Below are 46,498 nucleotides of genomic sequence, written 5' to 3' on the forward strand. Positions count from 1 at the left end.
GACTCCCGAGCAGACCGCCGCCGAGCAGGCCGAGGAGGGCGCCCCGCGCCGTGGCCGCCGCCGGGTGGCGCGTCGTGCCGCGACCGGGTTCTCCGAGCCCGCGCCCGCCGGGTCCGAGCAGGAGACGCCGCGCAAGCCCGCGCGCCCCGCGGTCGCCGTGTTCCAGGCGCCCGTGTTCGCCGAGCCGAAGTTCCAGACCCCCGAGCGCGCCGCCGCCGAGGCGGCCGCGGAGGCCCAGTCCGTGGAGACCGAGGAGCCCGCCGAGGAGCAGACCGGCTCGCGCCGCCGCCGCCGTCGCCGGGGCGGGGCCGAGGAGCCCGAGCGGTTCACCGAGAGCGCCGTCGAGGCCGCGGCCGAGGCCGCCGAGGAGGAGGCTGAGGAGGCCGACGAGCAGGCCGAGGACGCCGGCGAGAGCGAGGACACCGAGGAGACCGGCTCCCGCCGTCGTCGTCGCCGCGGTGGCCGCCGCCGCCGTCGCGGTGAGTCCGCCGACGGGAGCGAGGGCGACGGCGCCGACACCGAGGAACTCGCCGCCGAGCAGGCCGCGCAGGACGCCGAGGACACGGCCGAGCAGGTCGAGGAGGACGAGGAGGACGCCGCCGAGGGCGCCGAGGAGCGCGACGAGGAGCAGGGCGCGTCCACCGCGGGCAGCCGTCGCCGCCGTCGCCGCCGCCGTCGCGCCGGTGACACCTCCCCGGACACCGAGCCGTCCGCCGACGACCCCGAGCGCACCGTCGTCAAGGTGCGCGAGCCGCGCCCGGCCCGGGAGAAGGGCGAGCCGTCCGACGAGGTGCAGTCCATCAAGGGCTCCACGCGTCTGGAGGCCAAGAAGCAGCGCCGCCGCGAGGGCCGCGAGCAGGGCCGCCGCCGCGTGCCGATCATCACCGAGGCCGAGTTCCTGGCCCGCCGGGAGGCCGTCGAGCGCGTCATGGTCGTCCGCCAGAACGGCGACCGCACGCAGATCGGCGTCCTGGAGGACGGCGTGCTCGTCGAGCACTACGTCAACAAGGAGCAGTCGACCTCGTACGTCGGCAACGTCTACCTCGGCAAGGTGCAGAACGTCCTGCCCTCGATGGAGGCCGCCTTCATCGACATCGGCAAGGGCCGCAACGCCGTGCTGTACGCCGGTGAGGTCAACTTCGAGGCGCTCGGCATGGCCAACGGGCCGCGCCGCATCGAGTCCGCGCTCAAGTCCGGCCAGTCGGTCCTGGTGCAGGTCACCAAGGACCCGATCGGCCACAAGGGCGCCCGCCTGACCAGCCAGGTCTCCCTGCCGGGCCGCTACCTCGTGTACGTGCCCGAGGGCTCCATGACCGGCATCAGCCGCAAGCTGCCCGACACCGAGCGGGCCCGGCTGAAGACCATCCTCAAGAAGATCGTCCCCGAGGACGCGGGCGTCATCGTGCGCACCGCCGCCGAGGGCGCGAGCGAGGACGAGCTGCGCCGGGACGTCGAGCGGCTGCAGTCGCAGTGGGAGGAGATCCAGAAGAAGTCCAAGAACGGCGGCAACGCGCCGACGCTGCTGTACGGCGAGCCGGACATGACCGTCCGCGTCGTGCGCGACATCTTCAACGAGGACTTCTCCAAGGTCATCGTCAGCGGTGACGAGGCCTGGCAGACGATCCACGGGTACGTCGCGCACGTCGCGCCGGACCTCGCGGACCGCCTCCAGCGCTGGACCAGCGAGGTCGACGTCTTCGCCACCTACCGGATCGACGAGCAGCTCGCCAAGGCCCTGGACCGCAAGGTCTGGCTGCCCAGCGGCGGTTCGCTGGTCATCGACCGGACCGAGGCGATGGTCGTCATCGACGTCAACACCGGCAAGTTCACCGGCCAGGGCGGCAACCTGGAGGAGACGGTCACCAGGAACAACCTGGAGGCGGCCGAGGAGATCGTGCGCCAGCTGCGGCTGCGCGACCTCGGCGGCATCATCGTGATCGACTTCATCGACATGGTGCTGGAGTCCAACCGGGACCTGGTGCTGCGCCGCCTGCTGGAGTGCCTGGGCCGCGACCGCACCAAGCACCAGGTCGCCGAGGTCACCTCGCTGGGCCTGGTGCAGATGACCCGCAAGCGGGTCGGCCAGGGCCTGCTGGAGTCCTTCTCCGAGACCTGCGTCCACTGCAACGGCCGCGGTGTCATCGTCCACCTCGACCAGGCGAGCTCCGCCGGTGGCGGCGGCAAGCGCAAGAAGCGCGCGCGGGCCGGTGCCGCCGAGCAGCCGCACGAGCACGAGCACGAGGCGGTGGCCGAGACGGCGGTGCAGAGCGCGCCGACCGCCGAGCAGGAGGCCGAGAGCGAGGCCGAGGTGGCCGCCGAGGTCGCCGAGCCGCTCGCGCTGCCCGAGCCGGCCTTCGCCCCGGACGAGGAGCTGTACAGCAGCATCGCCGAGGCCGAGGCCGCGGCGTCCCGCGGTGGCCGTGGCCGGCGCCGGGCGAGCCGTCGGGCGTCCGCCCCTGCGGGCACGCCCAGGGCGGAGTCCGTGAAGGCGGAGGAGCCCAAGGCCCGGAAGGCCGAGAAGGCTGAGAAGGCCGAGGCTCAGGCGCCCACCGCGCAGACGGTGAGCGCCGAGCAGGAGGCCGAGCGTCCCGTGCAGCCGGAGCCGGCCGCCGAGGCGTTGGCCGAGCCGGCCGCCGTCGAGGACGCCGTCGTCGCGGCGCCCGAGGCCCCGGCCGCCGAGCCGGCCGCGCCCCAGGGCCGTACCCGCCGCCGCGCCACCCGCCGGGTGTCCGCGCCGGCCGGTTCGCCCGCCGGGGCGGAGGCGGCCGTGGTGACGGTCCCGGAGACCGCGCCCGTCGAGGCCCCGCAGGCCGAGGCGCCCGCCGAGGCGCCGGAAGCCGCCGAGGCTCCCGCCGAGCCCGCCGCCCCGGCCCGTCCGCGGCGCCGTGCCGTGCGCAAGGCCACCGCGCCGACCGCACCGGCGGAGACGGCCGTCGTGGTCCTGCCGGCCACGGAGGCACCGGCCCCGGCCGAGGAGAGCGAGGCCGAGGCCCCGGTCGCCGATGAGTCCGAGGCCGCCCCGGCCAAGAAGACCGCCCGCAAGGCGGCCAAGAAGGCCACGGCGAAGAAGGCCGCCACCAAGAAGACGGTGGCCAAGAAGACGGCCGCGAAGAAGACCGCGGCCAAGAAGACCACGACGAAGAAGGCGGCGGCCAAGAAGACCACCGCCAAGAAGACCGCGGCGGCGCAGCAGTCGGCGCCGTCGGTCTCGGCCTCCACCGACGAGGCCTGACCGATCTGGTCACCCGGGGCCCGGTTTGACCCTCGCAGGCCGGGCCCCGTAACCTAGACCGTCGGCGTGTCCAATGCACATGCCACATCCCCGTAAACCTCTTCCTCCCGGGCACACGGCTGACCGGGAGAGGTCGTCCGCGTTGCCGGGCGGCTGGCCTGCGGGGGTGCCGTTCCCCGAGCGAGAGAGTGAGATCCGCGTGTACGCCATCGTGCGCAGCGGTGGTCGCCAGCACAAGGTTGCTGTCGGCGACATCGTTGAGGTTGACAAGATTTCCACTGCCAAGGTTGGCGACACGGTCGAGCTCTCGACCCTGCTCGTTGTCGACGGCGACTCCGTGACCAGCGACCCGTGGGTGCTGGCCGGCATCAAGGTCCAGGCCGAGGTCGTGGACCACCACAAGGGCCAGAAGATCGACATTCTGCGCTACAAGAACAAGACCGGTTACCGCCGTCGTCAGGGCCACCGCCAGCAGTACACGGCGATCAAGGTCACGTCGATCCCCACGGCCGCGAAGTAAGGGACTGAGGAGAAATGGCACACAAGAAGGGCGCATCGTCCACCCGGAACGGTCGCGACTCCAATGCCCAGCGGCTCGGCGTGAAGCGCTTCGGCGGTCAGGTCGTCAGCGCGGGTGAGATCCTGGTCCGCCAGCGCGGCACCCACTTCCACCCGGGTGCGGGTGTCGGCCGCGGCGGCGACGACACGCTGTTCGCCCTGCAGGCCGGTTCGGTGCAGTTCGGCACCTTCCGTGGCCGCAAGGTCGTGAACATCGTTCCGGTCGCCTGAGACGGCTGATCGGAAGCTTTCGCGAGGCGGACCTCACTTCCCGGTCGGGAAGGCGGGTCCGCCTTTCGCGTGTTACACCGAAGACATCTCGCACGACGCTCGACCGAGCGCGTACCAAGAGAATCTCTCGTACGTTTCTGGAGGCACCCCACCATGACCACCTTCGTGGACCGCGTCGAACTGCATGTCGCCGCGGGTAACGGAGGTCACGGCTGTGCCTCCGTCCACCGTGAGAAGTTCAAGCCGCTCGGCGGCCCGGACGGCGGCAACGGCGGGCGTGGCGGTGACGTCATCCTCACCGTCGACCAGTCCGTGACCACGCTGCTGGACTACCACCACTCCCCGCACCGCAAGGCCACCAACGGCAAGCCCGGTGAGGGCGGCAACCGCTCCGGCAAGGACGGCCAGGACCTGATCCTGCCCGTGCCGGACGGCACCGTCGTGCTGGACAAGGCCGGCAACGTGCTCGCCGACCTCGTCGGCCACGGCACCTCCTTCGTCGCCGCCCAGGGCGGCCGCGGCGGCCTCGGCAACGCGGCGCTGGCCTCCGCCCGCCGCAAGGCGCCCGGCTTCGCGCTGCTCGGCGAGCCCGGCGACCTGCGGGACATCGTGCTGGAGCTGAAGACCGTCGCCGACGTGGCGCTGGTCGGCTACCCGAGCGCCGGCAAGTCCTCGCTGATCTCGGTGCTGTCCGCCGCCAAGCCGAAGATCGCGGACTACCCGTTCACCACGCTGGTGCCGAACCTCGGTGTGGTCACCGCCGGTTCCACCGTCTACACCATCGCCGACGTGCCCGGCCTGATCCCCGGCGCCAGCCAGGGCAAGGGCCTGGGCCTGGAGTTCCTGCGCCACGTGGAGCGGTGCAGCGTGCTCGTGCACGTGCTGGACACCGCCACCCTGGAGTCCGACCGCGACCCCGTCTCCGACCTCGACATCATCGAGGAGGAGCTGCGCCAGTACGGCGGCCTCGACAACCGTCCGCGCATCGTCGTCCTGAACAAGATCGACGTGCCCGACGGCAAGGACCTCGCCGAGATGGTCCGGCCCGACCTGGAGGCGCGCGGCTACCGCGTCTTCGAGGTGTCCGCGGTCGCCCACATGGGCCTGAAGGAGCTGTCGTTCGCGCTGGCCGACCTGGTGGCGAAGGCGCGGGCCGCCAAGCCCAAGGAGGAGGCGACCCGGATCGTCATCCGGCCCAAGGCCGTCGACGACGCCGGGTTCACCGTCACCCGCGAGGAGGTCGGCGGCGAGCCGCTGTTCCGGGTGCGCGGCGAGAAGCCCGAACGCTGGGTGCGGCAGACCGACTTCAACAACGACGAGGCCGTCGGCTACCTCGCCGACCGGCTCAACCGCCTCGGTGTGGAAGAGGAGTTGATGAAGGCGGGCGCCCGCTCCGGTGACGGCGTCGCCATCGGCCCCGAGGAGAACGCCGTCGTCTTCGACTGGGAGCCCACCCTCATGGCGGGCGCCGAGATGCTCGGCCGGCGCGGCGAGGACCACCGCTTCGAGGCCCCGCGCCCCGCGGCCCAGCGCCGCCGCGACCGCCAGGCCGAACGGGACGAGGCCGAGCGCGAGTTCGACGACTTCGACCCGTTCTAGGCCGCCGGCCGGGCGGCGGTCAGAAGCCGCCGCCCAGCTGCACGTACTCCCGCACGCTCAGGGCGCTGTACGCCGTGTCCAGCAGCGCGTCGCCGGAGTCGAGGGCCACGGGGACACCGGACGTGGACAGCAGGACGCGCACGCCCCTGTCGACCCAGGCGCACTGGTTGACGTGCTCCTCCCGGACGACGAGCACCTGGCACTTGAACAGCACGGGCCCCTTGCCGGTGCCGCCCTCGCCCTTGAGGAGGAACAGCCGGGGCTGCTTCGCCACCGTCACGCCCGGCGCGTCTGCGGCCGTGCGCAGCATGTGGTCGCGGGCCCGCCGGGGGTCCTCGATCCGGCCGTAGGCGCCGTCGACGGTGAGCCACTGGCCGGGGGTCCCGGTCGGCCCGTCCAGGTACGGCGCGAAGAAGCCGAACACGTCCGTCACGTCCTCATGGCCGGTGTCCGGTGTCGTGGCGACGCGGGGAACGCCGTCCGGCCGGCTCTCCCGCCGGATCCAGCCGGTGTCCCAGAGCGTCTCGGGGATCTTGAGGACGGGCGGGCCGGACGGGTATCGGACGTAGCTCTTGGCGCCGATCAGCGGGCCCCGGGTCATGCTCCAGACGCCCGGCCCGGCGCACACCAGGGCCACCACGGTGCAGGACGCCCACACCGCCCTGCGGCCCCTGGTACGGGCCAGGAAGAGGGCGAGCAGCGCGAAACCGCCGCCCACACCCAGCAGGACGGCCCCGGCCTTCTGCCGGCCCTCCCGGCTGCCCGGGGTCTCGCCCTCCTCCCGCGGGACCGGGGCCGTGACGGTGAACTGGTCCTCGTTGCTCAACGCGTCCCACGGGTCGTCCGGGAAGACCGCCACCCTGACGCGCTCGGTGACGAGCGCCGTGTCGAGCCGCAGCGTGAGCGGCCGCACCGTCGTACAGGACAGCACCCGCAGCGTCCCCACCCTCCGGCAGCTGTCGCTGAGGTCCACCGGGGTGGTGTGCGCGGGGAAGAAGTACTGCAGCGTCGCGCCCTTCGCCAGGTGCGTCCCCTCGGGCAGGACGGACCGGGCGTCACGCACCTCCGGATGGACCGTGACCGTCCCGCCCACCTCGGCGGTGACGTAGTCCTCCTCCACCGCGACTCCGTAGCCGGGTCTGTCCGCCGCCGCGCTCGCCGGGGCCGTCATGGCCAGCAGCGCCGTGGCGGCGGCCATGCCCAGGGCAGCACGATGAGCCCTCATCCGCGTCCTTCCGTCGACTCCCGCGGTACCTGCGTGAGACCTCCGGGCGGCTCGATCGGTTGTACGAGACACCGAAACGAAAGGGCCCGCCCCCGGCTCCCCGAAGGGAGAGGGGAGCGGGCCCCGGCGTGTGCGGATGTCTAGGCGACCGGCTGCGGGTCACGGTCCGCCGGAGACGGGTCCTCCGCCTCCTTGGACGGCCCCGACGACTCCGGCTTCTTCCCGCCCAGCGGGCCGAACCGCGGCTTGGCCGCGATCAGCGGCAGCGTCAGGATGCCCAGGAACAGCGGGGCGAACATGTACCGGGCGAGCGGCGCCGGGTTGGCCGCCACCACCGTCAGCTGGAGCGCCAGCGGGATCGACATCATGGCCAGCGGCGCCCAGGAGCGGTGCCGGCGCGAGAACGTCAGGAACACCGCGTACGCCGCGTAGCACCAGGTCGCGCCCCGCCACAGCAGCCACTGCAGCTGCGGGGTCTTGCTGGCCTTCCAGGTGAAGTACGCCAGCTTGTGCAGGGTGTCGCTGAGCGGGCGGATCTTCAGGATGGGCCGGTACTCGCTGTGCTTGATGTCCTGGTTCCAGTTGACCCAGCCGAACAGGTTCTTCGGCACCGACGGGATGCTGATCAGCGTGTTGCCCATCTTGTCCGCGGGACCCGGGAACGGCGCCCAGGCGATCTGTGAACGGCACAGCCGCGTCCCGATCATCTTGTCCGGGGTGCGCTGCAGGACCCGCATCCACAGGTCCATCAGCTGGTCGTTGTACTCGGCGGCCTTCTTGCGGTTCATCGGCTTCTGCATCGCCCAGTCGGCGTTGTAGCAGTTGGCCGCCTTGCCGCCCCAGTGGGACAGCGGCGCGACCTTCGCCATGAGTTCCTTGTCCGACTTGGAGAAGGTCCACGGGACCTCGCCGTAGACCACCGCGATGTCCGCGTAGTTCATCGCGTACACCTGGTCCTTGGTCGGCGTGATGACGCCCAGCGCCGGGTAGATCGCCACCTGGAGCACACCCGCGATCACCGCCGGGATCACCGTCGCGACCAGCATCGCCCGACGCATCTTCGGCAGCACGAGCAGCAGCACCGGCAGGGCGAGAACGGCGACGAGCAGACCGTTGTTGCGGAACAGGCCCATCGCCAGGAAGCCGATGAAGAGCATCGCGACGTCGTTGCGGAACGCCTTGTCGCGCACCGCCTGCGCCCCGCGCATCCGGCGCACCACGAGCCGTCCGGCCGCGCCGAAGGCCACGACCGCGCCGATGACGAACGGCACGTCCTTCCACACGAAGATGGTGAACGAGCCGATCGACGGCAGCGCCGCCACCGCGATCGCGGCCGCCGCGCTCCACTTTCCCGGCACCCCGAACTGGCGCAGCGTCATCGCCACGTACGCCAGCGCCGCCGCCATGGCGACGCTCTGCGCGAACGTCAGCAGCGCCAGGTCGCCGGTGATGTTCAGGGACAGCCACACCAGCCCGTCGTAGGCCACCGAGTGGTTGGACATCCAGTGCCCGGTGGTGACGTGCCAGACGTAGGCGATGGAGTCGTAGCTCATCCCGCCGGGGTAGAAGGCCGCCCACCACAACAGGAAGATGACCTGGGTGACGGCGTAGACGGCCAGGGGCATCCGGCGCCGGGCCGGAATGCGCTCCAGACGCTGCCTGACGGCTCTGGGGATCGTGGGCACGCTCAACGCTCCGCGGAATCGGTGGACGAAGGTTCGGGGTGCGCGAGTTCCAGCATCCGGTTGATCACCCGCTCGCCGGCGTGGCCGTCGTCGAGGTCGCAGAAGACATCCTTGAACTCCTGGTAGGCCTCCGTGTAGGAGGCGCTGATCCGGTCGATGTCGGCGAGCGCGTCGATGAGTTCGTCCGAGGTCTGCAGCAGGGGACCGGGGGCCTTCTGTTCGAAGTCGAAGTAGAAGCCCCGCAGCTGGTCGCGGTAGTACTCCAGGTCGTACGTGAAGAAGAGCATCGGACGGCCCGTGTTCGCGAAGTCGAACATGAGCGACGAGTAGTCCGTGACCAGTACGTCGGTGATCAGGAACAGCTCGGCGATGTCCGGGTAGCTGGAAACGTCGAAGACGAAGCCGTCACCGGCGCCGGGCACCGCGTCGACGATGTTCGAGTGCTTGCGCACGAGCAGGACGTGGTCGTCGCCGAGGCGCTCGGCGGCCTTCTTCACGTCCAGCCGCATGTCGAACTTGTAGTTGCCGGCCCGGTAGAACTGGTCGTCGCGCCAGGTCGGCGCGTACAGCACGACCTTCTTGCCGGCCGGCAGGCCGAGCCGCTCGCGCACGCTCTTGGCCAGCTCCTCCGTCTCCTCGGAGAGCAGCACGTCGTTGCGCGGGTAGCCGGACTCCAGGATCTCGCCCTCGAACTGGAACGCCCGCCGCATGATCGGCGTGGAGAAGCGGTTCGGGGAGACCAGGAACGACCAGCTCGGCGTCTCCTCGGCGACCTTCTGCAGGTACTTGCGGTCGGCGAACTGGACGCTGTCGATGTCGTGGCCGATCCGCTTGAGCGGCGTGCCGTGCCAGGTCTGCACGATGACCTGGCCCTCACGGCGGCGGATCCAGTGCGGCAGGTGCGTGTTGGTGACGATGTACCGGCTGCGGCCGAGCGCCTCGTACCACTCGCGGCTCCAGCGGCGGATGACCTTCACGCCCTCGGGGATCTCGGCGCGGCGGTCCTCCACCACCCACACGTGCTCCAGCTCCGCGCCCCGGCGCACCAGCTGCTCGTAGACGGCGCGCGGCGAGTCGGAGTACTGGCGGCCGGAGAAGGAGGCGTACAGGACGGTGTCCTTCAGCGGCGCGGTGCGGGCCTGCGCGTACACCTTGGTGCGCAACTCGCGCTGGCGGTACCAGCCGACCTCGGCGGGGCCCAGGTCGGAGGCGGCCTCGATCAGCAGCCGGTCGAAGAAGCGGTGGGTGAGCGTGTAGTCCCGGCCGCGCACGGTGAAGTCGGCCGGCAGCGTGTCCAGCGCGGACGGCACGGCCCGTACCGGCACCTCGATGCCGGAGCCGGCGGTGCGGGCGAACAGGTACCAGCGGCCCTGGCGCAGCGGCACCTTGCTGATGCTGTCCGGCACGGGCAGGAACTCGGCGCTGAGCACGCCGTCGGCGACGGTGGCCGGGTAGGTGTGCTCCTCGGCGTGCCGGCTGTGCCGTACGACGATCTCGACCGGCTCGTCGGTCAGCGCGGGCAGCGCGGCCGTGAGCGCGATACGGCCCTCGGCGGTGACGGAGATCTCGCCGGCCATGGGCTGCACGGGCTGGGTGCGCAGCACCAGGCGGCCGGAGCCGTCGCTGGTGACGGCGATCGCGCGGGCGCCCCAGGCGGCGGCGGGCCGGCCGTCCAGCGAGTGCTGGCGGCCCAGGTCGCCCTCGGCGGCGTCCACGGCCACCGGGAAGCGGCGCTTGCCGCCGACGCCCAGCTCGGCCGTCCACTTGTCGGAGACGTGCAGGTCGTGGCTGTCGCGGCCCTCGACGTCCAGGTCGGCGAGCGGCACCCGCACCGAGAACGTGCCGCCGCTGCCGCGCTCCACGGGCAGGTCCAGCGTCGCCTCGGAGGAGCCGTGGGTCAGGCGCAGGGTGAGCGGTGCGTCGCCGGTGGCGGCGTCGTGTCCGAGCGTGCCGGTCAGCACCAGCACGCCGTCCTCGGCCCGGTGCCCGGTCAGCCGCGCCCGGACCCGCTCCACCCGCAGGTAGAGGTGCTCGTCGGCGATGTACGGCACCACCCGCACGTCCTTGTCCACCCAGAACGGGGACGGGCTCTGCGCGCTGCCGGTCTCGCCGGCCTTGAGCCGGGTGCGGCGCACGATGCCCTGCTGGACGGTGGTGACGGTGAGCCGCCACACGGCGTCCCGCCAGCCGCCGCGCGCCTTGAGCTTGGCCGGGTTCAGGTCGGCGGTGAAGCCGGACCAGTCGTAGTTGTGCAGCGACTGGCCGGAGGTCTGCGTGGCGCGCGGCGCGCGTGCCTGGTTCGGCCGCACCAGCACGGTGCGGCGGCTGCCGACCTCACGCAGCATCAGCACGCGCAGGGCGGTGCGCTGCGGCCGCTCGGCGGCCAGGTTGCGGATGTAGGCGTGGCCCTCGATGTGCAGCCGGCCGTCGCGCCACAGGAGCGCCTCGGCGCGGGCACGCGCGGAGAAGTCGGCGTCGACGCGCAGCACCGAACGCGGCACGGCCCGCTTGGCCTGGTCGAGCACCGGATAGTCGGCGAAGTGGCGCAGGCCCTGGCGGACCACGGGCACGGCCCGGCCGGTCTCGCGCTCGTAGGCGATCAGCTCCATCAGTTCGTCGAGGCGGCCCTCGCGGATCAGATGGCACTTCAGCCGGAGCGCGACCGGCAGCCGCGGCATGACCGCCTCGTCGACACGGCTGAGGAAGTCGGCGGCGCCGCTCATGAACAGCTCGCGGAACTCGTCGCCGGCCTCGTCGAGCACGCCCATGAACAGCGGCAGCTCGTCGGTGATGAAGATCTCGTCGTACCAGCGCTTGTGCGCGCTGTACTCCTCACCGGGCTGCGAGGCCAGGAAGCGGCTGACCCGGTCGCAGGAGCGGATGCGGTCGCGGACGTTGACCGGCTCGGTGCGGCGCTGGGTGATGGAGGGGGCGCCGCCGGTGCGCTGGCGCCACAGGTAGATCGGCTCGCCCAGCACGTCCACGGCGGAGGCCAGGAAGTGCGCGGGCAGGGTGACCGGGGCGTCCTCGTAGAGGATGCCGGGGAACTCGAAGGCGTGCTTGTCCCAGAACGACCGGCGGAAGACCTTGTTCCAGGCGGTGCGGTCGTAGACCAGGTTCTTGTCGCGGCTGATGTGGGTCCGCGTGCGGTCGGTGCGCAGCCGCTTCTCGTGCAGCGGGGAGATCAGGATCTCGCCGGCCTTGAGCAGGTTCACATTGCCGCTGACGAAGTCCGAGCCGGACGCCTCCAGGCTGGCGATGCACCGCTCGTAGGCGTCGGGCAGCACGATGTCGTCGCTGTCGACGAAGGCGAGGAACTCGGTGCCCTCGGTGAGGTGCGCCACACCGGTGTTGCGGGCCGGTCCGAGCCCCTTGTTCTCCTGCGCGACGACCCGGATGCGGTCGTCCTTGGCCGCCCATCTCTCGGCGATGGCCAGACTGCCGTCCGTGGAGCCGTCGTCCACGACGATTGCCTCCCAGTCGGTGAACGTCTGGTCCGCGATCGACTGAAGGCACTCGTCGAGGAAGAGTTCCACGTTGTACACGGGAACGACTACTGACAGACGGGGAGGCATCTGCGGTACTGCGCCTTTCTCAGGTTCGTAGGTGTCCGGCGGAGACCGGTACCGCCGGACACGGTAGCTCTAGCCCCGCGCGAGACGGCTCGGACGCTCCGCCGGAAGGGTCACCGGCGGCACATCCTCCTCGTTCAGGAAGACCCTGCGTACCACACGCTCCGCCGCCCGGCCGTCGTCGAACTCGCAGAACCGCCTGCGGAACTCCGTACGCGCCTTGGCCGAGGTGTCGTCGCACCAGCGCCCCGAGAGGAAGACGTCCAGAAGGTCCCCTTCGGTTTCCACCACATGGCCGGGTGACTCTACGTGAATGTCGAAGTACGTGCCGCGGGTGGCCCGGTAGACCTCCCAGTCGTTGGCGAAGATGACGATCGGCCGGTCCAGGAGCGCGTAGTCGAACATCAGCGAGGAGTAGTCGGTCAGCAGACAGTCCGCCGCCAGGTACAGCTCCTCCACCGAGGGGTGCCCGCTCACGTCGACGACGGGGGAGCCCTCCGCGGCGCCCGGGCCGGTGCCCAGGTTGAAGTAGTGGACCCGGGACAGGACCGTGAAGCCGTCGCCGAGCCGGTCGGCGAAGTGCTCCAGGTCGAGCAGCGGGCGCGGCACCGCCTGGTAGTCGCGGTGGGTCGGCGCGTACAGCACGACCTTCTTGTCCGGGGCGATGCCGAGCTTCCCGCGGGCCCGCGCCCGGTCCTCCTCGGTGGCGTTGACCAGCACGTCGTTGCGCGGGTAGCCGTAGTCGAGGGAGGTGTACTCGGCCGGGTAGGCCCTGTTCCAGATGGCGGTGGTGAAGCTGTTGGCGGAGATGCTGTAGTCCCAGCGGTCTATCCGCTGCATCAGCGTCTCCATGTCCAGATCGGCCTGGCCGATCGGGTAGTCGACGAGGTCGACGCCCATCCGCTTGAGCGGCGTGCCGTGGTGGGTCTGCACGAAGACCTGACCGGAGCGCTTGACCACCAGCGTCGGGAAGTTGACGTTGTTGACCAGGTACTTGCTGCGGGCCATCGCCTTCCAGAAGCCCCACGAGCCCGGACGCACCACGGTGGTGCCGGCCGGCGGCTTGTTGCGCGCGCCGGGCTTGAGCACCCAGGTCGTCTTCACGTGCGGGGCGAGTTCGCGCAGCTTCTCGTGGATGGCCGCCGGGTTGCAGGCGTAGTCGGCGTTCCAGTACGCGGCGAAGACGGCGGTGTCCTTCTGCACCGGCAGCATCCGCTGTCCCCGGTAGTACGCCCGCAGCACCACGCTGCGCACCGGCTTCTTCAGCCGGCGGGCGGCGCGGTAGGCGCGGCGGGCGAGCGGGCGCACCCGGGCCGGGAGCAGGTCGGCGGCGCGGCGCGCGGCCGACTTCGGCGCCGTCCGCGGCTCGCGGTAGTCCGCCGGGCGGTGGGCCTGCTCGGCCTGCAGCCGGCGGGCGCGGAACTCGGCGCGGGCCTCGGCGGGCAGCCGGCCCGGCACCCGCTCGACGACGCCCAGGTGGAAGGCCATGCGCTCGTACAGCGGGCCGCGCCAGTGGCCGAACTGCGGATGCTGGTCGATGAAGGAGAAGACCAGGTCGTACTGGTCGAAGATGTCGAAGTGCTTGCGGCTGGTGGAGGACAGGATGGAGCCCTGGCGCCGCTGGCGGTAGTGCACGCAGACCCGGTCCAGCAGGGCGATGGTGTCGGCGGCCACCAGCACCGGGTAGGTCCACGGGGTGTCCTCGTAGTAGCCGGCCGGGTACTCGAAGCCCCAGCGCTCCACGAAGTCGCGGCGGTAGGCCTTGTTCCAGGCGACCTGGAGCAGCTGCAGCAGGCCGGGGTGGTCGTCCAGACGGAACGTCCCGCGCGGGCCCTCGGTGAGCACCGAGCGCTTGGAGTTGCCGGAGACCCGGCCGTCCCAGTAGGTGCGCTCGTAGTCGAAGACCAGCAGCTCGGGGTCGCCGGTCTCCTCCAGACGGCGGGCGATCGCCCGCAGGGAGCCCGGCAGCAGGGTGTCGTCGCTGTCCAGGAAGATCAGGTAGGTGCCTCTGGCGCGGGCCATGCCCGCGTTGCGCGCCCGGCCCAGGCCCACGTTCTGCTCAAGCTGGACCGCCACCACGCGCGGGTCCAGGCCCGCGTACTCGTCCATGATGTCGCCGCAGGCGTCGGGCGAGGCGTCGTTGACGGCGATGACCTCGAAGTCCGTGAAGGACTGGCTCAGCACCGAGTCAAGACAGTCGCGCAGATATGCCTCGACCCCGTACGCCGGCACGATGATGCTGAACCGGGGTGTGGCGCTCTCTTTTGCTTGCGTAGGAATCATGTGAGCTCTGGCGCTTTCGGAGGGGGGAAGCGGGCGCGGTTCCGCGGGGCCGGCGTGGGGGGAGCTGGGCCGCCCGCCCCGCGCGGGATGTCACTCTGATCGGGTCAGGGCATATTTGAGCAGCCGGCGCGTGGCGTCCGACTGGCGGTGGCGCAGCGCGCCGGGAAGCATGGTCAGCGCGTGCAGCCGCATGGACAGGTGCCGCCGCGCGGACCGGGCGGCCCTGGGCCAGCCGTGGCGGTCCAGGTCGTCGGCCACCTCGTTGAAGAACCGTACGGCTTCCCCGAACCGGGCTCCGGTGACGGCCTCCGCGGAGGACAGGCTGCCGGAGTGGCGCCGGTAGCGGAAGGCCGGGGCCGGTTCCACGACGAGCTTCTCACCGCGCCGGATCAGCTCGATGATCAGGGCCAGGTCCTGGATGACCGAGAGGTCCTCGCGGAAGTTGACCGCCTTGACGGCGTCGGCACGCCAGCAGATCGACGGGAAGTACAGCCAGTTCCCGCCGAGCAGGTTGGCGGCCAGCGGTTCGCCCGACAGTACCAGCCGCCGTCCGTTGTGCTTCGGGGCGTACAGGCGGCGCTTGACCTCGTCGCCGAGTGAGGTGGAGGGGTTGCCGTGCTCGTCGATGACCTCGACGCCGGGCTGGTAGATCGCCGCGTCCGGCACGGCCTCGATGGCGGCGCGCATCGTCTCGACGTACGTCGGCAGCAGCAGGTCGTCGCTGCCGAGCATGGTGAAGTGCGTGGACTCCACCAGTTCCACGCACTTGCGGAAGTTGCGGGTGATGCCGAGGTTCTGTTCGTTGCGCATATAGCGCACCCGGTCGTCGCCGAGGGAGGCGAACCACTCCGGGACGCCCGGCTCGCGGCCGTCGTCGACGACGGTGAGCCGCCAGTCCTTGTCGGTCTGGTCGAGCACGCTCTGCACGGCTGCCTGCATCAGGGCGGTGTCGCCGTAGTGCGGCAGCATGATGTCCAGGGTCTGCACCGGCGTCACTTCCCGTTCCGTGCGGGCCTCAGCACCGAGCGGCGGCTGAACGCGAGCAGCAGGATCATGCCGATGCGGCCGAGGTAGAGGGTGGCCTTCAGCGGGGACTGGCTCGGGGTGCCGGTGGTGCGCGGGCGCATCGCGACGGGAACCTGCTCGACGCGGTAGCCGGCCCGGATCACGGCGATGGTGGACTCCACCGTGTCGCCCAGGTACTCGACGGGGTACCAGCGGGCGAACACGTCGATCAGGTCGCGGCCGCAGGCCCGGAAGCCGGAGGTGACGTCCGTGAGCCGGGTGCGCGCCATGCGCGAGAGCCAGAACGCGAGCACCAGCATCGCCCACCGGCGCGGGCCGCGGGCCTGGTACTCGCCGGTGCCGGCGAAGCGGGCGCCCATGACGAGGTCGGCGCCGGCCTCCAGGCGGGCGAGCAGCTCGGGCACGTTGCGCGGGTCGTGCTGGCCGTCGGCGTCGACCTGGATGGCGACGTCGTAGTCGCGGTCGTAGGCGTACTTGTACCCGGCGCGCATCGCGCCGCCGACGCCCAGGTTGTACGGCAGCTTCATCACCGTCGCGCCGGCCGAGCGGGCCACGGCGGCGGTCTCGTCGGCGGAGCCGTCGTCCACGACGAGGACGTCCGCGCCCGGAAGGGTGGCGTGGACCTCCTTGATGACGTCGGCGACGCCGTCCGCCTCGTTCCACGCGGGCATGATGATCAACACACGCTTGCCGTCGATCACTTGCGGTCCCCCTGTTCGGTGGAAGCGGAGGGGGCCTCCAGCTCGGCGAGCCGGGCCCGCAGGTCCTGGACATCGATACGGAGCAGCGCCACCTCTTCGGACAGGGTGCGGCCCTCCTCCTCAAGATGTCCGACTTCCCAGCTCAGCTGGAGCGAGACGATGAAGAGGAAGACGACGCTCAGGAAGAGGATCAGGCTGACGCCGGAGCGGACACCCACGACCCGGGCGACCGAGTCGAGACCCGAGGGGAAGAAGCCGAGCGGGATGATCACCAGACCGGTGAGCACCCACAGGAAGGCGTACTTCTCCTTGAGCTTGCGGCGCCGCAGCAACTCCACGATGCACGCGACGAGGACGACTCCGGTGACCGAAGTCAGCATCCACAACTGCATACCGCACTCCGGTGTATCGGACGACTCATGGAAAGGGCCTGTCTACTCTTCCAGGGGTGTACCAGGGGGGAGCGGCTGCTGAGGGACCCACCCGACCGGACCCCGCCGGCTCGCGGAGGGGCGGTTACGAAGAGTGATGAAATGGCGGTCACCCTATGAGCGCACCGGGCGGTAGCTTACACGAGCGCGAATGGCGAGTGACATACAGGTGGCCACGGTCAGTGACCCTGCGGTATATGCCACTTCGACCCTCGTGCGCAGGTCCAGCGGGCTCAGCGTGACCCCGATGAGCACCGCCGTGCCCACCACCCACGACAACAGCTGCAGTCGCGCACCGTTACTGGTCAGCAGGGCCTGACCCAGCACCATGGCCAGCATGTACAGGGTCGTGCCGGCCGACAGCCAGGCGAAGTCGGTGGCGCCGAGCACGTCCGGCGCCCCGAACACCGTCGGCAGCATCGCAGGTCCGAGCGCCACCGCGCCCAGGCCCCCGGCCACGCCCAGTCCGGCCGTGATCGACGCGGCCCGCAGCAGCAGCCGACGGTAACCCTGCGTGTCCCCCTCGGCCGCCGCCGACGACAGTCCCGCGAGCAGCGACACCTGGAAGGCGCCGAAGACGAAGAGCGGCACCCGGGCCAGCACCAGCGCCGACAGCAGCGCCGCGACCAGCGCGTCGTCGTTCGTCGAGATCAACTTGGTGCTGATCACCGCGATGTTGACGAGCAGCTGGGCGAGCAGCGTCGAGCCGACCAGCAGCCCCAGGTGCTCGATCAGCTCCCGCCAGTGCGCCTGAGACCCCGGCCGCGCCCCCTGGAACACCGGCTTGATCGTCGCCAGTACGGCCAGCAGCGGGGCCACCGTCAGCACGGCCGCGAACGCGAACGGCGACGTCACACCGGCCACCGCGAGCGCCCCCGACAGCACGATCCGCAGCACACCGTCCAGGCCGAGCTGCATGCCGTACGCCTGGAAGCGGCCGAGTCCGGCCAGGATGCCGCGCGTCACGTACGCCACGGCGAGCGCCGTGAAGGCGCCGGCGAGGGAGTAGACGAGGCCGGTGTCACCGTGGAAGAACAGATCGGCGATCCAGCCGGAGGCCGCCAGCAGCGGCACCAGCACCAGCGCCAGCAGGCTCGCGGAGAGCGCGGCACCGCGCCGCAGCACCGGCAGCACCCCGTCGCCGTGCACCACACGGGCCGCGACGATCCGGGTGATCTCCTGCTCGACCGGGAAGAACAGCCCGAGCCCGATGGAGAACACCACGGTCCACAGCACCGAGAAGCTCGCCATGTCGTCGACGGCGAGCGTGTGGCCCGCCGCCGCGAGATGCACGTAGCTGGCGACGCCGAGCACCGCGGTGCCGGCGCCGACGAACGCGGTGCCCTGCGGCAGTGCCGTGGTGATGCGGTCGAGGAGGCTCACGCGCTCGTCCGCTCCTGCGCGGCCATCACCTTCAGGGCCTCTTCCAGCTGCTCACGCCAGTGCGGCTGCACCGCCACGCCCGCCTCGGCCCACCGCTCGTGCGCGAGCACGCTGTAGGAGGGGCGGCGGGCCGGCCGGACGAACTTCTCCGACGTGGTCGGGCGCACCCGCTCCGGGTCCAGGCCGGTCAGCTCGTACGCGGCCCGGGCCAGGTCGAACCAGGTGCCGGTGCCGGACGCGGTGCCGTGGTAGACGCCCGCCGGGGCCCGCCCGGCCAGGGCCGCCTCGGCCAGGTCCGCGATCTGCCGGGCCAGCGCGACCGTCCAGGTGGGCTGGCCGCGCTGGTCGTCGACCACGTCCACGGTGTCCCGCTGCGCGGCCAGGTTCAGCATGGTCGCGACGAAGTTGCGCCCGTGCTCGCCGTACAGCCACGCCGTGCGCACCACATAGCCGCGCTCGGGCAGCAGGCTCGTCACCGCCTGCTCACCGGCCAGCTTGCTGCGGCCGTAGGCGTTGACCGGCGCGGTCGGGGCGTCGTGCCGGTACGGCTCGGTGGCGTCACCGGGGAAGACGTAGTCGGTGGAGACCTGGATCAGTACGGCACCGCTCTCGGCGCACGCCTCGGCGAGCACCCGGGGGCCCTCGCCGTTGATCCGGGTGGCCGCGGCCTCGTCGGCCTCGGCGCCGTCCACGTCGGTCCATGCGGCGGCGTTCACCACGACGTCGTGTCCGGCGACGGCCGAGCGCACCGCGTCGGCGTCGGTGATGTCCAGCCCGTGCCGGGTCACCGCGTTCACGTGCAGCCCGCGTCCGCCCAGGACCTTGGTCAGATCGCGGCCGAGCATCCCGGCCGCACCGGTGATCAGCACCCGCTTCATGCCGTCAGCGCCGCCTTCGCCTTGAGCGGCTCCCACCAGGCGCGGTTGTCGCGGTACCACTGGACGGTGTCGGCCAGGCCCTGCTCGAAGGTGACGAGCGGCTTGTAGCCGAGCTCCTCCTGGATCTTGGCGATCGACAGGGAGTAGCGCAGGTCGTGGCCCTTGCGGTCCTCGACGTGCTCCACCATGTCCCAGCCCGCGCCGCAGGCCTCCAGCAGCATGCCGGTCAGTTCCTTGTTGGTGACCTCGGTGCCGCCGCCGATGTGGTAGACCTCACCGGCGCGGCCGCCGCGCAGCACCATCTCGATGCCGCGGCAGTGGTCGGAGACGTGCAGCCAGTCGCGCACGTTCAGGCCCTCGCCGTACAGCGGGACCTTCTTGCCGTCCAGCAGGTTCGTGGTGAACAGCGGGATCATCTTCTCGGGGAAGTGGTACGGCCCGTAGTTGTTGGAGCAGCGGGTGACCACCACGTCCATGCCGTGCGTGCGGTGGTACGACAGCGCCAGCAGGTCCGAGCCGGCCTTCGAGGCCGAGTACGGGGAGTTCGGGGCCAGCGGCCAGTCCTCGGTCCACGAGCCCTCGGCGATCGAGCCGTACACCTCGTCCGTGGACACGTGCACGAATCGGCCCACGCCGTGCCGCTTCGCGGCGTCCAGCAGCACCTGCGTGCCCAGCACGTTCGTGGTGACGAACGGGGAGGAGTCCATGATCGAGCGGTCCACGTGGGACTCGGCGGCGAAGTGCACCACCGCGTCCTGGCCGCGCATGACCTCGTCCACCGTCGCGGCGTCGCGGATGTCGCCGCGCACGAAGGTGTAGCCGCTCTGGTCGGCCACCGGGGCGAGGTTCGCCTCGTTCCCGGAATAGGTCAGGTTGTCCAGCACGGTGACCTGGGCACCCTCGCCGGAGGGCAGCTCTCCGAGAAGCAGGGCGCGCACGAACTGTGAACCGATGAATCCGGCGCCGCCGGTGACGAGAATCTTCATAAGGCTCACTATCCTAGGCGCAGCCGTGCGGCCCCCCGGCCGGTGCCCGTCGCCTCCCCGTCGGTGTCCGTTCGGCCGTCGTTTCCGTGGCCGTTCTCACCCACGTCTCACCCTGTGGATGGCCGGGGCGGCCATCCGCCTGTCGTAGGCTGCGTGCCCATGCGTGGAATTGTGCTCGCCGGTGGTACCGGCTCCCGTCTGTGGCCGATCACCCGTGCGGTGTCGAAGCAGCTGATGCCGGTCTTCGACAAGCCGATGATCTACTACCCGCTGTCCACCCTGGTGATGGCCGGGCTGCGGGACATCCTGGTCATCACCGGCCCCGACGAGCGCCCCCAGTTCGAGCGGCTGCTCGGCGACGGCTCCGACTGGGGCCTGAACATCCAGTTCGCCACGCAGGAGCACCCCAACGGCATCGCCGAGGCCTTCGTCATCGCCGAGGACTTCATCGGCGACGAGCCGGTCGCGCTCATCCTCGGCGACAACATCTTCCACGGCGTCGGCCTGGGCCGGCAGCTCGCCAAGTACAGCGAGCCCGAGGGCGGCGTCGTCTTCGCGCACGCCGTCTCCGACCCGACCGCCTACGGTGTCGTCGACTTCGACGAGGACGGCCGCGCCCGCTCCATCGAGGAGAAGCCGAAGAACCCCAAGTCCCGCTACGCGGTGCCGGGTCTGTACTTCTACGACAGCCGGGTCGTCGAGATCGCCAAGGGCCTCAAGCCGAGCGCCCGCGGCGAGCTGGAGATCACCGACGTCAACGGCTACTACCTGGACCGCGGCGAACTGCAGGTCTCCGTCCTCGACCGCGGCACCGTCTGGCTGGACACCGGCACCTTCCAGTCCCTCGTCCAGGCCTCCGAGTACGTGCGCGTGGTCGAGGAGCGCCAGGGCATGAAGATCGGCTGCCTGGAGGAGGCGGCCTGGCGTGCCGGGTTCATCGACGACGCCCGGCTGCGCGAGCTCGCCGAGCCGCTGACCAAGAGCGGCTACGGCGACTACCTGCTGGACCTGCTCGCGCACGAGTCCGAGCGGGCCTGACAGCCACCACGGCGCAAGAGAGGAAAGCGGCGCTTTCATGAAGGTCAACCCCCTTGGCATCGAGGGCGCGTGGGAGTTCGTCCCGCAGCAGCACGGTGACGCCCGCGGTCTGTTCCTGGAGTGGTACAAGGCCGAGCGCATGGCCGAGGCCGTCGGCCACCCGCTCGACCTGAAGCAGGGCAACCTCTCCGTGTCGGCGGCCGGTGTGGTGCGCGGCATCCACTTCGCCGACGTGCCGCCCGGCCAGGCCAAGTACGTCACCTGTGTGCGCGGCGCGGTGCTCGACGTGATCGTCGACGTCCGGGTCGGCTCGCCCACCTTCGGGCAGTGGGAGGCCGTGCGCCTCGACGACCAGGACCGCAAGGCCGTCTACCTCTCCGAGGGCCTCGGCCACGGCTTCTGCGCGCTGACCGACGACGCGACCGTCACCTACCTGTGCTCCGAGGGGTACGCGCCCCAGCGGGAGCGGACCGTCCACCCGCTCGACCCGGCCATCGGCATCGAGTGGCCGGTCACCGGCGAGCCCGAGCTGTCCGCCAAGGACGCCCAGGGCCCGACGCTCCAGCAGGCGCGCGAGGCGGGCATCCTGCCGGTGTACGAGGAGTGCCTGGCCTTCCGGGCCTCGCTCGCACAGCGCGACTGAACGCTTACGGTGCGCATACATCCGGCTGTTAGGGTGCGGGGATGACCTGGCTGATCACCGGCGGCGCCGGCTACATCGGTTCGCATGTCGTCAAGAGCATGGTCGAGGCCGGTGAGCCGGTGGTCGTCGTGGACGACCTCTCCAGCGGTGATCCGCACCGGCTGCCGGCGGGGGTCCCGCTGGAGCGCGGCACGGTCCTCGACCGGCCCTTCCTCGACCGTGTGCTGCGTGAGCACGCGGTCGAGGGGATCGTCCATCTCGCCGCGAAGAAGGCCGTGGGCGAGTCGGTCGAGAAGCCCCTCCTCTACTACCGGGAGAACCTGACGGGACTTCAGGTCCTGCTGGACGCCGCCGTGTCGGCCGGCGTGCGCGGCTTCCTGTTCTCCTCCTCGGCGTCCGTCTACGGCATGCCGCCCACGGAACTCGTCACCGAGGACACCCCGCTCGCGCCGCTCAGCCCGTACGGCGAGACCAAGACCGCCGGCGAGTGGATGGTCCGCGCCACCGGCCGCGCGCACGGCATGGCCACGGCCTGCCTGCGCTACTTCAACGTGGCCGGCACCGCCGAGCCGGCGCTCGCCGACACCGGCGTGTCCAATCTCATCCCGATGGTCTTCGAGCGGCTCGACGCCGGGGTGCCGCCGCTGATCTTCGGCGACGACTATCCGACGCCCGACGGCACGTGCGTGCGTGACTACATCCACGTCGCCGACATCGCCGACGCCCATCTGGCGGTGGCCCGCCGCCTTGCCGCCGGCACCGGCGACCTCGTCTACAACATCGGACGGGGCGAGGGCGTCTCGGTGCGGGAGATGATCGAGCTGATCGCCGAGATCACCGGTCACGGCATCGCCCCCGAGATCACCGCCCGCCGCCCCGGCGACCCCCCGAAGGTGATCGCCTCCGCCGACCGCATCACGACGGACCTGGGCTGGAAGGCACGCTACGACGTCCCGTCGATGATCACGTCGGCGTGGCAGGCACATCGGGCTCCGCGCGGCTGATCGAAGGCACGGAACGCCGGGGGCGGGCTGGTCTGCGTGTGAACGGCTTTCCGCCGACCCTGGCCGCGGCTGCCGTCGGCATCGGGCCGTGCTGGGGGCGTACCCACCGCGTGTCCAGGTCGCACCCACCGGCGTGTCCACGTCGCACCCACGGGTGTGTCCATGTCGCGCCCGTTCACGTGGCGGGGTGGCTGCCGTCCGTGTCGCCGGGCGGCAGCCGGTCGGTGCGGCCGGCGCTTCTCGGTCCACGGTGCGAAACGCGCGCGCGGGCAGTCGTCCGGCTCGCGTAGATTTTCTTTCCCGGCAGCACCGCGCCGGCAGGCGCGCGGTGCGAGGGACCGAGTGAGGACGGCGCAGGTGGCAGTGGCAAGGCAGGACGTGAGCGACGCCCGCAGGATCGTCGTCAAGGTGGGGTCCTCCTCGCTGACCACCGCCACCGGAGGCCTGGACGCCGACCGCGTCGACGCCCTCGTGGACGTGCTGGCCAAGCACCGCAGCGGCGGCGAGAAGGAGATCGTCCTGGTCTCCTCCGGTGCCATCGCCGCCGGCCTCGCCCCGCTGGGCCTGCGCCGCCGCCCCAAGGACCTGGCCCGCCAGCAGGCCGCCGCCAGCGTCGGCCAGGGCCTGCTCGTCGCCCGCTACACGGCCTCCTTCGCCCGCTACGGCGTCCGCGTCGGCCAGGTGCTGCTGACGAGCGACGACATGAGTCGCCGCGCCCACCACCGCAACGCCTCGCGCACCCTGGACAAACTGCTGGCGATGGGCGCCTTCCCGATCGTCAACGAGAACGACACCGTCGCCACCGACGAGATCCGCTTCGGCGACAACGACCGCCTCGCCGCCCTCGTCGCCCACCTCGTCCACGCCGACCTGCTGATCCTGCTCTCCGACGTGGACGGCGTCTACGACGGCGACCCCAGCAAGCCCGGCACCTCCCGGATAGCGGAGGTGAAGGGCCCGCAGGACCTCGCGCACGTCGAGATCGGCAGCGCGGGCAAGGCCGGCGTCGGCACCGGCGGCATGGTCACCAAGGTCGAGGCCGCCCGGATCGCGGCAGCCGCGGGCATCCCGGTGGTGCTGACCAGCGCCGTGCACGCCGCGGAGGCGCTCGCCGGCGGCGACACCGGCACCTATTTCCACACCACCGGCCGCCGCTACGCCGACCGGCTGCTGTGGCTGCAGCACGCCTCCACCCCGCAGGGCGCCCTGACCCTGGACGACGGGGCGGTGCGCGCGGTCGTGGAGCGCCGCAAGTCGCTGCTGCCCGCGGGGATCGCGGGGGTCGAGGGCGAGTTCAGCGCCGGTGATCCGGTGGAGCTGCGCGACCGGCAGGGCAACGCCGTGGCCCGGGGTCTCGTCAACTTCGACGCCAAGGAGATCCCCCGGCTGATCGGCCGCTCCACCCATGAGCTGGCCCGCGAGCTGGGTCCGGCCTACGAACGCGAGGTCGTGCACCGGGACGACCTGGTTCTGCTGCACCCCTGAACGTGATCGAATGCCCCCACAACCGGGGTCGAAACGTCCGCTTCCGCGGGCGACGTTCCGCAAAACCGCCCCGCGGAGCCGTGCGGCCTGCTCAACTTTGACTGAGGCACGCATCTGTCTCAGGGACACATCCGCACGAGCACTGGGCGAAGGAGGCCGTCGTGGCCGTCGTGAGACGAGTGCGCTCCGGGGCGGCGCCATCCCGCGGCGGCGCGGGCGGCGGTGCCGCGGGCGGCCGCGTACCCCGGGCGGCCGGTGAGGAGCGGGCCCTGACGTCCGTCGCGGCCGGCGAGCGGCAGGAGACGGAGGCCAAGGACCTGCCCCGGCTGTGGCACGTCACCCTCAGCGTCTCCGGGGAGCCGGCCCCGCTGCCGGAGCTGCGCCGCGCCCTCGAACAGCTCGCCCACGACCACCCCTTCCTGCTGACCAGCAGATACGCCCCGGACCACGCCGAGATCCGGTACTGGGAGGAGGCCCGGGACCTGCACGACGCGGCGGCCGTCGCGCTGCGGCTGTGGGGCGAGCACCGCCGCACCGCCGGGCTGCCGGCCTGGGAGATCGTCGGCCTGGAGGTCATCGACCGGGAGACCTACCACCAGCGCGTCGCCGAGGGGTACGGCCCGCCGCCCGCCTCACGTGTGGGGGTTCACCCCTTTTGATGGCGTCTGATGATGTTTGATGCCGTCTCGGGGTGTGAAACAGGCGACGGGACAGCCGTCCGGCCGCACTACCCTTCCCTCATGACCACGCTCTCGCCGTACGACTCGATGTCCCCGGTCACCCAGGCCGCCTACCGCGCGAAGGCCGCCGCCGCCACGCTCGCGCCGCTGCCGCGGGCCGAGAAGGACGACGCGCTGCTCGCCATCGCGGACGCGCTGGAGGTCCGCACCAGCGAGATCGTCGAGGCCAACGCCCTGGACGTGGCCAAGGCCCGCGAGAGCGGCATGAGCGAGGGCATGATCGACCGGCTCACGCTCACCCCGGAGCGGGTCCGCGCCATCGCCGCCGACGTGCGCGACGTGGCCGCGCTGCCCGACCCGGTCGGCGAGGTCGTACGCGGCTCGACCCTGCCCAACGGCATCGACCTGCGCCAGGTCCGTGTCCCGCTCGGCGTCGTCGGGATCATCTACGAGGGCCGTCCCAACGTCACCGTCGACGCCGCCGCCCTGTGCCTGAAGTCCGGCAACGCCGTCCTGCTGCGCGGCTCGTCCTCGGCGTACCAGTCGAACACGGCCCTGGTGCGGGTCGTGCGCGACGCGGTCGGCGGCGCCGGGCTGCCCGCCGACGCGATCCAGCTGGTGCCGGGCGAGAGCCGGGACAGCGTGCGTGAGCTGATGCGCGCCCGCGGCCTGGTCGACGTGCTGATCCCGCGCGGCGGCGCCTCGCTGATCAACGCCGTGGTGCAGGAGTCCACCGTCCCGGTGATCGAGACCGGCACCGGAAACTGCCACGTCTACGTCGACGCGCAGGCCGATCTCGACATGGCCGTGGAGATCCTGATCAACTCCAAGGCCCAGCGGGTCGGCGTGTGCAACGCCGCCGAGACCCTGCTGGTCCACCAGGACATCGCCGCGGAGTTCCTCCCGCGCGCCCTGGACGCCCTCGCCGACGCCGGGGTGACGGTGCACGCCGACGAGCGGGTGCAGGCGTACGCCAAGGAGTCGCGGGCCACCGTGGTGCCGGCCACCGCGGAGGACTGGGAGACCGAGTACCTGTCGTACGACATCGCCGCGGCCGTCGTGGACTCACTCGACAAGGCCGTCGAGCACATCCGGCTGTGGACGTCCGGCCACACGGAGGCCATCGTGACCTCCTCGCAGCAGGCGGCCCGCCGTTTCACCCAGTTGGTGGACTCCACCACGGTCGCGGTGAACGCCTCCACCCGGTTCACCGACGGCGGCCAGTTCGGCTTCGGCGCCGAGATCGGCATCTCCACGCAGAAGTTGCACGCGCGCGGCCCGATGGGCCTGCCGGAGCTGACCAGCACCAAGTACATCGTCACGGGCGACGGGCACGTACGGCGCTGAGAAGTGACCCTCCACCGGGCGGCATATGCGAACGGCGTATGCCGCCCGCGCTTGCTCCAGCTGGCGTGAAGGCAACGCACCCGCTGGATGAATTTCCATACCGTCTGCCCAAATTGACCCCCCAGGTCTACTCTGGATCCGTGCCGGAGGACGTGGGGGGTTCGCCGTTCCCTGACGGCTGGGAGCCCGACGACGACCACGACCGCGGGGTGTCGGACGAAGAGTTCGCCTCCGTGGTCTTCGACGAGGCCTTCGTACGGGCGGCCACCGTCCACGAGCCGACCGCGGTGGAACGCCTGCTGGCCGCCGCCCAGGCCCGTGCCGAGGCCTCCGAGGCCGAGGCCCGCCGCGCCCACCACCGCGGCGAGCGCTACGACGACGGCTACGGCACCGGCGAGCACCGGGGTTTCGGCCATGATCCCGACGCCGACGACCCGGACGACGACGCCTACCTCTTCGACGGCCGCCACGGCGCCTACGTCAAACAGGTGCGCTGGCACCGGCCCGTCGCCTGGATGCTCGCCCTCGTGATGGGCATCGGCATGGTCGCGCTGGCCTTCACCGCGGTCTACCGGGGCGGCTCGTCCGGCAACCGGGACCAGGCCCCGCCACCCGCGTCCACGGGCCTGGAACAGAGCCCTCCGGCGGTTCCCTCGGCTTCCGCCGACTACTCCCACCCGGCCGTACCGGCCGACCCGCGCACGCCCTGACCGGCCGGCCGGACGCCCCCGCGAAGCCGGTGAGAGGCTGTCAGAAGTTGACGTGTACCAGGGCGTTTACCGCGCCTGCCGGAGACCTACTCTGAATATATGGGCGGTCCTGGAGAGCCACCTGAGGGGACACCCGAAGGCGCCCCCGGTGGTGGAGAGGACGAGTACCGATCCGTCGTGTTCGACGAGTCGTTCGTTCGTGCTGCCCGCCTCCAGGAGTACTCCGCCGAGGAGCGGATGGCAGAGCACACCCCCGCCGTGCGCCGCCGCCCGCCCCTGCACCGGGGCGTTTCCCGGCAGGCGCTGTTGCTGGTGATGCTCATCGCGGTCGCCTTCGGCACCGCGATCTACATGGGCGTACGCCATCCCTACAGCACCCCCGCGACCCGCCGGCCCGCCGAACCCCTGCGCATGACCGTCATCCCGCTCGCCCCGCAGGGCCAGGTGCCCGGCACGGCCGACACCGAGCACCTGTACGGGCACAGCCCCGCCGCGCAGTTCCGCATCGGCGCCGAGGGCATCCCGCTGCCCGCCTCCGAGCGCACCGCGCACTTCTCCGACAGCCAGGTGGTGGCCGCGCTCACCACCGCCAAGGACTACATCGTCCGCTCCGCGCTCTACCCCGAGGTGCTCACCGGGCAGCAGGTGCGCCCCGTGCGGGTGCTGCTCGACCCCGACCAGCTCGACCAGTTCGACCAGAGCTTCCGGCAGCCGGCCGCCGACGGACGGCACGCCCCCACGGGCTGGCTGGTCCGCTTCGACCCCTCCCAGACCGAGCTCGCCGACGCAAAGATCCGCGTCCAGGGCAGCCTGACGGCCGCCGAGAGCGACGCGGCGACCCTTGAGGTCACCGCCGACCACACCTTCGTCTACGCCCTGCGCCCGGCCGGCTCCGGCGAGCACGCCCGCGCGTCCCTGTTCACCGTCCGGCGCGAGCTGCAGTTCCGCTTCGACCGCGACGACCTGCGGCTGCACCAGGCCCAGCTGGTCACCTCGTATGTGCAGGCGGGGCCCCTGTCCTGCGCCGAGGACAGCACCGACCGCCTGCACCCGCTGCTGGCCGGCCAGAGCGCGAAATCCGGCGGCCCGGCCGGCACCGACCCCTATGCGACCGGCAGCGCGACGGCCCTGTGCGGCACGCTGGCCACCAGCGCCCAGCCCCGGGTCTGAGCCGAGCCCGGAGCCCCGCGCCGTCGGTCCTCCTGGTCAGTCCTCCTCGCGCGGCGGGGCGTCCTTCGGAGAGCCGCCCTCGGACGGCGGCGGGCTGGTGAAGCCGTTGAACCCGCGCCGCACCCGGCCGCCCAGGTCGCCCGCACCGCCCGCGAGATCGCTGACCAGCTTCATCAGCGGGTCCTTCGACGTCTTGACGTGGTTGGCGTAGTGCGCCGCGGACTCCCGGAAGGAGTCCGACACCGAGGTGTCCTTGTCCTCGGTGCGCCGCGGGTAGTGGCCGTCCATGATCCGCTGGAAGTCCCGGGACTGCGCCCACTTCTTCAGCTCGGCCGCCCGCACGGTGGTGAAGGGGTGCGAGCGCGGCAGCACGTTGAGGATCTTCAGCACCGAGTCGCGCAGATCGCCCGCGGACTCGTACTCCTCGGCCTGCTGCAGGAACGCGTCCACGTTCATCTCGTGCAGATGGTTGCCGCCGGCGATCTTCATCAGGCCCCGCATCGAGGCCCGCACGTCCTGCCCGACCAGCAGACCGGCCCGGTCGGCGGACAGCTCCGACTTGCGGAACCACTCGCGCAGCGCCGTCACGATCGCCATGATCGCGAGGTTGCCCAGCGGGATCCAGGCGACCCGGACCGCCAGACTGGTCAGGAACAGCAGGATCGTGCGGTACACGGCGTGCCCGGACAGCGCGTGCCCCACCTCGTGGCCGACGACCGCCCGCATCTCCTCCTCGTCGAGCAGCTCGACGAGCCCGGTGGTCACCACGATGATCGGCTCGTCCAGGCCGATGCACATCGCGTTGGGCTGCGGGTCCTGGTTGACGTACATCGGCGGGACCTTCTCCAGGTCCAGGATGTAGCAGGCGTCCCGCAGCATGTCGTTCAGGTGCGCGAACTGCTGGTCCGACACCCGCACCGAGTCGGACAGGAACAGCAGCCGGAGACTGCGCTCGGGCAGCAGCCCGCTGAGCGCCTTGAACACCGTGTCGAAGCCGCTCAGCTTGCGCAGCGCCACCAGGGCGGAGCGGTCGGCCGGATGCTCGTAGGCGCGCGAGGAGATCCCCGGGAACCGCTTGCGCTGCCTGCTCGGCACGCCCCCGCGCCCGGTCTGCTCGTGGCCGTCGTCGGACATGTGATCCCCCATGTGCGTCTGTGTGGCCGCGCCGCGGCCCTGTGCGCCCCCGAAGCAGAGCCCAGCCTAGGCGGAGTTACCGTGGACGGGCACTGACAGCGAAGGAGTTCCGCGCCATGGAGCACATCCCCCGGGCCGCCTGGCTCACCGAGGCCGCCCAGCAGCAGGGGGCGGGGAATCTGCTCCGTGTCGTGCTGATCGTGATGATCGTGGGTTGTGTGCTGACGGGGTGGCTCCTGCTGCGGGGCTACAAGCGGAAGGACGACTGAGAACCCCCCAGGGTTCCCCAACGGCGGAGTCGGCGTGATCGCCGCGAAGGCGCCCGCATACGATGAGCCGACGTCTTTATCCCGCCCACACGCGATAGGTCCTGCCGAAGATGAGCATCCATCTCGCCGCTGCCCAGTTGGTCACCCTCGCCGCCGAGGGCGAGGAGCACGGAGGCAACCACGACAGCCTCAACCCCGCGGTCACCGGTGGCGGCGCCCTCGTGATCCTGCTGCTCCTGCTGTGGATCACCACCCGCTTCAACCGCGACCGCTGATTCGAGCCCCCGAGACCGGCCCCGGCCCGTCCCGGGCCGTCCGGGGAACCGACGGCCGGGGCCCTCAGGCCGGGCCGGTAGGGTCTGCACGCATGGGAGAGCAAGCCATGCCTACCGGTCCGGCGCACGACAGCGTGAGCCGCCCGCACGGTGCGCCAAGCGGTGGACCGCGCCCCGAGCACCTCCGCGCCCCGGGCAACGGCCCGGCCAACCCGGGCAAGCGCCGCCTCGGTGTCATGGGCGGCACGTTCGACCCGATCCACCACGGCCACCTGGTGGCCGCCAGCGAGGTCGCCGCGCAGTTCCACCTCGACGAGGTCGTCTTCGTCCCGACCGGCGAGCCCTGGCAGAAGAGCCACCGCACGGTCTCCCCGGCCGAGGACCGCTATCTGATGACGGTCATCGCGACCGCCGAGAACCCGCAGTTCTCCGTCAGCCGCATCGACATCGACCGCGGCGGCCCCACCTACACCGTGGACACCCTGCGCGACCTGCGGGTCCTCAACCCCGACACCGACCTGTTCTTCATCACCGGCGCCGACGCGCTCGCCGCGATCCTGACCTGGCGCGACACCGAGGAACTGTTCTCCCTCGCGCACTTCATCGGCGTCACCCGTCCCGGCCATCACCTGGACGACCCCGGGCTGCCCGAGGGCGGCGTCTCGCTCGTCGAGGTGCCCGCGCTCGCCATCTCCTCCACCGACTGCCGGGCGAGGGTCGCCAAGGGCGAACCCATCTGGTATCTGGTGCCCGACGGAGTGGTGCGCTACATCGACAAGCGCGAGCTGTACCGCGGCGAGTGAGCCGAGAGGGGCACCGGTGAACGACCGATACGACGCGGGACACGGGAGTCAGGGCGGCGACCAGTACGAACTCGTCGGCTACGACGAGTACGGCCGGCCGGTCTACCGGCAGGTCCCGGCGCAGCCGCAGGCCCCGCAGACGACCTACGACCCCTACGCCACGCAGGGCTACGGCTACGACCCGTACGCGTCCGGACAGCACACCCAGCCGCCCGCCCACGACCCCTACGCCACCGGCCAGCAGCCGCCGACGGCCCCTTACGGCACGGGCAACGCCTACGACCCGTACGGCACCGGATCGCACGCCGCGGCCACCCCGCCGACCCCGGCCTACGACCCCTACGGCCAGGCCGCGGCCGGCGGGCAGCAGCCCCGGGTCGCCGAGCAGACCGCCCACATCCCGCACCAGGCGGGGCCGGCCGACGGCGCCGACACCTGGCCGCCGGAGCGCGAGGAGCGGCCCGCGGACCACCGCGCCGAGGCGGGGGACTACCGCACCGAGCAGTTCGCCTTCGTCGAGGAGCCGGACGACGACTCCGAGGACGTCATCGACTGGCTGAAGTTCACCGAGAACCGCACCGAGCGCCGCGAGGAGGCCCGCCGCCGCGCCCGCAGCCGCCTCGTCGCCCTCGCCGTCGTCCTCGCCCTGGTCGCCGTCGGCGGCGTCGGCTACCTCTGGTACGCCGGGAAGCTGCCGGGCCTGTCCTCCTCGGACACCAAGGCCGGCGGGGGCACCACCGCCGCGGCCGCGCAGAAACGCGACGTGATCGTCGTCCACCTGCACGACACCAAGAAGGGCGGCACCGCCACCGCGCTGCTCGTCGACAACGCCACCACCAAGCAGGGCACCACCGTCCTGCTGCCCAACACCCTCGCCCTGACCGACGACGACGGCTCCACCACCACGCTCGCCAAGTCCGTCGACGCCGACGGCTCCTCCGGCACCCGCGAGGCCCTCGACACGGTCCTCGGCACCGACATCGAGGGCACCTGGCGCCTGGACACCCCCTATCTGCAGAACCTGGTCGACATCGTCGGCAACATCGAGGTCGACACCGACACCGACGTCCCCGACCCGGACGCCAAGAAGAAGGGCGCCGCGCCGCTCGTCCACAAGGGCTCCGCCCAGACCCTCAGCGGCAAGATGGCCGTCGCCTACGCCACCTACCGGGCCCCCGGCGAGGCGCAGAACGCCCAGCTTCAGCGGTTCGGCCAGGTCCTGCACGGCGTGCTGCGCAAGCTGTCCTCCGACCCGCAGGCCGCGACGGTCACCGTGCAGACGCTCCAGCAGATCCTCGACCCCTCCCTGACCGACAGGGACCTCGGCACCTTCCTCGCCAAGCTCGCCGACCAGGCCAAGGGCGGCGACTACAAGACCGCGCTGCTGCCGGTCCAGGGCGACGGCACGCTGAGCGCCGAGGCCGCGAACAGCGTGGTCAAGGACGTCCTCGGCGGCACCGCCAAGAGCCCCGAGCAGGGTTCCGCCGTGCGGGTCTCCGTGCGGAACGCCAGCGGTGACAAGGACAACACCGGCAAGGCCCGCGTGGTGCTCCTCAACGGCGGCTTCACCTTCCTCGAAGGCGGCACCGTCTCCTCCCGGGCGACCTCGCAGGTGGTCTACGCCGACCCGGCCGACAAGGACGACGCCACCGAGGTCGCCAAGACCCTGGGCCTGCCCTCCGGCTCGGTCACCAAGGGCACCGGGGCGGGGAACGCGGACGTCACCGTGATCCTCGGCCGGGACTTCAAGCCCTCCGCTTCGTAGCGGCGCCGGGCCGTGCCCCGGGTGATCCTTTAATCACCTGGGGCGCCGTCGGCGGTCATGAGACCCTTGAAGGCAAACGACCGCCGACGGAAAGCCCTGTAGTGACCGCGACCGACCGCTCTCTCCAACTGATCAACACCGCCGCCCAGGCGGCCGCCGACAAGCTCGCGCACGACGTCATCGCGTATGACGTCAGCGACGTGCTGTCCATCACGGACGCCTTCCTGCTGGCCTCCGCACCCAACGACCGCCAGGTCAAGGCGATCGTCGACGAGATCGAGGAGCGCCTCCAGAAGGAACTCGGCGCCAAGCCGGTGCGCCGCGAGGGCGACCGCGAGGCCCGCTGGGTCCTGCTCGACTACGTCGACATCGTCGTCCATGTGCAGCACAGCGAGGAGCGTGTCTTCTACGCGCTGGAGCGGCTGTGGAAGGACTGCCCCGAGCTCGAACTGCCCGAGGACGCCAAGGCCACCCGCGGCAAGGCCGAGGAGCACGCCAAGCTGCAGGCCGCCGAGGAGGCCGCCGAGCCGGGTGGTGAGTGGCGATGACCGCGGCCGGGGCCGGCGGCTCCCGCGGCGGCCGTGAGCCGGGCCGTGGCCGCCGCGTCATCCTGTGGCGGCACGGCCAGACGTCCTGGAACGTGGAGCGCCGCTTCCAGGGCTCCACGGACGTCCCCCTCACCGAGACCGGCGTCGCCCAGGCCCGCCGCGCCGCCCGGCTGCTCGCCTCGCTCAGGCCGGACGCGATCGTCTCGTCCGACCTGCAGCGGGCCGCCCGCACCGCCGCCGAGCTGGCGGCGCTCACCGGCCTGGAGATCACCCACGACGAGGGCCTGCGCGAGACCTACGCCGGGGTCTGGCAGGGCCTGACCCACGAGGAGATCGTCGCCCGCCACGGAGACGAGTACGCCGCGTGGAAGCGGGGCGAGCCGGTCCGCCGCGGCGGCGGCGAGCTGGAGACCGAGGTCGCCGACCGCGCCGCCCCGGTCGTGCTGCGGCACACCGACAAGCTGCCCGAGGACGGCACGCTCGTCGTCGTCAGTCACGGCGGCACCATCCGCACCACCATCGGCCGCCTCCTCGGCCTGGAGGCGCGGCACTGGGAGAGCCTGGGCGGGCTGTCCAACTGCTGCTGGTCCGTGCTCGGCGAGGGCGCCCGCGGCTGGCGGCTGCTGGAGCACAACGCCGGCACCCTGCCGGAGCCGGTCCTCGGCGACGACGACTGACCGCCGGATCGGGCGCCGCCGGCGGCGCCCGGGACCCGGATTTCACTTTCCGGCAGGTCGCAGGCTAAAGTTCTTCTTGTTCGCCCCGCCGAGCGGGAAGAACAAGACCTGGGGCTATAGCTCAGTTGGTAGAGCGCCTGCATGGCATGCAGGAGGTCAGGAGTTCAATTCTCCTTAGCTCCACTGATCGATACTCTGTTGAGTTGTCAAAGATCGGTTGAGGATCCCGTCCCCGAGGGGGCGGGATTTTTCATGTCCTCGTGGCGTTCAGGACTCCGTCGGACGCAGGGCGCTCCTCTTCTCCAGCAGCACGGCCAGCGACCGCTCGGCCTGCTCGTCGTCCGGCGTGTAGACGACGATCCGGCACTCCGGCATCCCGTCGACGGTCAGCGACTGCGACGTCATCCGCATCTCCCCGACCTCCCGGTGCCGGAAGGTCTTCACACGCCGCCCCGGCAGACGCACGTCACCGGACTCCCACAGCCGCGCGAAGTAGGGGCTGGCCGCCGACAGCCGGCGTATGAAGTCCTCCCACGCCGGCTCGCCCGCATGCAGTCCGTACGCCGCGCGCAGGGTCGCCACCATCAGCGGCAACTCCTGGTCGCGGAAGCAGAGCGGGCACTCCTCCTCCCGGGCCGTGAACAGCGTCCACAGCACATTGCGCGTGCCGTCCGGCGGCTCCGTCCCGCTCTCCTCGCCGAAGAACAGGTCACGGTAGGCGGCGTTCGTCGCCAGCACGTCGTACCGGGAGTTGTAGACCACCGCCGGGCGCGGGACGAGGGCGTCGATGATGCCCTGGATCTCGGGTCCCACGGTCTGCGCCGGCGCCTCGTGCGCGGGAGGGCAGGGCACCTCGGCCAGGTGGTAGAGATGCTCACGCTCGGGTTCGTCGAGCCGCAGCGTGCGCGCCACGGCGTCGAGGACCTGCGCGGAGGCGTTGATCGGCCGGCCCTGCTCCAGCCACGTGTACCAGGTGACCCCCACCCCGGACAGCTGGGCGACCTCCTCCCGGCGCAGCCCGGGAGTGCGGCGCCGCAGGCCGGGCGGCATCCCCACGTCTGCCGGTGTCACCCGGGCCCGCCTGCTGCGCAGGAAGGCCGCCAGCTCGGCCCGCCGCCGCCCGGCCCTCGGTGTGGCCGCCGGTGTCGTCGCCGGTGCCGTCGTCCGTGTCGTCCCCCGTTGTGTCGTCACCGTCACATCCCCCATCCTCGATGCCCGGCTCATCCGCTGCCAGGTGGTGCCAGTACCAGCATCAGCGGGCACTCGGCACCCGTACCGGATCGCGGCCACGCTCGACGGCATGACGACGACACCCCGTACGGGGCCGGCATCCGCCCCCGTTCCAAGCTCTGCGACCAGTAAAGCGCCCACCACTGACAGCGGGTCCCGGCCGCTGCTCGCGGTCCTGCTCGCCGCCCAGTTCATGGCGCTGCTCGACGTCTTCATCGTCAACGTGGCGGCCCCCACGATCGGTTCCGACCTGCACGCCTCCGGGGCCGACCTGCAACTGGTGATCGCCGGATACGCCATCACCTACTCCGTGCTGCTGATCACCGGTGCCCGGTTGGGCGACCGGTTCGGGCACGGCCGGGTCCATCTGGCCGGGCTCGCCCTGTTCACCACCGCCTCGCTGGCCTGCGGACTGGCCCAGGGCGCCACCGAGCTCATCGGCTTCCGCCTCGCGCAGGGCGCCGGCTCGGCCCTGATGATCCCGCAGGTCCTCAGCCTCATCCAGCGCACCTTCACCGGGGAGGCCCGGGCCCGGGCGCTCGGGATGTACTCGGCCGTCCTCGCCGTCGGCGCCGCCGCCGGGCAGGTCGTCGGCGGCGTCCTGGTCAGCGCCGACCTGTTCGGCACCGGCTGGCGGCCGGTGTTCCTGGTCAACGTCCCGGTGGGCGTCGTCCTGCTGGTCATCGGCAGGCGCGTGCTGCCGGCGCATGCCGCCGGGGAACGCGGGCGCGGCCTGGACCTGCCCGGCCTGGTGCTGCTCGGGGCCGCCGTGTCCCTGCTGACGGTCCCGCTCGTGCTCGGACGCGAGCAGGACTGGCCCCTGTGGTCCTGGCTGTCCCTGGCCGGCTCCGTGGTGGTGTTCGCGCTGTTCTGCGCCTTCGAGTCCCGGCTCGCCCGCCGTGGCGGTGCCCCGCTGATCGCGCCCCGTGTGCTGCGCCATCCCGGCATGGGCCTGGCCGTCCTGCGGATCCTGGCGGCCATGGCCGTCAACGGAGCCTTCCTGTTCGTGCTCACCCTGCACGTCCAGGGCGGCCTCGGCTACAGCGCGCTGCGCGCCGGGCTCACCTTCGCTCCGACCGCCGCCGTCTTCGGCGTGGTGGGGCTGACCTGGCGCCGGTGGCCCGCGTCCTGGCAGCGGGCCCTGACCCCGGCCGGGTTCGCCCTGACCGCGGTGGCCGTCGCGGGCGTCGCGCTGGCCTTCCACGACGGCCGGGAGGGTGGCGCCGGACTGTACGTGGCCTTCGTCGGCGTCGGGGCCGGTCTCGCGCTCGCCTTCAGCCCGACGCTCACCCGGGCACTCGCCGCGGTGCGGCCCGAGGACGCGGCGGACGCCAGCGGGCTCCTCGCCACCGTCGCGCAGCTGGGTCAGCTGATCGGGGTGGCGGCGTTCGGCACGCTCTTCCTCAACCGGCTTGAGTCACTGGGCGCCCCCGGGGCGTATAGCTCCTCGGAAGCGCTTCTCACATGCATGCTCGCGCTCACCGCGACGGCCGCGGCGGGTGCCGTGGCCGGACCGGTACGACGGCGTCGCTGACCGTGTTGGCCCGGTCGTGGCAGAATCAAACGGCCGGAAGGGGGCGCGGCCCGACGGGAGGGAGTAGTGATGCCTGCGAGCATCCTCGAAGAGGGCTGTCACCTCTTCGACGCCGGCTGGACACCGGGTACGGCGACCCGACTCAGCTGCCCCTCCTGCGGTTCCGCGCACGTGGCCCAAGTCCTCGGCGACAACGGCGGGATCAGTTACGTGTGCACGGCCTGCGGCCACAGCTGGAGCTGATCGATGGGTGCCCACAGGCGGAAGTGCGACTGGTGCGGCAGCGGTACGCCGATCGTCCGCGACATGGAACCGGTGAACCCGGACTACCAGTACTGGTGCGAGGAATGCGCGCGGGCGCTGATCATAAAAGGCGACCCCATCGAGACGTACCGCGAGCTGGAGGGCGAGCCGATCTACGGCCGGCTGCTCGAAGAGCACTGCACGCTCAAGCGGTTCTACTCCTTCGTCACGGCGTGACAAAACAGACATCGGTCACTAAACGGGGTGCGGGGGGAATGGATTTGGTGCTGCACCCCCAGGGCCTGTAATGTTTACGTCGTCGCCGGGGGAACCGGGAGGAAACGGGAAACCGGGCGGCGCAGCAAGGCAAGGGGCTATAGCTCAGTTGGTAGAGCGCCTGCATGGCATGCAGGAGGTCAGGAGTTCAATTCTCCTTAGCTCCACAGTGATCGAGGGCGGGTCATCCGAGAGGATGGCCCGCCCTCGGCGCGTTGACGCGTGGGCGCACCCCATGGGTGGGCCGGGTAAGGGGCGTCCGCCATGGGTGGACGCCCCTTACCGTCAACGGCCCAGCGCCCGCCGTCCCCGCCCCTGCGACAGCACCGGCAGGTTGCCGCGGGACGTGGACTCGGCCCGGGTGTCCTCCTCGATGCGCAGCGCCAGCGCCGGGCAACGGCGTACCGCACGCAGCGCCTTCGCCTCCGCGTACCGCGGCACCGGAGCCTGCGCGACGGTCGGGAAGCCGTCGGCGCCGAGCTGGAAGACCTCCGGCAGGATGTCCGCGCACAGGCCATGACCCCGGCACAGCGTCCAGTCGACGTAGATCTTCTGCCGGCTCGGGCCGGTCTCCTCGGCCGCTCCGCCGCCCGGGATGCCCGTCGGCGCCCTGCCCCCCTCGAACAGCGGCAGCACGCCCGCCACGGGCCGCCCGCAGCCGTTGCCGAGGACATGCGCGGCGAGGTCGTCGGTGAACGCCTTGACGGTCGACTCCAGGAACATCGCCGAGCCGTCCGGGTGCGAACACGCCCCGCGCCGCTTGACGTTCTTCGCGACCTGCTTCAGCGCCTCCAGGGCGGCCGGCCCGCCGCCGTTCAGGATGTCCTCCATGCCGCGCGCGGCGGCCGGCAGCCCGAGGTAGCAGGGGCCGCACTGGCCGGCGCTCTCCTCGGCCAGCCACTGCGCCACCCGCAGCGACTCGCCCAGCGGGCAGGTCTCCTGACCGATCGGCAGGATCGCCCCGGCCCCCAGCGAACCGCCCACCGCGTCCAGGGAGTTGCGCGAGACGATCGCCTCGTTCACCGTGGCCGCGTCGATCCACTTGCCGTGGTAGCCGCCGGTCAGCACGCCCTGCGGCACCGGCGGGGCGCCCGCCAGCTGCAGCACGTAGCGCAGCGGCACACCCGTGGGGACCTCGATCACCATGGGGCGGGCGACCGCGCCGGAGACGGTCAGCATGACGGTGCCCGGCTCGTCGTACAGACCGGTGTTGCCGTAGCGCTCCGGGCCGATGCGGGCGGCGATGGCGAGCTGGGCGAAGGTCTCGGCGTTGGACAGCAGGGTCGGTGCGCCGCCGACGCCGCTCTGCGAGGCGCTGATCTTGCGGCCGGGCGGGATCGCCGGGCCGCCGTCGATCGAGCGGATCAGCGAGGCGGCCGCGCCGGTGACCATCCGCACCGGGTTGCGCTGCACGCGCGCGCGGAGCGCGGATCTGCGGCCGTTGCTCAGGCCGCGTTCGGCGAGGGCGGCCTCCATGGAGCGCTGGGTGGACTCCCGGGTGACCCCCACCACGAGCGTGCGGGCACCGAGGGCCTCCGCGCACAGCAGGGCGCCGTCGAGGATGAGGTGCGGGGCGCGGTTGATGAGCACCGTGTCCTTGCGGCAGGCCGGCTCGTCCTCGCTGCCGTTGACGACGACGACCGGCCGCACCCCGCGGCGGATCGCCGACTCGGCCACCGAGCGCAGCTTCTTGTGGAAGGGGAAGCCCGCGCCGCCGCGGCCCCTGAGATTGATGCGCTCGGCGAGCTGGGCGAGCTGCTCGCCGCCCAGCGGTTCGAGCGGTCCGTGCACCTTGAGGTGCATCGGCAGATCGAGCCGCTCGACAAGGTCGAAACCCGACGTGAGCTGCGGAAGTCCGACCACACGGACTTCGGGGACGTCGGGCAGGGCCTCGTTCACCTGTAGCCTCCGGAAGGCGTGTTCCAGGGCTCGCCGGAACCCGGTGCCTCGTAGTCGTAGGAGGCGCCGGGCAGTGTTTCCGTGACGGGACCACTGGTGTAGATGTCGTTCGGGTTGTACGCGCCGGACAGGGGGTTCGACTCACCGGTGTCGTACAGGTCACTTCCGCCGTACCCGTCGGCGACGGGGGAGGTGTAGCCGGTGTCCCGCAGCGGGTCGTACGCCGACGGGGGCGCCTCGCCGACCGGCGGCGGGGACGGGATCGGCCAGCCGCCCGCGGGCCCGCTGTCGACGCGGGGCATGCCCTGCGTGGGCTGTGTGTCCAGCGGCAGGTCCATACGCGCGGTCTGGTCGGTGGCGAAGCTCTGGCCGGCGAACGTCTGGTCGGCGGCGAAGCCCTGGCCGGTGGCGTAGGCCGGGTCGGCGGTGAACGACGGCGTCGCACGCGTGCGTGCGGAGACGGCACGGTAGGCCGCCGCGAACCCGCCGGCCGGCTCGGAGCGCGGGGCGTCCTGGTCCGGTGTGCCGGCGCGCTGGCGGGGGATGTCGTAGCCGGACAGCGGGGAGGCGCCCTGAGCCGCCGGGATACGGTCCTGCGTCTGCGCCGGCCGGGTCCGGCCGGTCTCCGGCTCCTCGCGGCCCGCCGGCTCGTCCTGGCTCAGCACGGCGGCGAGGCTGTCCGCCACCCGGCGCTTGACCGGGCGCGGGGCCGCGCGCAGCGCCAGTGCGGCGATGACGCCGAGCAGGGCCAGGCCGTAGAGGGCGACGAAGAGCGGCTTGGCGGATCGACCCGCGTAGAGGCCGTGGACCAGCGCGGCGCACCAGGCCGGGTAGGCCAGCATGTGCATGGCACGCCAGCGCGCCGCGACGGGGGCCGGGGAGGCGAAGGTGCTGCGCAGCGCGCCGGTGATGCCCACGAAGATCATCAGCAGTCCGGCGGCGGAGCCGAGTCCGATCAGGCCGGCGCTGCCGGTGACGCCCAGGGAGAAGGGGATGACCGCGGCGATCAGCACGGTGTGTTCCAGGGCGATCTTGGTGGTGATGTGCAGCAGGAGGAACGCGATCGAGGCGACCGCGGTCGTGCGGTGCACCGCCTGCCCGATGATCCGCTGGCGGGTGCCCAGCAGGATGCGGTCCTGGGCGACCAGGCCCCAGATCACCGAACAGCTGAGCGAGACGAGCGAGAGCACGCCCGCGCCGAAGTTCAGGAAGTCGCGGACCGCGTCACCTCCCACCAGCACGATCACGGGTATCAGCAGAAGGGCGACGGCCGACGCCACCCCGTAGGCCGAGCGGCCCGGCCGGGGGAGCGAGGGGTTGTTACGACGACGGTTCATGGGGGCAACTCCGAGCAAGTTCGGGAAAGCGGTCCCGTTGCCGCACTCTAGGTGGCGCCATACCGGTGAGTACGAGGTTTGAGTTATTGCGCTGTTATCAAATGACAATGGGCTTGTTGTGATGTCCTTTAGTGGCTGTTACGCCGGGTAATCTGCGGCCTTCGGTCCGTGCGTGTCGTGTTCGCCCAGTCGTACGGAAGCGCGTCGCGGCTTGCTCAAGGGGTGCGGTACCCTGGCGCCATGCGTGCCGTACGCCTTCTGCTTAGCGAGCCGCGCTGATCAGTCCCGACCACCGGTGAGAGAACGTGGTCGGAATCGGCGCGGCGTCCCCTCCTGTGCGAGGGGATTTTTCGTTTCCGGATGAGGAAGCCGCTGGCAGAGACGATCGATGGAGCTTTGAGGATCATGAGCGAGACGAACCCCGCCGCCTCTTCGGAGGCGGCCGCGCCGCACCGCTACACGGCCGCGATGGCCGCCGAGATCGAGGCACGCTGGCAGGACTTCTGGGACGCCGACGGCACCTACGCCGCGCCCAACCCCAAGGGCGACCTGGCGGGCGACGCGCAGACCGCCGCCCGGCCCGAGAAGTTCATCATGGACATGTTCCCCTACCCCTCGGGCGCGGGCCTGCACGTCGGCCACCCGCTGGGCTACATCGCCACCGACGTCTTCGCCCGCTTCCAGCGGATGACCGGCCACAACGTCCTGCACACCCTGGGCTTCGACGCCTTCGGCCTGCCCGCCGAGCAGTACGCCGTGCAGACCGGCACGCACCCGCGCGTGTCCACTGAGGCCAACATCGAGAACATGAAGGCCCAGCTGCGCCGGCTGGGCCTGGGCCACGACAAGCGCCGGTCGTTCGCCACGATCGACCCGGACTACTACAAGTGGACCCAGTGGATCTTCCTGCAGATCTTCAACTCCTGGTACGACGACCAGGCGAAGAAGGCCCGCCCGATCTCCGAGCTGATCGCTCAGTTCGAATCCGGTGAGCGCCCTGTCCCCGGCCACACGCGCGCGTGGAGCGAACTGAGCGCCACCGAGAAGGCCGACGTCCTGGGCGAGTTCCGCCTGGCCTACGCCTCCGACGCGCCCGTCAACTGGTGCCCCGGCCTGGGCACCGTGCTGGCCAACGAGGAGGTCACCGCCGAGGGCCGCTCCGAGCGCGGCAACTACCCGGTGTTCAAGGCCAAGCTGCGCCAGTGGAACATGCGCATCACCGCCTACGCCGACCGGCTGCTGGAGGACCTGGACGCGCTGGACTGGCCCGAGGCCATCAAGCTGCAGCAGCGCAACTGGATCGGCCGCTCCGAGGGCGCCCGCGTCGACTTCCCGATCGACGGCGAGAAGATCACCGTCTTCACCACCCGCCCCGACACCCTGTTCGGCGCCACCTACATGGTGCTGGCGCCCGAGCACCCGCTGGTGGAGAAGTTCACCCCGGACGCCTGGCCCGAGGGCACCCACCAGGTGTGGACCGGCGGACACGCCACGCCCGCCGAGGCCGTCGCCGCCTACCGCGCGCAGGCCGCCGCCAAGTCCGACGTCGAGCGCCAGGCCGAGGCCAAGGACAAGACCGGCGTCTTCATCGGCGCGTACGCCACCAACCCGGTCAACGGCGAGCAGGTCCCCGTCTTCATCGCCGACTACGTCCTGATGGGCTACGGCACCGGCGCCATCATGGCCGTCCCGGCCGGCGACCAGCGCGACTTCGAGTTCGCGCGCGCCTTCGAGCTGCCGATCCACTGCATCGTCGAGCCGACCGACGGCCGCGGCACCGACACCTCCACCTGGGAGGACGCCTTCGCGTCCTACGAAGCGAAGATCATCAACTCGTCCAACGACGAGATCTCGCTGGACGGCCTGGGCGTGGCCGAGGCCAAGGCCCGCATCACCGAATGGCTGGAGTCCCGCGGCATCGGCGAGGGCACCGTCAACTTCCGCCTGCGCGACTGGCTGTTCAGCCGCCAGCGCTACTGGGGCGAGCCCTTCCCGATCGTCTACGACGAGGACGGCGTCGCGCACGCCCTGCCCGAGTCGATGCTGCCGCTGGAGCTGCCCGAGGTCGAGGACTACAGCCCGCGCACCTTCGACCCGGACGACGCCGACACCCAGCCCGAGACGCCGCTGTCGCGCAACGAGGAATGGGTCAACGTCACCCTGGACCTGGGCGACGGTCCGAAGAAGTACCGGCGCGAGACCAACACCATGCCCAACTGGGCCGGTTCCTGCTGGTACGAGCTGCGCTACCTGGACCCGCACAACAGCGAGCGGCTGGTCGACCCGGAGATCGAGCAGTACTGGATGGGCCCGCGCGAGGGCAAGCCGCACGGCGGCGTCGACCTGTACGTCGGCGGCGCCGAGCACGCGGTGCTGCACCTGCTGTACGCCCGCTTCTGGTCGAAGGTCCTGTACGACCTGGGCCATGTCTCCTCGCGCGAGCCGTTCCACAAGCTGTTCAACCAGGGCATGATCCAGGCCTACGTCTACCGCGACAGCCGCGGCATCGCGGTGCCCGCCGCCGAGGTGGAGGAGCGCGACGGCGCCTACTACTACCAGGGCGAGAAGGTCAGCCGCCTGCTGGGCAAGATGGGCAAGTCCCTGAAGAACGCGGTGACGCCGGACGAGATCTGCGCCGAGTACGGCGCGGACACCCTGCGCCTGTACGAGATGGCGATGGGCCCGCTGGACGTCTCCCGGCCGTGGGACACGCGCGCGGTGGTCGGCCAGTTCCGCCTGCTGCAGCGGCTGTGGCGCAACATCGTCGACGAGACCACCGGTGAGGTCACCGTCGTCGACACCGAGCCCGACGAGGAGACGCTGCGCGCCCTGCACAAGGCGATCGACGGCGTCCGCCAGGACTTCGAGGGCATGCGGTTCAACACCGCCATCGCCAAGGTCACCGAGCTGAACAACCACCTGACCAAGGCGGGCCGGCCGGTGGAGCGGTCCGTGGCCGAGGCGCTGGTGCTGCTGGTCGCGCCGCTGGCCCCGCACATCGCCGAGGAGCTGTGGCGCAGGCTGGGCCACACCGAGTCCGTCGTCCACGTCGACTTCCCGGTCGCCGACCCGGCGTACGTCGTGGACGAGACCGTCACCTGCGTCGTCCAGATCAAGGGCAAGGTCAAGGCCCGCCTGGAGGTGCCGCCGGCGATCTCCGAGGAGGAGCTGGAGAAGGTGGCGCTGGCCGACGACAAGGTCGTCGCGGCCCTGGACGGCGCCGGCATCCGCAAGGTCATCGTGCGCGCGCCGAAGCTGGTGAACATCGTCCCGGCGTGACGCACTCGGGGTAGCCCCCTACGGGTACGGCGGGGTCGTCTGCGGGCAGGTTCGGGGTTCTTCCGGAACTCCGGGCCTGCCCGGCGCGTTTACCGTGGAAGAGCGGCTCGTGGCGTGCCGCACCGGGTCTTGAGGAGGAGCGCCGTGGAAGCAGTGATCGCAGTCTTCGCCCTGCTTTTCGTGCTCTTCGTGGCCCTCGGCGCCTACGCCACCGTGAAGGCGGTCGGCGCCGCCAAGCGCGGCGTGGACCGCACGATCACCCAGGCCCGCCGCACCGTGGAGGACCACACCCTGCGGGCCAAGTCCTTCGCGCAGCCGGGACCGGCCGGTGAGATCGCCCAGCTCCGGCTGAAGCTGCGCACCTCGATGCGCGCCACCCAGGACGCGCTGCACGCGGGCGTGGCCGAGGACGAGTCGCTGAAGGAGTCCCTCGGCCTCTTCGAGCGGCTCAGCCTGCACGGACACGAACTGGACGACGAACTCAAGCGCCTGGAGTCCGAACCGGACCGGGCCACGCTCGCCGAGCGGCTGCCCCAGCTGCGCGAGCGCACCGAGCGCATCACGCACTCCGCCGACTCCCTGCGCTGGGCCGCCCGCGACCGGGCCCGCCATCTCGCCGAGGACGATCTCGACGCGCTCAGCGCGCAGATCGACGTGGAGACCGGGGCCCTGCGGCACTGGACCACGGCCGAGAACGCGCCCCCGACCGCGCCCTGGCCCCAGGCCCCCGGTGACGGACCGGACAGCCGGCAGACCTGGCCGGGGGAGAGCCCCGCGGACCGCGCGGCCCAGGAGCCGGAACCACCTGCCCTCACCCCGCCGACCGCGCGCCCTGCCTACCCCTGGCAGAAGCGTCCGCGCCCCGAGAGCACGACGTGAGCACGACCTGATTCGGTCAAGGCATTCCCAGGTGCAAGGGGCCGGACTGCCGCGCACGCGCTACGGCAGGTAACCTCCAGCTCATGTCCCGCCATGTCGCGATCGTCACCGATTCCACGGCCTACCTGCCGCCCCGGATGAGGGAGCGGCACGGTATCACCACGGTGCCGCTGACCGTGGTCCTCGGTGGCCAGGCCCTTGAGGAGGGCACCGAGATCTCGACCCGCTCGCTGGCCCAGGCCCTGCAGAAGCGACGCCCCGTCACCACCTCCCGCCCCAGCCCCCAGCTGTTCGCCGAGACCTACCGCAAGGTCGCCGCGTCCGGCGCGAGCGGCATCGTCTCCCTGCACCTGTCCGGCGAACTGTCCGGCACCTACGACGCGGCCGTCACCGCCGCCCGTGAGGCTCCGGTGCCGGTGCGGGTGGTGGACACCGGCATGGTCGCGATGGCGCTCGGCTTCTGCGCGCTCGCCGCCGCCGAGACGGCGGAGAGCGGCGGCACGGTGGACGAGGCCGTCACCGCGGCGGAGAAGCGGGCCGCGGGCACGGCCGCCTACTTCTATGTCGACACCCTCGACTACCTGCGCCGGGGCGGGCGGATCGGCGCCGCGCAGGCCCTGCTCGGCTCCGCGCTCGCGGTGAAGCCGCTGCTGCAGCTGGAAGGCGGCCGGATCGATCTGCTGGAGAAGGTGCGTACGGCGTCCAGGGCGATCGCGCGCCTGGAGGAGGTCGTGGCCGACCGGGCGGGCAGCGCGCCGGTCGACGTCGCCGTCCACCATCTCGCCGCCGCCGACCGGGCCGGCGCCCTGGCGGACCGGCTGCGCGAGCGGGTGCCGGGGCTGGCCGACCTGCATGTGAGCGAGGTGGGCGCGGTGATCGGTGCGCACACCGGGCCGGGGCTGCTCGGGGTCGTGGTCTCGCCGCGGTGACGGCCGGGCCGACTGCCGCGTGGTGCTCGCGTTCGCAATCACCCGTATGGGTGACGGAGATATCCACAACCGGGCAGTAATCCCCGGGAATTGAGCAAGATCATCGCGGATTCGCGGGATGCCCGATGCTCGTCGCATGGCACTTCGATCACGTACCCGCACACACCGTGTGACCAGCGGCCCCGGCCGGGCCCCGGCTTCCGACGGCCGTGTCCCCCGCCGTCCCTCCGGCCGCGTGCGCACCAGGAAACGGCACGCGCCGGCGGAGGATCTGCGCCGGCGCGCGGAGATCCTCTTCGCCCAACGCGGGGGTGAGGCACCGGAGTCGGGGACCGGGCCGCCCAGGACCGCGGAGGCACGGGCTCCCGCCGATCCGGCGGCTGCAGGGAGTGGGATCCAGGGCGGGGAGCAGTCAGCGGACGCCGCGGCCGAGCACCGGGGCGCCGGCGGGGAGCACGTTCCGGACGCTGGCCGGGAGCACGTTCCGGACTCCGGGCGGGCGTACCCGGACGCGGGCGCGTACCCGGATGTGGGGCGCGTGTACCCGGGTGCCGGGTCCGCTCACCGGGACGCCGGCCTGCCGGGGCGGATCGGGGCGGCGCTGCGTGAGCGGATGCCGCTGTGGCTGCAGACGCGGTGCGGTCTGGAGCGGCGCGGTGTGCTCGCGCTCACCGTGCTGCTCGTCGCCGCCGCCGTCCTCGCGGTGCAGCACTTCTGGGCCGGCCGGACCGAGACCGTGCGCGCCCCGGAGGTGGTGCGGGCGGCCGCTCCCCAGGTCGAGGACACGCCCGCGCCGGGACTCCCGGCGAGCGCGCCGGGCCCGGCTCCGACCGGCGGGACCGAGATCGTCGTGGACGTCAGCGGCAAGGTCCGCAAGCCCGGAATCCATCGTCTGCCGCCCGGTTCCCGGGTCGCCGACGCTCTCCGCGCGGCCGGCGGAGTGCGGCCCGGCACCGACACGCTGGGCCTCAACCGCGCCCGCTTCCTGGTGGACGGGGAACAGGTGGTCGTCGGCGGGCCTCCGCCTCTCGCCGGTTCCGGGACGAGCGGCGCAGGAGCGGGTAGTTCGGCCGGTGTCCCGGGGGGCCCGGCGGCACCCGTGGCACCCGTCTCGCTCAACACGGCCACCGTCGACCAGTTGGACGCCCTGCCGGGGGTGGGCCCCGTCCTGGCACAGCACATCATCGACTACCGCACCCAGCACGGCGGTTTCCGCTCGGTGAACGAGCTGCGCGAGGTCAACGGCATCGGCGACCGCCGTTTCGCCGACCTGCGCGAGCTGGTGCGGCCATGAGCGGCGGCGACCTGGACGTCCGGCCCGAGCGGGGGTACGGGGCGGCGGACGAAGCCCCGAGGACGGACGGCGCCCCGGCGACGGCGGCCGGTGATCTGGGCACCCCGGACGGCGCTCCGACGAGGCAGCAGCCCCGTAACCCCGTTCACGCGGCGTCCGGGCACCGGCTCGGCGCCGCGCACCCGCGGCAGGAAGGGCCGGTGGACCTCCGGCTGGTGCCACCTGCGCTGGCCGCGTGGGCGACGGCCGCGGTAACGCTG

39 protein-coding genes, 2 tRNA genes and 1 pseudogene are annotated in these 46,498 nt (G+C 71.7%); 28 read left to right on the plus strand and 14 right to left on the minus strand.

What is annotated here, in order from left to right:
* From C3489_RS27260 to obgE, 4 genes are all read left to right on the plus strand, one after another.
* On the plus strand, positions 1 to 3,232 hold a 3,232-nt coding region (locus tag C3489_RS27260; protein WP_103784732.1), incomplete at its 5' end, for an Rne/Rng family ribonuclease.
* A gap of 199 nt (positions 3,233 to 3,431) precedes the next feature.
* Complete coding sequence (rplU, locus tag C3489_RS27265) at positions 3,432 to 3,752, plus strand: 50S ribosomal protein L21 (protein ID WP_028422127.1); 321 nt, start codon at positions 3,432 to 3,434, stop codon at positions 3,750 to 3,752.
* A gap of 14 nt (positions 3,753 to 3,766) precedes the next feature.
* Positions 3,767 to 4,021 (plus strand): 50S ribosomal protein L27, encoded by a 255-nt coding sequence (gene rpmA / locus C3489_RS27270; RefSeq protein WP_103784733.1) that lies wholly within the window; start codon positions 3,767 to 3,769, stop codon positions 4,019 to 4,021.
* 153 nt (positions 4,022 to 4,174) lie between these two features.
* A complete protein-coding gene (obgE, locus tag C3489_RS27275) occupies positions 4,175 to 5,620 on the plus strand; it encodes a GTPase ObgE (protein ID WP_103784734.1) in 1,446 nt (481 codons plus the stop codon).
* A 19-nt stretch (positions 5,621 to 5,639) separates the two neighbouring features.
* Here obgE and C3489_RS27280 read toward each other — a convergent pair whose 3' ends face one another.
* The 10 genes from C3489_RS27280 to rfbB form a co-directional block, all read right to left on the minus strand.
* On the minus strand, positions 5,640 to 6,845 hold the full coding sequence (locus C3489_RS27280; RefSeq protein ID WP_146075354.1) for a hypothetical protein: 1,206 nt from the start codon (positions 6,843 to 6,845) through the stop codon (positions 5,640 to 5,642).
* Between the two features lie 140 nt (positions 6,846 to 6,985).
* Positions 6,986 to 8,530 carry a DUF6020 family protein gene (locus tag C3489_RS27285; protein ID WP_146075355.1) on the minus strand — a complete coding sequence of 515 codons (1,545 nt, stop codon included), beginning with the start codon at positions 8,528 to 8,530 and terminating at the stop codon, positions 6,986 to 6,988.
* A 2-nt stretch (positions 8,531 to 8,532) separates the two neighbouring features.
* Positions 8,533 to 12,105, minus strand: coding sequence for a bifunctional glycosyltransferase/CDP-glycerol:glycerophosphate glycerophosphotransferase (locus tag C3489_RS27290; RefSeq protein ID WP_103784737.1), 3,573 nt, complete (start codon positions 12,103 to 12,105; stop codon positions 8,533 to 8,535).
* Positions 12,106 to 12,174: 69 nt separating this feature from the next.
* Positions 12,175 to 14,385: a bifunctional glycosyltransferase family 2 protein/CDP-glycerol:glycerophosphate glycerophosphotransferase gene (locus C3489_RS27295; protein ID WP_103784738.1), complete on the minus strand. Its 2,211-nt coding sequence runs from the start codon at positions 14,383 to 14,385 to the stop codon at positions 12,175 to 12,177.
* Positions 14,386 to 14,475: 90 nt separating this feature from the next.
* Positions 14,476 to 15,381, minus strand: coding sequence for a glycosyltransferase (locus tag C3489_RS27300; RefSeq protein ID WP_258054964.1), 906 nt, complete (start codon positions 15,379 to 15,381; stop codon positions 14,476 to 14,478).
* Positions 15,378 to 16,082 carry a glycosyltransferase family 2 protein gene (locus C3489_RS27305; RefSeq protein WP_219821986.1) on the minus strand — a complete coding sequence of 235 codons (705 nt, stop codon included), beginning with the start codon at positions 16,080 to 16,082 and terminating at the stop codon, positions 15,378 to 15,380. The genes C3489_RS27300 and C3489_RS27305 overlap by 4 nt, the downstream gene beginning before the upstream one ends.
* 26 nt (positions 16,083 to 16,108) lie before the next feature.
* Complete coding sequence (locus C3489_RS27310; RefSeq protein WP_258054966.1) at positions 16,109 to 16,492, minus strand: DUF2304 domain-containing protein; 384 nt, start codon at positions 16,490 to 16,492, stop codon at positions 16,109 to 16,111.
* 165 nt (positions 16,493 to 16,657) lie between these two features.
* On the minus strand, positions 16,658 to 17,926 hold the full coding sequence (locus C3489_RS27315; RefSeq protein ID WP_103784741.1) for a hypothetical protein: 1,269 nt from the start codon (positions 17,924 to 17,926) through the stop codon (positions 16,658 to 16,660).
* Complete coding sequence (rfbD, locus tag C3489_RS27320; protein ID WP_103784742.1) at positions 17,923 to 18,804, minus strand: dTDP-4-dehydrorhamnose reductase; 882 nt, start codon at positions 18,802 to 18,804, stop codon at positions 17,923 to 17,925. The genes C3489_RS27315 and rfbD overlap by 4 nt, the downstream gene beginning before the upstream one ends.
* Positions 18,801 to 19,790, minus strand: coding sequence for a dTDP-glucose 4,6-dehydratase (rfbB, locus tag C3489_RS27325; protein ID WP_103784743.1), 990 nt, complete (start codon positions 19,788 to 19,790; stop codon positions 18,801 to 18,803). Before rfbB ends, rfbD begins: the two co-directional genes overlap by 4 nt.
* A 159-nt stretch (positions 19,791 to 19,949) precedes the next feature.
* Between rfbB and rfbA the strand changes: the two genes are divergently transcribed.
* From rfbA to C3489_RS27365, 8 genes are all read left to right on the plus strand, one after another.
* Positions 19,950 to 20,828 carry a glucose-1-phosphate thymidylyltransferase RfbA gene (rfbA, locus tag C3489_RS27330; protein WP_103784763.1) on the plus strand — a complete coding sequence of 293 codons (879 nt, stop codon included), beginning with the start codon at positions 19,950 to 19,952 and terminating at the stop codon, positions 20,826 to 20,828.
* Between the two features lie 37 nt (positions 20,829 to 20,865).
* Positions 20,866 to 21,471: a dTDP-4-dehydrorhamnose 3,5-epimerase gene (rfbC, locus tag C3489_RS27335; protein WP_103784744.1), complete on the plus strand. Its 606-nt coding sequence runs from the start codon at positions 20,866 to 20,868 to the stop codon at positions 21,469 to 21,471.
* Between the two features lie 41 nt (positions 21,472 to 21,512).
* Positions 21,513 to 22,475, plus strand: coding sequence for a UDP-glucose 4-epimerase GalE (galE, locus tag C3489_RS27340; RefSeq protein WP_103784745.1), 963 nt, complete (start codon positions 21,513 to 21,515; stop codon positions 22,473 to 22,475).
* Positions 22,476 to 22,853: 378 nt separating this feature from the next.
* Positions 22,854 to 23,960: a glutamate 5-kinase gene (proB, locus tag C3489_RS27345; protein ID WP_103784746.1), complete on the plus strand. Its 1,107-nt coding sequence runs from the start codon at positions 22,854 to 22,856 to the stop codon at positions 23,958 to 23,960.
* A 170-nt stretch (positions 23,961 to 24,130) separates the two neighbouring features.
* Positions 24,131 to 24,619 carry a hypothetical protein gene (locus C3489_RS27350; RefSeq protein WP_103784764.1) on the plus strand — a complete coding sequence of 163 codons (489 nt, stop codon included), beginning with the start codon at positions 24,131 to 24,133 and terminating at the stop codon, positions 24,617 to 24,619.
* Positions 24,620 to 24,700: 81 nt separating this feature from the next.
* The gene (locus C3489_RS27355; protein WP_103784747.1) at positions 24,701 to 25,987 is read left to right on the plus strand and encodes a glutamate-5-semialdehyde dehydrogenase; all 1,287 of its coding nucleotides are present in this window, start codon (positions 24,701 to 24,703) and stop codon (positions 25,985 to 25,987) included.
* Between the two features lie 113 nt (positions 25,988 to 26,100).
* Positions 26,101 to 26,697: a hypothetical protein gene (locus C3489_RS27360; RefSeq protein ID WP_181139869.1), complete on the plus strand. Its 597-nt coding sequence runs from the start codon at positions 26,101 to 26,103 to the stop codon at positions 26,695 to 26,697.
* Positions 26,698 to 26,796: 99 nt separating this feature from the next.
* Positions 26,797 to 27,867, plus strand: a complete 1,071-nt coding sequence (locus C3489_RS27365; RefSeq protein ID WP_103784749.1) for a hypothetical protein — start codon at positions 26,797 to 26,799, stop codon at positions 27,865 to 27,867.
* Positions 27,868 to 27,903: 36 nt separating this feature from the next.
* On the opposite strand, the gene C3489_RS27370 is transcribed toward C3489_RS27365, so the two are convergent.
* Positions 27,904 to 29,001, minus strand: coding sequence for a M48 family metallopeptidase (locus tag C3489_RS27370; protein ID WP_103784750.1), 1,098 nt, complete (start codon positions 28,999 to 29,001; stop codon positions 27,904 to 27,906).
* A gap of 116 nt (positions 29,002 to 29,117) precedes the next feature.
* Here C3489_RS27370 and C3489_RS27375 point away from each other — a divergent pair, with 116 nt between their 5' ends.
* From C3489_RS27375 to C3489_RS27405, 7 genes are all read left to right on the plus strand, one after another.
* Entirely contained in the window at positions 29,118 to 29,270 is a 153-nt protein-coding gene (locus C3489_RS27375) for a hypothetical protein (protein ID WP_103784751.1), read from the plus strand.
* Between the two features lie 110 nt (positions 29,271 to 29,380).
* Positions 29,381 to 29,545: a hypothetical protein gene (locus C3489_RS27380; protein WP_103784752.1), complete on the plus strand. Its 165-nt coding sequence runs from the start codon at positions 29,381 to 29,383 to the stop codon at positions 29,543 to 29,545.
* Between the two features lie 92 nt (positions 29,546 to 29,637).
* A complete protein-coding gene (gene nadD / locus C3489_RS27385) occupies positions 29,638 to 30,348 on the plus strand; it encodes a nicotinate-nucleotide adenylyltransferase (protein ID WP_103784753.1) in 711 nt (236 codons plus the stop codon).
* Between the two features lie 16 nt (positions 30,349 to 30,364).
* On the plus strand, positions 30,365 to 32,113 hold the full coding sequence (locus C3489_RS27390) for an LCP family protein (RefSeq protein WP_103784754.1): 1,749 nt from the start codon (positions 30,365 to 30,367) through the stop codon (positions 32,111 to 32,113).
* Between the two features lie 101 nt (positions 32,114 to 32,214).
* A complete protein-coding gene (gene rsfS, locus C3489_RS27395) occupies positions 32,215 to 32,661 on the plus strand; it encodes a ribosome silencing factor (RefSeq protein ID WP_103784755.1) in 447 nt (148 codons plus the stop codon).
* Positions 32,658 to 33,338: a histidine phosphatase family protein gene (locus C3489_RS27400; protein ID WP_103784765.1), complete on the plus strand. Its 681-nt coding sequence runs from the start codon at positions 32,658 to 32,660 to the stop codon at positions 33,336 to 33,338. The genes rsfS and C3489_RS27400 overlap by 4 nt, the downstream gene beginning before the upstream one ends.
* A gap of 110 nt (positions 33,339 to 33,448) precedes the next feature.
* Positions 33,449 to 33,521, plus strand: a tRNA-Ala gene (locus tag C3489_RS27405).
* 84 nt (positions 33,522 to 33,605) lie between these two features.
* Here the strand turns inward: C3489_RS27405 and C3489_RS27410 are convergent.
* The gene (locus C3489_RS27410) at positions 33,606 to 34,544 is read right to left on the minus strand and encodes a helix-turn-helix transcriptional regulator (RefSeq protein WP_103784756.1); all 939 of its coding nucleotides are present in this window, start codon (positions 34,542 to 34,544) and stop codon (positions 33,606 to 33,608) included.
* Between the two features lie 94 nt (positions 34,545 to 34,638).
* Here C3489_RS27410 and C3489_RS27415 point away from each other — a divergent pair, with 94 nt between their 5' ends.
* From C3489_RS27415 to C3489_RS27430, 4 genes are all read left to right on the plus strand, one after another.
* Positions 34,639 to 36,102 (plus strand): MFS transporter, encoded by a 1,464-nt coding sequence (locus C3489_RS27415; RefSeq protein ID WP_181139870.1) that lies wholly within the window; start codon positions 34,639 to 34,641, stop codon positions 36,100 to 36,102.
* Positions 36,103 to 36,171: 69 nt separating this feature from the next.
* Positions 36,172 to 36,345, plus strand: coding sequence for a hypothetical protein (locus tag C3489_RS27420; RefSeq protein WP_103784757.1), 174 nt, complete (start codon positions 36,172 to 36,174; stop codon positions 36,343 to 36,345).
* A 3-nt stretch (positions 36,346 to 36,348) separates the two neighbouring features.
* Positions 36,349 to 36,582 (plus strand): hypothetical protein, encoded by a 234-nt coding sequence (locus C3489_RS27425; protein WP_003976229.1) that lies wholly within the window; start codon positions 36,349 to 36,351, stop codon positions 36,580 to 36,582.
* 133 nt (positions 36,583 to 36,715) lie between these two features.
* Positions 36,716 to 36,788 (plus strand) — tRNA-Ala (locus tag C3489_RS27430).
* Positions 36,789 to 36,906: 118 nt separating this feature from the next.
* Here the strand turns inward: C3489_RS27430 and C3489_RS27435 are convergent.
* Together C3489_RS27435 and C3489_RS27440 are read right to left on the minus strand one after the other, a co-directional pair.
* Positions 36,907 to 38,520, minus strand: coding sequence for an NADH-quinone oxidoreductase subunit NuoF family protein (locus C3489_RS27435; RefSeq protein WP_181139871.1), 1,614 nt, complete (start codon positions 38,518 to 38,520; stop codon positions 36,907 to 36,909).
* Positions 38,517 to 39,857, minus strand: a complete 1,341-nt coding sequence (locus tag C3489_RS27440) for a cytochrome b/b6 domain-containing protein (protein WP_181139872.1) — start codon at positions 39,855 to 39,857, stop codon at positions 38,517 to 38,519. Before C3489_RS27440 ends, C3489_RS27435 begins: the two co-directional genes overlap by 4 nt.
* Before the next feature lie 405 nt (positions 39,858 to 40,262).
* Here C3489_RS27440 and leuS point away from each other — a divergent pair, with 405 nt between their 5' ends.
* The 5 genes and pseudogenes from leuS to C3489_RS39090 all read left to right on the plus strand — a co-directional run.
* Positions 40,263 to 43,136, plus strand: coding sequence for a leucine--tRNA ligase (gene leuS / locus C3489_RS27450; RefSeq protein ID WP_103784758.1), 2,874 nt, complete (start codon positions 40,263 to 40,265; stop codon positions 43,134 to 43,136).
* A 144-nt stretch (positions 43,137 to 43,280) separates the two neighbouring features.
* Positions 43,281 to 44,015 carry a hypothetical protein gene (locus C3489_RS27455; protein ID WP_103784759.1) on the plus strand — a complete coding sequence of 245 codons (735 nt, stop codon included), beginning with the start codon at positions 43,281 to 43,283 and terminating at the stop codon, positions 44,013 to 44,015.
* Between the two features lie 83 nt (positions 44,016 to 44,098).
* Entirely contained in the window at positions 44,099 to 44,944 is an 846-nt protein-coding gene (locus tag C3489_RS27460; protein ID WP_103784760.1) for a DegV family protein, read from the plus strand.
* 136 nt (positions 44,945 to 45,080) lie between these two features.
* Positions 45,081 to 46,238 carry a ComEA family DNA-binding protein gene (locus C3489_RS27465; RefSeq protein WP_103784761.1) on the plus strand — a complete coding sequence of 386 codons (1,158 nt, stop codon included), beginning with the start codon at positions 45,081 to 45,083 and terminating at the stop codon, positions 46,236 to 46,238.
* Positions 46,235 to 46,498, plus strand: a pseudogene (locus C3489_RS39090) (hypothetical protein); the annotation flags it as partial. The gene C3489_RS27465 and the pseudogene C3489_RS39090, both read left to right, overlap by 4 nt.

The organism is Streptomyces sp. Ru71, assembly GCF_002920535.1.
Taxonomy (GTDB): domain Bacteria; phylum Actinomycetota; class Actinomycetes; order Streptomycetales; family Streptomycetaceae; genus Streptomyces.

Excerpts from the sequence above, each read along its gene's own strand:
- rpmA (WP_103784733.1), top strand. The coding sequence starts at position 3,767 with ATGGCACACAAGAAGGGCGCATCGTCCACCCGGAACGGTCGCGACTCC.
- obgE (WP_103784734.1), top strand. The coding sequence starts at position 4,175 with ATGACCACCTTCGTGGACCGCGTCGAACTGCATGTCGCCGCGGGTAAC.
- C3489_RS27280 (WP_146075354.1), bottom strand. The coding sequence starts at position 6,845 with ATGAGGGCTCATCGTGCTGCCCTGGGCATGGCCGCCGCCACGGCGCTG.
- C3489_RS27290 (WP_103784737.1), bottom strand. The coding sequence starts at position 12,105 with ATGCCTCCCCGTCTGTCAGTAGTCGTTCCCGTGTACAACGTGGAACTC.
- C3489_RS27295 (WP_103784738.1), bottom strand. The coding sequence starts at position 14,385 with ATGATTCCTACGCAAGCAAAAGAGAGCGCCACACCCCGGTTCAGCATC.
- C3489_RS27305 (WP_219821986.1), bottom strand. The coding sequence starts at position 16,082 with ATGCCCGCGTGGAACGAGGCGGACGGCGTCGCCGACGTCATCAAGGAG.
- C3489_RS27310 (WP_258054966.1), bottom strand. The coding sequence starts at position 16,492 with ATGCTGACTTCGGTCACCGGAGTCGTCCTCGTCGCGTGCATCGTGGAG.
- rfbD (WP_103784742.1), bottom strand. The coding sequence starts at position 18,804 with ATGAAGCGGGTGCTGATCACCGGTGCGGCCGGGATGCTCGGCCGCGAT.
- rfbB (WP_103784743.1), bottom strand. The coding sequence starts at position 19,790 with ATGAAGATTCTCGTCACCGGCGGCGCCGGATTCATCGGTTCACAGTTC.
- rfbA (WP_103784763.1), top strand. The coding sequence starts at position 19,950 with ATGCGTGGAATTGTGCTCGCCGGTGGTACCGGCTCCCGTCTGTGGCCG.
- rfbC (WP_103784744.1), top strand. The coding sequence starts at position 20,866 with ATGAAGGTCAACCCCCTTGGCATCGAGGGCGCGTGGGAGTTCGTCCCG.
- galE (WP_103784745.1), top strand. The coding sequence starts at position 21,513 with ATGACCTGGCTGATCACCGGCGGCGCCGGCTACATCGGTTCGCATGTC.
- C3489_RS27355 (WP_103784747.1), top strand. The coding sequence starts at position 24,701 with ATGACCACGCTCTCGCCGTACGACTCGATGTCCCCGGTCACCCAGGCC.
- C3489_RS27365 (WP_103784749.1), top strand. The coding sequence starts at position 26,797 with ATGGGCGGTCCTGGAGAGCCACCTGAGGGGACACCCGAAGGCGCCCCC.
- C3489_RS27370 (WP_103784750.1), bottom strand. The coding sequence starts at position 29,001 with ATGTCCGACGACGGCCACGAGCAGACCGGGCGCGGGGGCGTGCCGAGC.
- C3489_RS27375 (WP_103784751.1), top strand. The coding sequence starts at position 29,118 with ATGGAGCACATCCCCCGGGCCGCCTGGCTCACCGAGGCCGCCCAGCAG.
- C3489_RS27380 (WP_103784752.1), top strand. The coding sequence starts at position 29,381 with ATGAGCATCCATCTCGCCGCTGCCCAGTTGGTCACCCTCGCCGCCGAG.
- nadD (WP_103784753.1), top strand. The coding sequence starts at position 29,638 with ATGGGAGAGCAAGCCATGCCTACCGGTCCGGCGCACGACAGCGTGAGC.
- C3489_RS27400 (WP_103784765.1), top strand. The coding sequence starts at position 32,658 with ATGACCGCGGCCGGGGCCGGCGGCTCCCGCGGCGGCCGTGAGCCGGGC.
- C3489_RS27410 (WP_103784756.1), bottom strand. The coding sequence starts at position 34,544 with ATGGGGGATGTGACGGTGACGACACAACGGGGGACGACACGGACGACG.
- C3489_RS27415 (WP_181139870.1), top strand. The coding sequence starts at position 34,639 with ATGACGACGACACCCCGTACGGGGCCGGCATCCGCCCCCGTTCCAAGC.
- C3489_RS27420 (WP_103784757.1), top strand. The coding sequence starts at position 36,172 with ATGCCTGCGAGCATCCTCGAAGAGGGCTGTCACCTCTTCGACGCCGGC.
- C3489_RS27425 (WP_003976229.1), top strand. The coding sequence starts at position 36,349 with ATGGGTGCCCACAGGCGGAAGTGCGACTGGTGCGGCAGCGGTACGCCG.
- C3489_RS27440 (WP_181139872.1), bottom strand. The coding sequence starts at position 39,857 with ATGAACCGTCGTCGTAACAACCCCTCGCTCCCCCGGCCGGGCCGCTCG.
- leuS (WP_103784758.1), top strand. The coding sequence starts at position 40,263 with ATGAGCGAGACGAACCCCGCCGCCTCTTCGGAGGCGGCCGCGCCGCAC.
- C3489_RS27460 (WP_103784760.1), top strand. The coding sequence starts at position 44,099 with ATGTCCCGCCATGTCGCGATCGTCACCGATTCCACGGCCTACCTGCCG.
- C3489_RS27465 (WP_103784761.1), top strand. The coding sequence starts at position 45,081 with ATGGCACTTCGATCACGTACCCGCACACACCGTGTGACCAGCGGCCCC.